Source organism: Streptomyces sp. MUSC 14, assembly GCF_001866675.1.
Lineage (GTDB): Bacteria > Actinomycetota > Actinomycetes > Streptomycetales > Streptomycetaceae > Streptomyces.
Map to the genome: position 1 here is coordinate 1 of NZ_MLYN01000058.1, position 57,671 is coordinate 57,671.

A 57,671-nucleotide genomic window follows, 5' to 3' on the forward strand; every position below is an offset into this window, starting at 1 on the left:
CATGAGTGCACTGTGCTTGACAGATCTCCACGACCCATCGCCTGGGCAGGACGGAGAAGCCCTTGACCTGGGTGTTGCGGGGGACGACGTGGACATCAATGCCGAGTCTCGCGCCGTGTTTGACGGCTTGGTTCTTGTAGCCTGTGTCGACCCATGCCTTGCTGATTCTGGGATGGGCGGCCGCGGTTCGGGTCAGCAGCTGCTTGCCCGCTTCGTTGTCGGAGACGCTCGCAGCGGTGACCATGACCAGGAGTTAGAGGCCGAGTGTGTCGACGACGATGCTGCGTTTGCGGCCGACGATTTTCTTGCCGGCGTCGATTCCCTGGGTGTTCGTGGGGACGGTGTGGGCGGTCTTGACCGACCCGGCGGCCGTCGTCCTGGACACGGACGCGGGGATAGGAACCGATAGAGTGCTTCACCTGGGAAGTGCCTCCGGCGGTGGCAGGAACAAGGACCTCGGCAATCCTTGTTCTTGCTGGTCAGAGGCACTTTCTGCTTTCCTGACCGCCTGCCGGACAGCCCGCTTCGTGAAAGCGCGAGGCTAGAGCACTAACGGCCGCTGAAGAAGTCGGTGAGGGCGGCGGCGACGGCCTCGGGCTGCTCCTCGGGGATGTAGTGACCGGCGTCGGGCACGATGGCGCCGGTCACGTTCTCGGCCCACGGGCTGATGGAGGCCGCCATGTCCGGGATCGAGCCGTGGCTGCTGCAGATTGCGAGGACGGGCGCGGTCAGTCGCCGTTGCTCGAGTGCCGCGCGGTTCTTGCGCGCGGACTCGGCGGCGTCGCGGTAGTAGGCGAAGGCCGGCGCGCAGGCCGCCATCGACGGCGAGGGCCGCAGCCCTGCACGGCGGTGACCTGCGCCGACGTGCAGGGCTCCGTCGCGCCACCGCGTTGCCCGTTGTCCGGCGATTGTCGCCTGGTGCCCACGCGCCGATACCGGACAACCGTGAGCCCGCTAGAAAAGTCCGTGTCGGGGCCACGCACGGACCTGGCGGCACAATCGATCTCCAGACTCCCTCACCCACTTTGCGCTTCGCCTACCCGAAGGCCTTCTGCAGTCTGTCGGAGCAGTGCGCCTCCTCCAGGACCAGCTCCCCTCCGATGAAGGTGTCGGGGCTCCCCATGGCACTGTCCCCTATCTCGCAGGCCGTCTGCGGCTTCGGCTTGCAGCCCTCGAAAACGCCGCAGTCGCTGTCGGAGGCGGGCTCGATGGTGGAAGAAGAGGAAGGAGTAGAAGTCTGGGATGGGTCCGATGTCCTGCAGCTCCCTAGTACTACAGCCGGTTGTTCACGTGACGTGACGGCGGGTGCCTCGCTGCTCCGTTCGTGGGACTGATGCTGCCGCTGGGCGTGGTGTGGGCGGGTGAGTTGAGTGAGTCCGACGTCCGGTCGCTGGATGGGGAGTTGGAGGCGCTGTGCGCCTCGGTGGACGATGTGTTCGCGCGTCCGGCCTCGCGGGAGAACCTGCGGGCGATGGTGCGTGGGCTGCTCAGCGAGGTGCCACGCAAGAACATGTGGCAGCTCGCCGAGTTCGCCGGTCACCCCAATCCTGACCGGTTGCAGGGTTTTCTCGCCAAGGCGGCCTGGGACGCCGACGAGTTTCGCGACCGGGTCCGCGCCTACGCGGTCGCAGCTCTGGCAGCCGACGATGCGGTGCTGATCGCGGACGAGTCAGGCGATATCAAGAAGGGCACCAAGACCGCCGGGGTCCAGCGGCAGTACACCGGCACGGCAGGCCGAATCGAGAACGCCCAGGTCAGCGTGTGCCTGTCCTACGGCTCCAGCCGGGGACGCACGCTGATCGACCGCGAGCTCTACCTCGGCCGCGTCTGGGCCGGCACCACCACCGAACACGAGCGGCGCTGCGCCGAGCAGGGCATCCCGCCCGAGCGGGCCACCACGGTGGCGACCAAGCCGGAGCTGGCCCGTCGCATGCTGGAACGCGCCCTGGACGCCAGCGTGCCGTTCACCTACTTCCTTGCCGACGAGGCGCTGGAGCGCCTGGTGGAGGCTGCGGAACGGTCACGGGCACCGCGGGCGTGAGTGGAGCGCGGACTTTTGTCAGACGGCAAGCGGGCGGGCCACCTTCAGGTTGGCGTGCTCGACCAGTCGGCAGACGGATTCGAGCACGCATCAGGGTCCTTCCCTCTGTATGGCTCGGCCGGACCGGCCGGGTAGGGACCGGCCCGTCCGGCCGCTTGCGGTGAGCTCAGGCGGCACGGCTGGCGATGGCCTCCGCCAGCCGGACGGCCTGTTCGTGGGCCGCGGCCAGGGACGTCTGGTGAAGCGGGACGAGCTCGGCCATTGCCGGGACGTCGGGCGCCATGGTCAGCTCGGGGGTCACCGTGGTCACGTCGAGTCCGAGCATGTGGGACCAGCCCAGGATGGTCTCCAGCGTGGGGACCAGGTAGTCCTTGCCCTCGTTGGGGCTGCCGGGGCCGTAGCCGCCGCCGCGGGCGGAGATCACTACGGCCGGGCGGCCTGCTGTGGGGGCGCCGTCGGCGAAGCCGAAGGTGCGGCCGGAGACCATGATCTGGTCCAGCCACGCCTTGAACACCGAGGGCATGGAGAGGTTGTACAGCGGCACCGTGAACAGGTAGGCCCCGGCGCCGAGGAACTCGTTGATGAGCTCGTCCTGAAGCCCCGCGGCCTCGGCCTGTTCCGGGGTGTGCCGGGCGCGGTCTGTGACTCGGGCGGAGACGCCCGCAGCGGTGATGTGGGGCACGGGCGAGGCGGCGAGGTCGCGGTGGACGACCGGGCCGCGCCACGCGGCTCGGAAGGACTGGGCGACCTTGCGGGAGACGGAGGCTTCGCCGAGTGAGGAGGCGTCTATGTGCAGCAGGTACGACATGGGGATGACGACCTTTCAGGAATGATGCCGACGTCGAAGCCGGAAGGCCGCGCGCCGGAGAGGTCGGTGAAGGGGGAGGCGCCGTGGAGGTCAGGCGCGTTCGGGGACGGCGCAGCCGTCCGGGCCGCAGACCGGGGCGTCGCCGGCGACGGGGCTACCGGGTGGGTGTCGGCCCAGGCTGTACGCAGCAGGTCGAGCGGGGTGTCGCTGTCCTGCGCGCCGGGGACGGTGTAGCGGCCGTCAATGACGATGAACGGCACTCCGCGCGCTGCCAGGCGCGCGGCCTGGTCCTGGTCGGCGCGCACGCGGTCGGCGTACTTGTCCCCGGTCGGCACCTCACGGATCTGCTCCCCGAGGATGCCCAGCGACTCCCCGAGCCGGACCAGGGTGGCGTGCTCGAAGGCGTCCGTGTTGCGCTGAACAACGCTGAACAACTTGGCCTGCATGGCTTTCAGATAGGTCAAGGGTGTTGCCGGCCGGCCGGTCGACCGCGTAGGGCAGGCCCTCAGCCGCCGCTTGCCGCGCCGTGCCCTTCTCCATGGCCCGCGCCTGTGCCTGGCCCACCCGTACTTCCCCGCCAGGTACTCCAGGGTCGGGAGGGCCAGGGTGGGCCCTTGAGAGGGGCCCCGGCGGGCCGGGCATGATGGCCGGCCGGGCTGAGAGACGGCGTTTGCTGGTTCAGTGGCGGGCCGGAGCGGAGATACCGGTACCGCCTGGGAGGTCGGCGCCGAATTGTGCGATGACCGCGTCCAGGTCGAACGGTGCGAAGGCTTCGCGGCTCACCTCGTTGATCCTGTCGGCGGGCACCAGCCAGCACACTTCGAACTCCAGGCCGTCCGGGTCGCGGGCGTACAGCGACTTGGTGGTGCCGTGGTCGGTCTCGTAGGCCAGCGCACCTGCCTGCAGGAGCTTGCCGCGGATCTGCTGGAGCTCGGCCAGGGTGTCCACCTCCCACGCCAGGTGCGCGAGCCCGGGACGTCGGCCCGGGCTCTGAGGGGAAGTCGGGCCCTCGATCTGGAGGAAGGCCAGGTCGTGGTCGTTGGTCGACTCCTCGGCCTGCAGGAACGCACCCTCGAGCACCTTGCCGCCGTCGGCGTGGAGACGGAAGACGGTGCGGAAGCTCAGCAGGTCAGTGTAGAAGGCGACGCTGCGTTCGACGTCTCGGACGTAGAGCACGGCGTGGTTGAGACGCTGGACCGGCATGTCACTCCTTCGCTTGGTTACGATTTGTGCGTAGCCCCACCATAGGGCTGCATCGAGGACCTCACAAAAGGCACATTGATGTACGCAAAGCACACCACTGATCCTGACCGTGCCGCCGCCCCGGACCCGGGCGACGCCTGGCCTGCCGATGCCCCCCACCCGTGCGAGAGCTGGCCGGACGGCGGCCGAGGGTTCCGGGAGACCCTCGACCGGATCGGCGACAAGTGGTCGGTCCTGGTCATCGGCTTCCTCAGCCGCGGTCCCTTGCGGTTCGGCGTCCTGCACCAGCAGGTTCCGGGCGTCTCCCAGCGCATGCTCACCCTCACCCTGCGCCACCTGGAACGCGACGGGGTCGTCTCCCGCACCGTCTACGCCGAGGTGCCCCCGCGCGTCGAGTACCAACTGACGCCACTGGGCGAGAGCCTGCGCACCATCGTCCACGCGCTCGCCCAGTGGGTCACGGACCACCATGGAGAGATCGAAAGCGCGCGCCACCACTACGACGCTGGATGACACTCGCGTCCCAGCTCGCCAAGGCGCTGAGCGTGCCCACGCCCGCCGTGTGCAAGCCGGGCGCGGGGTGGACGGAGCTGCCCCGGCCCATCAGCGGCACCGCGTACCCGCCAGGGAACCCGAGCTCGCGCCAGGCACTACCGAACCCGCACCACCCACGCTCACCCACCGTAAGACCACCGGCTGTAGTACTAGGACGCCTGCCCCTGGAGGTCCACACCGCGGCCCTGCGCCACCTGCTGGCCGTCCTCGTCCTGCGCCTGGCCCACCTCACCGAGCCCGACGCCAGCTATCTGCGGTTCCGTGACGCCGTGGAGAAGGACTTCACCCGCACCCGCCGGGTCGAGGACTGCGCCGAGGTGCTCGGCTATTCGGCCCGCACCCTCTCCCGCGCCACCGCCGGCCTCGGCGCCAAGGAGTTCATCGACCGTCGCGTCGTCCTCGAAGCCAAGCGCCTCCTGGCCCACAGCGACCGGACCATCGCCCGCATCGCCGACCAGCTCGGCTTCTCCAGCCCGACCCACTTCAGCAATTACTTCCACCAGCGCACCGGACAGGCCCCGATCGCCTTCCGTGACACGGTCCGCGGCCACCCCACGAAGTGAAATCCGGCAGCCGTCCAGCGGAAATGCGGCGCCGTGCCGGCTGAAGACGGGTCCTGGTCCGTGACGGGTCCAGATGAGCTGGTCAGAAGGGGATGGCGATGAGAGAACTGGGAGTTGAAGTGCAAACCGGGCTCACCTGTGAGTGAGCCCGACGCAATCCGCCTGACGGGCAAAGGCCGGTTCCGGCGCCTTTCCTCGTACCTCTAGCAGAAGCCCCCCGGCCAGACCACCCTGTTCGCCGGTGACAGCCGCCGCGGCCCGGTACCGGCAACGGGCATGCCCAGTTCGGCCATCTCCACTACGCCGCCTGATCCGCAGCCCCGGTGTCGTCGCTCTGCGCGGGGAGTGGTTTCGGGAGTGGAAACGCACCGGGATACCGCGATCTGCTGAAGCGCGCCTGTAAGGTTGAGGTCCTGTCCCGTCAAGTGGTGCAGGAATCCACAGCGCTACACCACTTCGAGGACGATACCCCTTCAAAGGCCCTCGAGCGGCTCTCACAGGGCGTCAGCGCCTGGTGTACGGCGCGACGAGCACGGCAGTCGCATCCGACCTGCTTCGAAGTCCTGTCAGTGTCCGGCTCGGAGACGAGTTGTCGCCAAGGGATTTCGGCAGCGCGTCGTGGAACGCGTACAGCGTCAGCAGGTACTGGTGGGTGCTGTTGGGGGGCGGGCACGGCCCGTCGTACGTTGCCTCGCCGAGGTCGTTGAGGAGTTCCCTCGCGCCGGGTGTCAGATGGTGCGCCTTCAGCTCCCGGGTCGCCGCCGGAATACCCACCTGTAGCCAATGGATCTTCTTGTCCTGGACATCGACCATGGAAAGGGCGAGTTCGGCGGTCCCCGCCGGTACATTCGCGATGGTGAGCCCGGGCGAGTAGTCATGGGGGCTGTCGCAGGACATCAGGGACTCGAAGGAACCCGAGAAGTTGAAGCCTTGTCCTCGTCCTAGCGTGAACGGACCGGTCGGTATTGCTGTTGTCCGGGGGGCGGCCGGGGGTGCATTTGTGGTTGTGCGGGCGTGACGTGACGCGGCAGAGCACGCGGAGGTCGCCCCAAGGGCGGTGACGCAGGCAGCGCTCAAGGCAAGGAATCGAAGTCTCATATGGCCAGCCTATGTGTTCTACCCGCCCGTGATTCCAGCGCAACCGCTTACGTATATCTAACGGAGTTTCTCCGGTCGGGCGCGAGGAGGACTCGGGTTCGCGCGCCGGTGTCGTCCGATCTGCCATGGGAAATGCGTGATTCGACCGCAGTGGCCACACATGATGAGCTGCATCTGACGTGCTTCACGCGGCCGGCCGGTGTGAGCTGTTCTTGAATCTCACCCGCCAATAACTCGCTGCAGTCCGCGGAGCCCTGGAAATCGCGCGGCAACAGATGGCAGGGACATCTCTGCGGGGCGAGCCGGACGTACGATACCGGCCGACTGGGTAGGACGACGTCCCGCCATCGGGACACCTTCGAACCCTCCGCGGCTACGGTAGTTCGAAACCCGGGTTCATTCCGCCGAGCGCGTTCACGCACAGGCAATCCCGTTCCTCGGCGGTGGGCAGCGCGGCCACCGCGTCGAACAGCACGCCCCGCAACCGCTCCACGTTCGCCGCGAAGACCTTCAGCACCTCGCCGTGCGAGACGCCCTCCCCGGTCTCCGCCCCCGCGTCGAGGTCCGTGACCAGGGTCAACGAGGTGTAGCACAACTCCAGTTCACGGGCGAGCGCGGCTTCGGGATGACCGGTCATGCCCACCACGGACCAGCCCTGCGCCTGGTGCCACAACGATTCTGCGCGGGTGGAGAACCGCGGCCCCTCGACGACGACCAGAGCTCCGCCGTCCACCGGCATCCAGTCCCTTCCGCACGCGGCCTTGAGCGCGACCGCCCGTCCGGCGGGGCAGTACGGGTCGGCCAGGGACACGTGCACCACGTTCGGCACGGTGCCGTCCGGGAGCGGCAGCCCGTCGAAGTACGTCTGCACCCGGGTCTTTGTGCGGTCCACCAGCTGGTCGGGGATCAGCAGTGTGCCCGGCCCGTACTCCGGGCGCAGTCCGCCCACCGCGCACGGGCCGAGAACCTGACGTACGCCGACGGAGCGCAGCGCCCACAGGTTGGCACGGTAGTTGATGCGGTGCGGGGGCAGATGGTGGCCGCGGCCGTGGCGGGGGAGGAAGGCCACCTGTCGGCCGGCGATCGCGCCGAGGAAGAGGGAGTCGCTGGGTGCTCCGTACGGGGTGTCGACCTCGACCTCGGTCACCTCGTCGAGGAAGGAGTAGAAGCCGGACCCGCCGATGACACCGATCTCCGCGTTCGTCATGCCCAGCACGCTAGCCGCGCCGGCGCGGTTCGAGATCACGGCATCGGGAGACGTCATGCTCTCGAAAGGAATTCGGCCGCCCGGATCGGGTGCCCATCGTTGGAGTCGACAGTTCGGCAACTTGGGTACCCACTGATCTGGTCAGGGGTCGGGACCGCTGCGGGAAGGCCGGCCGTTGGCGCGGAGGCTGCGGCGGCCCGGCGGTTCCCGGAGGGCACGCTTCATCGGCCGAAAGCTGCGGGTGAGGAGTCGGAGGTCGACTTCGCGGCCACGTGGCCGGCGCCGGCCGGGCAGCGACGCGTGTGCGTTCTCACGCTGTGACCGTCCTGCTCACGCCAGGCTGTGCACCGGCCCGGCCGCCTCGCAGGAAGTGTTCCTTGAAGGCTCACGTGGAGGCTTCGAGGTACTGGACGGCGTGACGGCCGAAGTGCGAAGCGCGGACGCCGGACAGGTGCCCGGCTTCCGCCAAGTGCCTGTCACACGGGTGGTCAGGACTGCGACGGGTGGAGTCCCGTGGATGTTCGGCGTGCCCTGCGGCCGGGAGACGTCCCTGTTCCGTAAGGCGGTCGGACGTTCCATGGCGGCCTTCCTCCGGGTGGGATGGAAGGCATGAGATCGCGTTTCCTTCCGCCTGTGTTCAAGGGCAGACTGCACGACGCCCGCACGGCGACCTCGATCGGGCGGTGGCTCGGTCTGGCGTTCGTGGTGTGTTTCTGCACCGGTTTGATCAGCCACTTCATGCAGCATCCGCCGGGATGGCTCGCTAACGAGCTGCCCAGCCGTCCGGTGTGGGGCTACCGGTTCACGCAGGGGCTCCACGTCGCGTCCGGTATCGCGGCGATCCCGTTGCTGCTCGCCAAGTTGTGGACGGTGTATCCCCGCCTGTTCGAGTGGCCCCCGGTGCGCTCGGTGCGGCACGCCCTGGAACGGGTGTCGGTGGCTGTCCTGGTCGCGGCCGCCCTCTTCGAGCTGGCGACCGGCCTGCTGAACACCGCCCAGTGGTACCCGTGGCCCTTCTCCTTCGTGGAGGTGCACTACGCCGTGGCCTGGCTGCTGACAGGAGCGCTGGTGCTCCACATCGCGGTCAAGGCACCTGAGATCGCGGCACACTGGAGCCGTCGCTCGGCGGGCACGCTGTCCCTGCCGGCCGAGGATGCCCCGGATCGGCGCTCCCTGCTCGCCGCGGTGGCAGCGGCGGTCGGCGCGGTCACCATCACCACGGTGGGGCAGTCCTTCACCCCGCTGAAGGACCTGACTCTCCTCGCACCCCGCCACCCTGACCATGGTCCCGAGGGCCTGCCGGTCAACCGGACCGCCGCCGCGGCCGGGGTCGGCCTGATCCACGCCGAGCGCTACCGCCTGACCGTCGCCGGACCGCGGTCCTGCACACTGACGTTGGACGAGCTGCGCGCACTGCCCCAGCACGAGGTCGAGCTGCCGATCGCCTGCGTGGAGGGCTGGAGCAAGTCGGCGCACTGGACAGGTGTGCGCGTCGTGGACCTGCTGGAGCGGGTGGGGGCCCCGGTCCATGCGCGGGTACGGGTGGTGTCCTTGCAGACCCGGGGCGGATACCGGGTCTCCGAGATGGGTCACGAGCACGCCCGGGACCCGCTGACCTTGCTCGCACTGCGGCTGAACGGTGAGGAACTGTCGCCCGACCACGGATACCCGGTGCGCCTCATCGCTCCGAACCGTCCGGGCGTACTGCAGACCAAGTGGGTCGGCCGACTGGAGGTGCTGTCATGAGAGTCAAGGTGCTGCGACTGCTGGTGGGCGCCGCCGGGCTGGCGCTGATGGGCGTCGGCGCGTCCTTGCTGCTGGACAGACAGCAGGAGCTGATGGGTGTACTGGAGTGGCTCGGCGGGGCGGTGGTGTTGCACGACGCGCTGGTCGCGCCGGTGGTGCTGTTGCTCGGGCTGGTGCTGGTCCGTGGTGGGGTACGGGGGCCGGTCCGCGGGGCGCTGCTCGTGGCGGGCGCTCTGACCGCGGTGGCGCTTCCGGTGCTGCTGCGGCCGGGGCCGCGGGCCAACTCGACGGTGCTGCCCCTCGACTACCCGCGCAACTGGCTGCTGACCCTGGTGGCCGTGGCCACGTTCACGGCCCTGTTGGTGGTGGCGAAGGAGGTCCGTCGCAGCCGACGGCGTCCACCTTCGTAACAGCGGCGTCTTACGGGTGTCTTACGCACCGCCGGCACGGGCCCCGCCTGGCGTAGGGCATTCCTACGGTGGCGCCATGCGCACTCTTCGTACGGTGGTCCTCGTAACGGCTCCGCCCCTGTTCCTGGCTGTGGCGGGCCTGGCCCACCCGCGGCATCTCACCGCGTCGACGGCCGCTCACTGGACGGCGCTGCATGTCGCTCTGCTTCCCGCCTTCCCCCTGCTGGCGCTCGGCCTGCTGGTGCCGCTGTGGGGCAGACCAGCGGGTGACCTCGACGGTGCACTCACCGTGGTGGCCTGGGCAGGGTGTCTCGGTTACGCGGCCTACTATTCGGGGCTGGACGCGGTGGCCGGTGTCTCTGCCGGGACGGTGGCGAGCCATGGGGCGCATGGGGCGGTGGGGTGGCTGTTCTCGACCGGTGACGAGTTGGGCCGGGCAGGGGTGTACGCGCTGACAGTCGCCGCTCTCGCCACCGGCGCGGTGCTGCTGCGGCGCCACGGCGTCCGGGTGCTGCCCGGGGCCGTGGTGGTACTGGGGGCGTGCTGGTCGTTCCTCGACAGTCACATCTTCTGGCCCCGTGGTGTGTTCACCATGCTCGCGTTCGCCGTGGGCTTCGGTCTCCTGAGCGCGGCGGCGTCCGGCCGTTCCGGAAGGCTTACGAACCCCTGACGGTTCTGCGTCCAGGCATCCGCAGACACATAGCAAGGCTTAGCGTCGGAGCATGTTGATCCTGGTCACCGGAGGTGCGGGCTTCATCGGCTCGCACATCGTCAGCGCTTTCACCAGTGCCGGGCACGAGGTACGCGTGCTCGACGCGCTCCTGCCCGCCGCTCACCGTACGCCGCCGCCCGTTCCTGATGGTGTCGAGTGGCGCCACGCGGATGTGCGCGACAGGGGCGCGGTGGTGGACGCTCTGCGGGGCGTGGACGCCGTCTGCCATCAGGCGGCCATGGTCGGGCTCGGCAAGGACTTCGCGGACGCGCCCGACTACGTCGGCTGCAACGACCTCGGCACGGCCGTGCTGCTGGCGGGCATGGCTGCGGCCGGGGTACGCCGGCTCGTGCTGGCGAGTTCCATGGTGGTCTACGGCGAGGGCCGCTACGAGTGTGCCCGGCACGGCGTCGTGCGGCCGGGGCCGCGACGGATCGTCGAGCTGGACGCGGGCCGTTTCGAACCGCCGTGCCCGCACTGTGGCGAGCCCCTGTCCGCCGGGCTGGTGGGGGAGGAGGCGCCGACCGATCCGCGCAACGTCTACGCGGCCACCAAGCTCGCCCAGGAGCACCTGGCCGCGTCGTGGGCACGGGCGACCGGTGGAAGGGTGGCGGCGCTTCGCTACCACAACGTGTACGGACCCGGCATGCCGCGGGACACCCCGTACGCGGGAGTCGCCTCTTTGTTCCGGTCCGCGCTCGCACGCGGTGAGGCACCACGTGTGTTCGAGGACGGCGGTCAGCGCCGGGACTTCGTGCACGTGCGGGACGTCGCGGGGGCCAACCTCACGGCCATGGAAGGGCTGCCCGCTCTGCCGGAGGGCGGGCTGCGGGCGTACAACGTCGGCAGCGGCGACCCGCACACGGTGGGGGAGATGGCCTCCGCGCTTGCCGTGGCACACGGCGGCGACGCACCCGTCGTCACCGGGGAGTACCGGCTCGGCGACGTCCGTCACATCACCGCCTCCTCGCGCAGGCTCTGCGAGGAGCTGGGCTGGAAGCCGGTGGTGGGCTTCGCCGAGGGAATGGCGGAGTTCGCGGGGGCTGCGCTGCGGGCGGGCTGAGCCTTCCCCGTGTCAGCCCGGAGGGGCCATCCCTGTACTTCCACGGGGGCGGCCCTTCTCCGGACCGGACAGCGGACTCAGGCGGCTGTCGGCAGGCGGACCTCGAAGCGGCAGCCGCCGGGAACGTTGTGGACGGCGGCCCGGCCGCTGTGGGCCTCGACGATGCCCCGCACGATGGCCAGTCCCAGGCCCGCACCGGCGGGCGGGGTGCGGGCGTCGGTGCCGCGCCAGCCGGTGTCGAAGACGCGGGGCAGGTCCTCGGACGGGATGCCGCCGCAGCCGTCGGTCACCGAGACGACGACGCTGCCGCCCTCCTCCCGGGCGGAGACGGCGACCGTTCCGTCGGTGGGCGTGCGGTGGATGGCGTTGACGAGAAGGTTGGCCAGGACGCGGGACATCTCGCGGCCGTCGACCTCGATCGGCACCGGTTCGACTCCGTCGCCGATGATCCGTACGCCGTGTTCCCTGGCGAGGGCGTCTGCGCCCGCGATCGCGTCGCCGACGAGGTCGTAGACCGACATGCGGGCTGTGTTCAGGGCGAGTACGCCGGCCTGGATGCGGGAGAGTTCGAACAGGTCGCCGACCATCTCGCTGAGCCGCTCGACCTCCGTGCGGATCCGGGCGTGGTAGACGCCCGGATCGTCGACCATGCCGTCCTCCAGCGCCTCGGTCATCGCCTGCAGCCCGGCGAGCGGGGTACGCAGGTCGTGGGAGATCCAGGCGACAAGCTCCCGTCGGGACTCCTCCAAGGCCCGCTCGCGCTCCCTGGAGGCGGCCAGCTTCCCACTGGTCGCGTCCAACTCCCGGACCAGTTGGGCCAGTTCGGCCGTTGGGGCGGTGCTGGGCGGAGTGAAGCGGCCCTCGTCACCGAGGGCGCGGGTGGCCTCGGCGAGTGCCTGGCTGCCCTTGACGACGCTGCGGCCCAGGACGAGCGCCACCGCGAGGGAGACGACCGCCGCTATGGAGCACACCATGGTGACGACCCACAGGTCGTGATCCGACAGCAGCATCGCCCACGACACGAGCATGGTCCCGGCGAGCATCGCCGCCACGGCGACGACGGCGACCACGGTCAGCGACAGCGCGACCGAGCGGTTGCGCAGCAGCCTCAGGGCGGCCACACCGAGCAGTCCGGCGGCGCCCGCGCCGATCGCCGCGTACAGGGCGATCAGGAAGGTGTCACGCAGCATCGTCCGCCCCGCTCGCCGCAGGCACATCGAAGCGGTAGCCGACGCCCCACACGGTGTTGATCAGCCGCGGGCGGGCCGGGTCGTCCTCGATCTTCTCGCGCAGCCGCCGTACATGGACGGTGACGGTGGACAGGTCGCCGAACTCCCAGCCCCACACACGACGCATCAGTTCCTCCCGGCTGGTGGCCCGCCCGGGATGGCGCAGGAAGAACTCCAGCAGGTCGAACTCCCTGATGGTCAGGGCGAGTTCCCGGCCATCGCGGGTGGCACGGCGAGCCGTGGGGTCCACAGCGAGCGGTCCGGCCCGCAGTCCGGTCAGGCGCGGTACGGACGGTGTGCTCCGCACCGCCGCCAGCACTCCCGCACGGCGCAGTACCGACTCCACCCGCAGGACCAGCTCCCTCGGACTGAAAGGCTTGGTGACATAGTCGTCGGCCCCGACCTCCAGGCCGAGGATGCGGTCCTCCTCGTCACCCCGCGCCGTCAGCATGATCACGGGCAGCGGACCGGTCTCGCGGATACGGCGGCAGACCTCCAGCCCGTCCATGCCGGGCAGCATCAGGTCCAGCACCACCAGTTCCGGCGGCTGTGCCATGGCCCTGGCCACGGCGGACGGGCCGTCGGCGGCCACATCGACGTCGAAGCCCGCCCGGGTCAGATATCCGGCGACGACCTCGGAGACGGTCGGGTCGTCGTCCACGACGAGTACGCGTTTCACGGTATCGAGTCTCACACCGCCCCGCGGCTGTCAGGGGGAGTGGTGGCGGACGTCAGAGATCCGTAAGGACTGCCACCGACGTCAGAGATCCGTAAGGACGCCAAGTCCCTTACGTCCCTTTTGTGTTCGTAGGGTGAGTGGGGTGACCGAGACTTCCCCCTCCTCTCCCACCCGGGTCGACGTGGTGCTGCCCTGTCTGGACGAGGCCGAGGCCCTGCCGTGGGTGCTCGACCGGATCCCGCCCGGCTGGCGCGCCATCGTGGTCGACAACGGCTCCACCGACGGCTCAGCGGACATCGCCCGCGCACTCGGCGCCCAGGTGGTGACAGAGCCGGTGCGCGGCTTCGGCGCCGCATGCCACGCCGGCGCCATGGCCGCGACCGCCGACGTCGTGTGCTTCTGCGACTGCGACGCCTCCCTCGACCCCGCCCTGCTGCCGGACATCGCCGCACCCGTGCTCGGCGGCACCGCTGATCTGGTGCTGGGCCGGCGGCGCCCCACGTCTCCCAAAGCGTGGCCCGTGCACGCCCGCCTGGCCAACCTGGAGCTGGCCCGGCTCATCCGCAGGCGCACCGGGGTGCGCCTGCACGATCTCGGCCCGATGCGCGCCGTCCGCCGCGAGGCGCTGCTCGCCCTGGACCTGACCGACCGGCGCTCCGGCTACCCGCTGCAGATGGTGGTGCGCGGCGCCGACGCCGGCTGGCGGGTGCGCGAGACGGAGGTGCCCTACCACCCGCGCACCGGCCGCTCCAAGGTCACCGGCACCTGGCGGGGCACCTGGCAGGCGGTGCACGACATGCGCGCCGTGCTCGCCGAGACGCCCGCCACCACGACCGCCGTCGCCGGCGTGCGGGGAGGCGGACGATGAACACCCTGCCCCCGGTGACCCTGCTGGTGATCGCCAAGGAACCCGTGCCCGGCCGCGTCAAGACCCGGCTCACCCCGCCCTACACCCCCCGGGAAGCGGCCACCCTCGCCGAGGCCGCCCTCACCGACACGCTCCACACCCTGCTGCAAGCCCCCGCACGCCGCCGCGTCCTCGCGCTCGACGGCACCCCTGGCCCCTGGCTGCCGCCCGGCTACGACGTCGTACCCCAGAGCCCCGGCGACCTGGACGAGCGGATCGTCGCCGCCTTCGCCCACTGTGCCGGCCCGACGCTCCTGGTCGGCATGGACACCCCGCAACTGACCGCCGACATGATCGCCGGAGCCGGCCGCGACGGCCACGACGCCTGGTTCGGTCCGGCCGCGGACGGCGGGTTCTGGGCGCTGGGCCTCGCCGATCCCGCCCGGGCCGGTGCCCTGGTCCGCGGGGTGCCGATGTCGACGGACCGTACGGGCGCGATCCAGCGCATCCGCCTGGCCGAGGCAGGACTGGCCGTGAACGACCTGCCGGTACTGCGTGACGTGGACACCGCAGCCGACGCCGCCGCGGTCGCCGCCTTCTGCGCACGCGGCTCCCGCTTCGCCGCCGCCCTCAACTCGATGGCAGAGGTGGTCCGATGAGCGGGACGGCGGTCGGTATCGACTCCGCCGTGGCCGAGCGGCCGGAACCGGCCGCGACGGAGCCCCGGGCGCAGAACCCGACCGCGGTCAGGGCCAGGAAGCGTATGCCGAAGCTCCCCGCCCGCCCCGCCGCGCCCGTGGAACCGGGCGCACCGTGGATCGACGATCCCTATGCCCACGCTCTGCGCACCGGGCGCGGCCCGCTGTTCCTGCGCCGCCTGCCACACCCTGATCACCCCGACGGCTTCGACGAGGAGCACACGCTGCCGCTGGCCGTGGAGCGCTGGTGTGCACCTCCCGACGCGGCGGACACGAGCGTGCTGCGCCGATGTACGGGCTCCGTCCTGGACGTGGGATGCGGACCGGGTCGCATGGTGGCCGCACTGGCCGCCCGCGGCGTACCGGCGCTCGGCGTGGACCTCAGCCGGGACGCCGTGAAGCGCACCCGGCGCAGTGGCGGCGCCGCCATCCAGCGCTCGGCCTTCGACCGCCTCCCGGGCGAAGGCCGCTGGGGCACCGTGCTGCTGATGGACGGCAACATCGGCATCGGCGGCGATCCCGTCGCCCTGCTCCGCCGCATGCGCGAACTCGTCGCCCCCGGCGGGCTCCTGCTGGCCGAAGCCGCCCGGCAGGACGTGGACCAGCGCCTCACCGTGCGCGTCGAGGACGCCCACGGCCACCACGGACGGCCCTTCCCCTGGGCCAGGCTCGGCACCACCGCACTCGTGAAGGCTGCAGACTCCGCAGGCTGGATCCTGACCGGCAGGTGGACGGCCGAAGGGCGCCCGTTCGCAGAACTACGGCGCCGGTGCGCGAAACAACCGGACGCGCAGCCCTCGATCAGCGAAAGGCCCCACCGCTCATGACCGACAGCGCCCCCACGCGCCGGTCGGCTCCCCGGCCCGCCGAGCCGTTGCCCGACCACCCCGCAGAGCCGGTGAACCGCCGCAGCGGCCGTACGCGTACCACCCTGGTCGCGGCGGTGCTCGTCGCACTCAGCGCCGTTGTCGTCGGCACCCTCCACGCCGGCGACAACCAGAGCGCCCCGGGCCGCCTGCTCGTGGGATACGCCATCGCCTGGGCACTGTTCGCCGCCGGGGTCTGGACCGTGCGCAAACTCCCCGCGCGCGCAGCGACCTTCCTGGTGCTCGCGGGCTCCGCCGCCGTCGCGCTGTCCGGCCTGGCGGCACCGCCCCGCACCAGCGACGACATGTACCGCTACGCCTGGGACGGCCGCGTGCAGGCGGCCGGTATCTCTCCCTACGCCCACCCGCCGGCCGCCCCCCAACTCGCCCCTCTGCGGGACGAGTGGCTCTTCCCCACCCATGGAGCCTGCGACGGCTGGGGACTGAGGCGCACCGACAGCGGCGCGTGCGTCCGCATCAACCGGCCCGGCGTGCCGACGATCTACCCGCCCGTCGCGGAGGGCTGGTTCCTCGCCGTCCACACCCTCTCGCCACCCGGTACTCGTCACAAGCCGCTCCAAGTGGGCGGCGCGGTCCTGGCGTTCGGCACCACCATCGCCCTGCTCGCCGTCCTGCGGCGACGCGGCGACCCGCAACGGGCCCCTGCCAGGGCGGCCCTGTGGGGCTGGTGCCCGGCCGTCCCTTTCGAAGCCGTCAACAACGCCCACATCGACACCCTCGGCGTCCTGCTCACCGTGCTGGCACTCGGCACCGCCAGAGCCGGGGCGCGCCGCGGCGCCCTGCTCGGCGCGGCCATCGCGGTCAAACTGCTGCCCGTGCTGGCGCTGCCCGGCGCCCTGTCCGGACAGCGCAGCGCACGACGCATCGCAAGCGTGACGGCGGCTGCCCTCGGCGCGGTCGCGCTCTCCTACCTGCCCTACGTCCTGGCCTCCGGCACCAGCGTCCTCGGCTATCTCCCCGGCTACCTGAACGAAGAGGGCTACGAACCCGGCAGCGTACGCCGCTTCGCCTTGCTACGGCTGATCCTGCCGGACTCGGCCGCCGGAATCGCCGCCGTCGTCCTGCTCGCCCTGACGGCCCTGTTCGTATGGTGGCGCGGCGACCCGGCACGCCCCTGGAGCGGTGCCCTCCTGGTGACCGGCACGGCCCTGCTGCTGTTCTCACCCAACTACCCCTGGTACTCCCTCCTCGTCATCGCCCTCGCAGCCCTGGACGGGCGCTGGGAGTGGCTCGCCGTCACAGCGGCCGGCACCGTCCTCTACCTCGCCGGGCGGCTGTTGCCCGGGTTCCCTTTGCAGGCATGGGCCTACGGCGCTGCCGCTCTCGCTGTCGCATTGGGTGCCTGTCTGAGAGGCATGAAGCCGACGCAGCCCTTGCCGACCGGCCGTGAGGCGCTCGGGCGAGCGGGAGCCGGCAGCTTGATCGGCCGGGTCCGGCAACACCCTCCGCCTCGCCCTTGAGATCGCCGAACGCACCGCGACGACACCACTGGAATCGTGGTGATGCCGGGCGGGCGGGTGGCGGTGAGCGGCACTTGGAGGAGGCGACGGGTACTGGATGCGGAGCGCATCCGTACTGTCGCAAGCTGAAATTCGGGTCGGGGGCAGGCCATCGTCCGCAATCACCGGGGGCGGGTTTCACGGCGGCGTTCCCTCTCAGGGCACAGGACCGTGAATCCTTTCCCCCCGGCGTTCGATGCCCGCCGGGAGCTGATCGGTCCCACGCTCACCGCCTGGCGGGCCGAGCGCAGAGGCAACGGCCCTGACTCGGCCGCCCGCCCGAGCACGACGTGCGCCGCATCGCGGACGCCGTCCTCCCCGTCGACCGCACCGGGATCCCCTGGCGCTGCCTGCCGCACGGCTTCGCACCGCGGGAGACGGGCTATGGCTGCTCCGCCGTCTGGCAGAAGAAGCGCGTCTTCGACCAGCCGGTCGCCCCGCTGCGACGCCCGGTGCATGAAGCCGGAGGCCGCCGTGCCGAACCGAGCGCCTGGGCGCTGGACGCTCAGAGTGTCAAGACCTCCGCCGACATGCCCGCGGCCGGCCTTGCCAGGGCTGAGCGCGTCGATGGTCGACGGCTGTCGATGACCGGCGCGCGCCCCTTACCGCTCAGCGGCCGTCATCTGCGGTGTCACTCGATCCCTGACTACCGATTACGCTGCTGCTGGGCCGGTATGACGCGCGCGGGGACCTGCTGACCGGACGTCCGCGGTGAGCGGGGGCCACGAGGGCGAGTACGATCTTCCATCGCTTCAGTAGCGCGGCAACGGGGAGGCCGAACTGATGGGTGACTCGTCGGACGGGGTCGATGTGCCGTCGGCGTCCGAGCAGGAACCCGGGCCATCGCGAGCGGGTGGACCAGCTGACTCCGGCAACTCCGGATCGCAGCCGAAGAGGCAGGAGTCGGTCGAGGCAGGGCCGGTCGTAGCCGACGTCGGGGGCGCCGGTTCCGCGAGCTCGTCACAGGATGAGGCCGGCCCGGGCACCGAAGGTGCCGGTTTCGCCAGTGCCGGCTCCCAGGAGGCCGGTTCCAAGGGCGCCAGGTCGTCCGGGGGCGCTTCGTGGTGGCGTCGGCATCCGCGGTGGAGCGCTGCTGCGGCAGCGACGGCAGCGGCGGGGGCGTTCGCCGGCGGTTGGTTCGCCGCGCCGCCCGACCTCACGTACACGCCGGCCGTCGCTGCCTCCCAACCGGTCACTGTCACCGGGACGCACATGAAGGACTGGAAGGACAAGGGCTGGCCGACGCTCGGCAACCGAGCCGGTGACCGGGGGCCGGGTCATGCCGCGATGGAGGTGTGGCTCTCCGGCGGCTACGGCCCGCACTCCCAGCTCATCGTGCGGGGACAGGACAGCCGCAGCGCGCCGTACTACGGCTTGGAAAAGCCCTCGGGCCAGGTTCTGTTCTCCGGCACTGTCCCGGGCCTTCCGCGGGTCACCCTTGTCAGCAGCGGGGGTCAGCTGCTGCGCTACGCCACGGGGAACGTGTCGGTGAAGGCCGTCTACAGTGCGCCCAGACCCTGGGACAGCTCGACGCTGGAGAGCCCGCCCCTGGCGCTGAACTGGAACCTCGATTCCGGCGAACCCTTCCCACTCGCGGTACCGCCGTGGCTGGCCAATGTCCGGGTCGAGGGCATCAGCGGCAAGGACGCCACCTGGCGGCCGCTGAAGGTCACCGACGGACTCACGGCGCCCATACCGGACTTCAAAGCGGCCGTCGGCAGCTCCGATCTCGTGGACGCCCAGGGCCACTGCGGCTACGGAGCGCTGATCCAGGCCGACGACACCCTCGCCGAGGGCGGGAGGAAGACCGAAACGTTCGTCTACCGCCCGGGCTGGCCGTACGCCGTGCGCCTGACCTACCTGGCCAAGGCCGGTCAACCGTACGACGCGTCCGACGCCGCACCTCTGGACCAGGAGTACATCCGCCGGATGGCGGGGGCGCTGCTGTGCGAGGGCCCGGGCATGAACAGGTCCAACCCTGCCTCGGAGGTCATTTGGCGGCCACTGTGGCGCGGCACCCCCGCGGGCGGGAACGAGGTGGCCGTGTTCGACCAGGAGGTGTCCTACCCCAGCGGACAGGACTACGACGCGAACATCCGCGACGGCATGATCGAGGTCGGCGTCCACAAGACAGCCGTGTTCAACACGGTCGTGTCCAACTACGACGACAGCATCACACCCGACACCACAGCCCGCGTCGGCTGCCTCAAGAGCACCACCGGCATCGTCGTCATCGGCCCGGCAACCGCCACGACCACGCGCCTGGCCGACCCGGCCACAGGCGGCCACTGGACGGCACACGGCAACGTCCTGCAGGTTCCCCAGGGCCAACTCCCCGGCAAGAGTGATGCCTTGACCGTTACCGCGACCACTCCAGGCAAAGGCGGCGAAACTGACACGGGTACCTGCGCCTGGCCGTAAGAACCCTGCCCGGTGCGCCGGCTCGGGTCAGGGCCCGCCGTCTGCCGTGGCATCGATTGCGCTCACCGCCGTCCACGCATCACCCGCCCGGCTGGTCGCCTTCGGCAACCTCGCGCTCTTCGAGTACATCGACGGACCCCGTTGCCCAATTGCTTATGCGGCAAGGTCGTGGGCAGCGAGGTGTGATGTCCGGGTGGGGGCGAGTGGTTGCCCGGTCCACCAGGCGTCGATGCGGATGAGGTTGATGGCAGTGGCTGTGAGGATGTGTGAGGGCGGGCTTCCACAGTCCTGCGTAGCGGGTGCGGCGAGCGCCGGTAGTCACGTTCACCGGCCTGATCGTCGCGTTCCTGAAGCTCTCGGCGCGCATCGAGTCCCGTCCGCTGAGGCTGCCCGGCAAGAACGCGCTGAACCTCGGCGCACTCGCCGCGTCCGTCGTACGGACCGTCTGGTTCACGATCAGCTCGAACCTGCCGCTGATGATCACTGTGACGGTGCTGGCTCTGGCGCTCGGCTGGCACCTGGTCGCCTCGATCGGCGGCGGCGACATGCCTGTCGTTGTCTCCATGCTGAACAGGGCTCCCCTGACGACTCACCTGTGACAGCTGAGGTTCCCCGGGGGATTGAACCCGGTTACCTCCCGCCACTCTTCGGGCTGCAGATCTCGGCCGGCGAACCGGCAGGCGATGTCGAGCCAGGACCGTTCGGTGGCCGCCCATCGGACCACGGATCCGGCAGGGGTCGCTGTCAGCAACTCGCCGGTCGAGCCTGCTCCGGCGATGGCGGTGGCCTCCCAAGGGGCCGTGGCCCACGTGCCTGCGTGGCCTGGCAACTGCAGCGTTCCCAATATCGTCCCGGAGTCGATGTCGATCACGACTACCGTGCCGTCGTCGCGGATCTGACCGATGAATGGCGTGCCAGGTATCCAGCTCGAAGGGCGAGCCATCGCGAAGCCGATGCGGATGGTGCGGATCAGCGTTCCGGAAGGCTCCCGGACGTCCAACGAACTGTCAGGGTGTGAGACAAGCATTCGGTCACCGGCGAAGTCGACCGTCGTCGACACGCCGGGCACGGTCATGGTCCTGCGCTCCTTGCTGTCCGCCACGGTCAGCTGTCCTCCGCCGTGGTCCTGTCCGGCGATCCACGCCGCGTATCGGCCATCCTCACTGATCGCGGCCAGGCCTACCGGGGCGGGCGATTCTGTCAGTGGCTTGTCCAGACCAGGTGCGTCGTAGACGTACATGGCATCGTTCACCCTGCGTACCGTCATTCCGCCGTATTCACTGACGCAGATCAGGTCCCGTCCGTCGGGCGTGAGTCGCGCCGCGACGTTTGCCACGCCCTGGCCCTTCAGCAGGCTCTGGGTGCCGGTGCCTCGGACTGCGTAAAGGCCGCAGCCGACCTTCCCGATCAATGCCGGGGTCCCGTCAGGCAACCAGGCGGGAAAGACGTCCTTCTCGGGGCTACTGATGGCCCTGCCCGCGCTGGGTCTGCCGTGGAGGTCGTACAGCACCACGTCCCCGAATCCACCGACCAGTAGGACGCGCCGGCCATCGGGTGACACGGCCATCTGGGTGGGATTGCTGGACGCGGGGGTGTCCGGGACTTTCAGACCGTCGGCGTTCAGCCGCAGCCTGGGGCGCTGGGTGGGATTCCACAGGGACAACGTGCTGCCTTTGGCCGTGACGAGCCGGTCCGAGCTGCCTATGAACGCCACGTGTTCCGCACCACCGGCGCCCAGCAGCTCTGTCTCGCTGCGGTTGTCATTGGAGCCTTTGCTGACGTCGGACACCCACAACTGTCCGCCGCCGCCCGAGGCGATCCGCTTGCCGTCTCGGCGGATCGCGAGGACGTCCGGCGTGTATGAACTGTCGACAGCGGAGTAGCCGTTCGGATCCTTCCGGTCGCGTGCTGTGTCGAAGACCATCGCCCAGCCGGCCAGGAAGCCGGTGAAGGACCCGTCGTCCGAGGTTGCGGAGATGCCCCTGCTGGGTGGGGCCATCGGTTCCTCCTGGCGAACCGTGACGGTCAGGTCAGCAGTTCTAAGGCGTTGCCATCGGCCGGAGCCGCTGGTCACCGCGACCGTCTGCTCGTCGGGTATGCCGACTCCGTCCCAGTACTGGTCCGAGAGCCCTGTGCTACGGCGCCGGGTACCGGTCGACGCGTCGAAGGTGGACAGGCCGGCCTGGACACCGGGTGTGGGCACGGTCAGCACCGCGACCGTCGTGCCCTTCGGTGAGACCGCCAGCCGTCCGGGCTGCTCGTCTTGAAGAGGGATCGGTGCCGTGCCCGGGTGCCAGATCACCGCGTGCCGGCCGTCGGTCGCCGCGGACACCGCGCCGTTGTCGCTGATCGCCACCTTCGTCACCGGCAGGTCGCCCAGACGCGCCGTGGTGCTGCTGTCTGTGGCCGGATCCCAGCGAATCAACCGGCCGTCGGCGGTGCCCACGAGCGTGATTCCGCCGGCCGACGCCGCAAGGGAGCTGACCGGCGCGGCGAGCGTGTGCTGGCGGACCAGATCGGGGTTGTCGTTCACGGTCTGGAACAGCGCCGCCACAGTCTGCGGCTCACGACGCAGGCGGTAGGCCTCGCTGGCCAACAGCTGCGCGCGGGCAGCATCGTCGGGGGAGTCCTTGACTGCGGTCGCGGCCAGCAGTCGCGCGGTGGCGATGGTGGCGCGTTCCTGTGCGAGGTTCCTTTGCCTGATCGCCTCGTTGGCCTGCTGCCAGGCGATAAGGCCCGCCACGATCGCAGCGACGAGGAAGACGCAGAGGCCGGTGACCAGCGCCCGCCGGATTCGGGCGGCCCTGCGCTGAAGTTGAAGGTCTCTGCTGTCAAGCTCGTCCTTGCTCATGTCGTGCAGCGGCGCGGCGAGGGTGACCACGCGGTCCCGAAACGTGCTGCCGGGTGCCATCGAGTAGGCGGAGGCCTGGCGATTCTCCCGCAGGTCCACCCACAGGGGCTCCTCGGGGAACGCACCGCTCAGCTCGCTCGGAAACGCAGTCGTCCTCTGCCAGTCGAAGTCTTCGCGCGCAGCGTCCCATTCGATGCGGCCATCGCTCAGAGCTATCAGAAACGTGTCCATGGAGTGGTGCTCACGCCAGTACCTGATTTCCTCGCGCACCCAGCGGGACTCGGCAGCCGCGGGGGAAGCCAGGTAGATGAAATAACGTGAGCCCGCCAGAGCATCCTTGATGGCACCGCCGAGGTCGCTGCTGGCAGCAAGGCTCGTGGTGTCCCGGAACACCCGCGCACCGGGACGGAACCCCCACGCAGTGCGCCCCACACCGCGCAGCCCTTCCTCGAGCGCAGCAGCCAGCTCGACGTCACTCCTGTGGCTGTACGAAATGAAGACATCCCGGTCCAAGACCGCCCCCGCCTTGTCCTGTGCTCGTACGCTTGGGACTGCTAACTCCTAGCATTCCACGGGAAGTTCCGTTCCAGGAGATGACCGTGAGACGCGGCGCTCAGGCGGCGGTTCGGGCGCAAGCACCGCCGCAGTGGGGTGGGTGCCCAAGGAAGTCACCGTCAAGCCCCCGGCCCGCGCCGCCGCTCCGTAGCCCGTTGTCCCACCCGCTCCCTCCTTCCCTCTCCAACTCGGCTTCCAACAACCCTGCGCCACACCGGCCCAGGCCCGCACGATCCTCGGGAGACTGGGGAACAGTGTGGGCAACGGCTGACTCAGGCGCCCGCGGGGCACAGCCGCTGGTAAGGCAAACCCGGCGCATAGTGCTGCCACTCCTGGTGGCTGAACCCCTGCCCCACGAGCTTGCAGGCCATACCGACGGGGTCGGCCACGACGGACGGCAGTTCGCCGAGTGCCCACACCGTGGCAACCTCGCCGGAGGCGGTCGCCATGAGTTGCCCATCGGGGCTGAAGGAAACGCTGTTCACGGCGCTCGGATCGGTCTGCAGGGCCGTCACCGGAACGGACAGCTTGGGATCGGCGACATCCCAGAGACGTGTCGTCCCGTCGGCACCCGCGATGGCCAGAAGGCCCACACGCGGATGGAATGCCACCCTGTTGACGCGCCGTGTCCCATTGAGACGGATCAGTTCTCTGGGGTGGGCCGGAGAACTCATGTCCCACAACGCCACTGCGTCGTTGTCGAGGGTGTCGCTGTCAGCCGTCGCAAGCGTCTTTCCGTCTCTGCTGAATGCCACTTCGCCGGCAATCGAATAATGGTCCGCGTCCGCCAAGCGCGGCGCGAGTTCCACCGGCTTGGCCGGATGGCCGATGTCCCACAGGGACGGCCCGGGGAGAGCGAGGATCCTCCCGTCCGGGCTGAGCGCGACCGGCTCCGTGGTGCTGGTACGGGTGAACCCGGAGAGCAACCGCGGGTTTGCCGGGTCGTCCACGTTCCATACTCCGGCCCAGCCACCCTGGTCGGCCCAAAGGTCGCCGCCGGCGGCGACGAGCGTCTCGCCGAAGCGGCGGCTGAACAGGATCGAGTACTGGCCCGGCGAGGTGGTCGGGGTCGAGGAGGTCATGGTCTTCCACAGCCGAGGATCACCGTGGCCGCTGATGTCCCAGATGCGGATGGTGCCGTCGTTGCTGATGGCGGCGAGCAGTCGGCCGCTGAGGCTGATCGCCGCATCGGCAACCGGATAGTTGACCGTCCACTTCGCCCTCTGGTGCGGGTCGGCGGTGTCGGCGCGGTCCCAGAGGATGATGGTGCCGTCGTAGGCCGTCGTCACTACGTCCCGGCCGTCCGGGCCGAAGGCGGCCGCCATGGCTTTGCCGTTGTGGCCCTTCAACGTGGCCAAAACGTGTGGCTGGGCGGGGGCCTTGAGGCGCCAGCGGGTGACGGCGTCCGAAGCGTCGGCGGTGACGACCGTACGGCCGTCCTCCGAGAACGCGAGGGCCAGCAAATCGTCCTGCCCCGGCAGGCTCACCGACTTCTCAAGCTTGCCGTCGGTAGGTCTCCACAGCACCGCCGAATGGTCGTCGCTGACGGTGGCCAAGGTACTCCCGTCAGGGCTGAAACGCATCGCGTTGATGCGATCCGAATGCCCCGTGGCCACACTGAGCTGCCTCGCCTCACCGGGGCGGGTGACATCCCAGAGAATCAGGGTCTGGTCGTACGCGGTCGCCAACACATGGCTGTCGGGGCTGAAGGACATCGCTCCGCGCACATGGTCCAGCCGACGCATCGGCTGCGGTCGGGTCCGGTCGCTGATGTCCCACAGCGTGGTGCCGGGAATGTGCGTGAGGATCGGGTGAGCGGTGATCGGCTCCGACGGTCCCTCCATGCGGTCCGTCGATGTCGCAAGGCTGTGCCCGTCCGGGCTGAAGATCACCGTGGAGCTGTCGTACACCCCGGTGTGCATGCTCAGTCGCCGAGGGCGCGCCGGGTCCTGGACGTCCCAGAGTGCCAAGGCACCGTCGTCGCTGTGTGCAACGTTCACCGGAGGCTGGCCCACCGTGGCGAGGAGATGACCGTCCGCGCTGAAGGCGACGCCGCTGGTCGTGCCCTTACCGGTCAGGGAGGCCAGTTGCCTGGGACGAGCACGGTTGCCGATGTCCCACAGCGTCGTGCCGTGTGAACCGACCGTGGCCAAGATGCGGCCGTCCGAGCCGAAGTCGAGCCCCTCGACGCTTTCCGAAGGATCCCGCAGGGTACCCAGGCGACTCCTTTGCGCCGGATCCGAGACGTCCCAAAGCGTCACGGTGTCCCCGGATCCCTCTTCGACGGTGGCCAGGGTACGGCGGTCACGGCTGAAGGCCGCCTTCACCTCGGTGCCGGGTCGATCACCCGAGCCGTCCGAACCGCCGGCGAAACGCGTCTGCATCAAGGTGCTGATCAGTCCCTTGCGCGCCTCCGGAGTGGGATTCACCCGGAGCGCCGCGAGGCTCATCCGGAGGGATGTCTGTGGCTGCGTGTTACGGAGTGTCTCCGCCTCGGCCTGAAGCGCTCGACCGGTCGCCAACACCCTTTGCTGGTCCGCCACACGCCGCTGCTCGTCTGCCACATGACGCTGCTCGACTGCCGTCTGACGCTGGCGCTCCGCGGTCTGCCGCTGGCCCACCGCTTCCTCTCGCTGCTGAAAGGCCACAGCGGTGGCCATCACCAGAATCGCGGCAGCCGCACGACGCAACCAGGTCGCGCGTCGATGCTGACGGATGTCCTCACCGTCGAGTTCGTCTTTGGGCCTGCCGTGGACAGCGGCGGCCAAGGAACCCACGGCGTCACGAAACCGTGGGTGGCGCAACGAGAGTTGGTCCTCGTCGCGCGCCCAGGAGAGGTCGACCCATAACGGTTCGCCCTGAAACCAACCGCGCAGTTGCTCGGCGGGAAGCGCGGTGGTACGGCCCCAGTCGAACCCACCGGCAGCTCGGTCCCAGTGGATCTCCCCGGCCGTGACGGCGATCAAGAAGGTCGTGGGTCGATCCTGGTGACAGTCACGCCACACCTCGACCTCATGCTGTACCCAAGGCGAGGCCGCCGACTCCGGCGAGGCCAGCAGGATGAAATGCTCGCTGCTTTTGATCGCTTCGGCGATACTCAGCCTAAGATCCGGGCCGGCCGCCAGACTGGTCTGATCACGGAAGACACGTAACGCCCGCATGCGATACCAGGGTCGTGCCAGATGATGCAGGGCGCGTTGGACGGCGATTGCGAGGGGCGCGTCCGGGGAGGTGCTGTACGAAATGAAGGCGTCGTAACGCCTGTCCGCCTCGGACATTCTCACCCGCACGGGTCACTCTCCCTGCGTCGCACCGTCCACCAACACCGAGGCATTCTTGACACCTGCCAGTCGTGCGAAACCGAGCGCGTAGCCCCGCAGATTGGCCTGCACGACGCGTAGTTCCGCCCGGCAGGCCGCGCCCCCCGACCACTCCGATTCGGGCCGGTTGGGATGGTCCTCCTCGAATGACTTCAGCCGGGGGTGCCAGGTGGAGAGGAACGGCCTCAGCTCACGGTTGAGCATGGTGATGGCGAGATACTCCACCGTCTGCTCGCCCGTGACCTGCACCGAGGGACGTGCGGACTTCAATGCCTCCCGGGCCGTGCCGAACAGGCCATACAGCGAGGTGAGGGCTTCCCGGAGCAGCCCCTCGTCATCGGCCAGCGGCTGGGTCGACACCCGCGTGACGGTCTCGACGAACAGGCGCCAAGCCACCTGCCTGGCCTCATTGTTGACCACGAAGGTCAACTCACTGAGCTGCGGCACAGTGACACGTACCTCGGTGAGCCTGGCGGCACGCCCGTACACCTGAAAGGCCAGCACACTGACCGCGCCGGCGAAAGCGCCGGTGACCACGAACAGATTTCGTCCGGACAGCCTGGTGACCCCGAAGACAACCAGCCCGGCCACAGCACCTATGAGTACGGATATGCAGATCCGCGCGGTGGGAGTACGCAGAACCCGGGGCAGCCCATGCCACCGACTCATAGCGCCCGCCCCCAAGTTGCCTCTCGTCCCAACCGACCGCCAATCTAGCGGATCAGTCGGCGAGTTGGGCCTGTCTCGCGAAGGCTCCGCTCTGGTCTGCCCCCGGGAACTGGCCGGCTCCGCGCCGGCGTACCCGAAAGTGGTCACTGCCGCCGGACACGCTTCCGCCGCCCGACGCGGTGGATCAGATGCGGGAGCCTTCCATGCGCCTGGCATCACCCCACCCGACCGCTCCCGCGTCAGGCGAACATCGAAGGCCTCCCAGCCGCCGCCGCAGTCCACCACGCACGCCACGGCGAACCACACGTCCCAGCACGACCACTCGCCAGACGGTGCCGGATGAGGCCACGGTTCCGGGCCGGACATCGGCCCCCTGCGCCTGCTTGTGGCCCTGTCCGCTGTGCTCACCGGCGCATCGTCGCACCGGAGACGGCAGCGCTCGCAGCGCACGGCGGAGGTCCCCCTGTCCGAGCGCAGCCGAGAACTCGGGGGAGTAGCCTCAGATCAACCACCGGTGGGCCTGGCAACGCCTCATGATCGGGACATCATCCTCACCTCGGTACAGCCGCGCTGCTCTGCCTCGTGCTCGGCGAATGCCTTCAATGCGGATTTGGCGAACGACCCCGAGTAATGGCGGACGGGGTAGCTGTCGGTGTCCCGGTCATAGAGGTGGTAGAGCGCAAATACCGCCTCCTGATCCGACTGGGGGCACCTGGCGGTTGCCAGGGCGTAGTCGTCACTGCGGTTGGTCAAATTGACCGACTCAAAGTCCTTGGCGACGACACCGTAGTACGCGTACAGCCCGTAACCCGGCTTCCCTGCGGGTGTGAACAGGTAGCAGTTGACCTGTGGCGTGTGTGCGTCCGCGGGGTACTCGACGAAGTCGGGCGTCCCGGCGCCGGACGCCTGGCCGGCGAGTCCTCGCAGCGCGACGCAGGAGCCCTGGGCCTGTGCAAGTTGCTGAGGGGCTGTCTTCCCGTTCGGGGACGGGAGCGAGACGTGGGTCAGCTGCCCGCCGCCCTGCGCCTGGCACCCGTACTTGGCAGCCGCCTTCCGTGCGGTTTCCGTCGTCACTCTGCCCAGCCCGGTGAGCACGGGTTCCGTCGTCTTGGCATCGTCCGGCCACTGGATGAGGTCGCCGTATGCCACGAGAGCCCTGTTCTTGCTGTTCTGACAGTCAAGGGCGACCACGACTTGCGCTGACCCGTCGTACCGGACGTAGCCCGGCCAGCCGTTGCCGAGCGGCGCCGCCCGTCCCTGGAGTCCGTTGGCGTTCCTGCTGAACGGCGCGACGGCCTCGGACGTGGCCGACTGATCGCTCCAGCGGAGCATGAGCCGGAGGGCGCCGCCATGCCGATCTGTGTCGGGCCTGTTGATCAGGCAGGCCGCCAGGTACTCCGAGTCGTCGGCGGCTCTGGCACGCGCATGCGAGGAATTCAGCGCGTCGCCGAGGCCGCCCTGAGCCAGGGTGCCGTCGCATGCGGAGTCCAGGGACCGCTGATCCCGCCAGGACGCGTAGACGCCGGTGCTGTAGAGCGTCTGCGCCACGATGTACAGCGTCAGCAGGATGCCGCCCACGGACCAGCCGATCAGGCGCTGCCTGCGGCTTGTAAAGATCTTCATCGTGTTCTTCCCGTTCGGGCGGTGTCACCCTTCGGCGTCACCGGTCGGCTCGGAGAACGTCGAGCGCCCGGTCACGGCCGTAGTTGTAGTCCTGCTGACCGACGTGGCCGTATTGCTTCGTCCAGTCGCTGTTGATGTCGTCGCCGCGGCTCTGGCCCCACATCCTGACCATGTTCTCCACGTCGTGCTGTCCGGCTGCGCAGAGCTTGACGTTGTCTTGCGTGGCCTTGAGGTTCGCTTCGGCAATGTGCTCCTTGCTCGATGCGTACGTGTACAGGTCGATAGCCCTCGAATCCACATCCCCGGCCGGGCCGAGGAATTCGACGTTCTTCGGCTTGAACATCGGTGCGGTGCTGGGCGAGCTACTGAGGCCGTGGTTGAAGTCGGCGGCCCACTGCGTCTTGTTGAAGCGTTCACCGAAGATGATGTCGGCGCGGACCCCGTCATACGCGCCCATGGCCCGCGAGCAGTCGGTGATGCGATTACTGATCACCGCCTTGCTGGCGTGCCTGCCCTGCCCGGCCTTGTAGCGCGCCCGTCGGCCCGGTCTCAGCCCACGATCCCGTGTTCCCAGGCCCACGCCGCGATCTCCACGCGATTGCGGGCCTGGAGTTTGTCCTGGATGCGGCTGAGGTGGCTCTTGACGGTGCTGAGGGCGAGCGTCAACTGTTCGGCTATCTCGTTGTTGGTGCGGCCACGGGCGACCAGCGTCACCACCTTCAGCTCCTGCGGGGTCAGCCGCCTCGCGGCCGCGGCCCTGGCGTCGGCGGGGGACGAACTGCCGAGATGTGCGAGCAACCGTACCGTGACGGAGGGAGAGATGAGGGAGTCGCCGTTGACGGCGGCGTACACGGCCTCGGTCAGCAGCCGGGGGCCGGAGTTCTTGACCACGAAGCCGCTGGCGCCGGCCCGCAGCGCGCCGTAGACGTACTCGTCGAGGTCGAAGGTGGTGACGACGACGACCTTCGTCCCGGATGTCGCGCCTCCGGAGTCCTGGCGCACCAGTTTCGTCGCCTCCAGGCCGTCGAGCTTCGGCATACGTATGTCCATCAGGCACACGTCCGGCCGCAGCCGGCGTACGGCTTCGACGGCCTGCACGCCGTCGGCGGCTTCCCCGACCACTCGGATGTCGGGCTGGCTCTCCAGGATGAGACGGAAGCCCGTCCGCACCATCTCCTGGTCGTCGGCGATCACCACTGAGACACTCACGGCGCTTCTTCACTCCGTCGCTTCACGGGGTAGGTCTCTGTCGAATTCTGCCTGTTGAGTTGAGCTCAGCGCAGGGCGGCCCCGGTCAGGGTCCTCGCGGTCCGCACGGCGTTGGCGACAGCGTCGTCGGGACAGAGCCCGCACAGGCCGGTGAGGGCGAAGCGGGCCTCGGCGCTCAGCGCCACCGCAAGGCCCGCTTGAGCTGGGCGAACGCCTCCGGCTCCGTCACCCTCCAGGCCATCCCGCGGAGGGAGGAGCGGGTGGTCGATCAGCCCCGAACCGGATGCCGGGCCGTGCGGACACCGCCTCGTCGGCTGTGGGCCGGCGATCCTGGACCTGACCGGCCTGACCGGCCTGACCGGCCTGACCGGCCTGACCGGCCTGACCGGCCTGACCGGCCTGACCTCCGGGCGGGCACGGGCGCGGCCACGCCATGAAGGATGAACGGACCGCTGCTGCGGTAGCCGGTGTCCATGGAGTGCCGGACGCGAATGGGTCCTGGTGGCGGAGTCCGTCACCGCATGGGCAGGGAAGCCGCCAGTTCCCAGCCGCCCTCGGGCATCGGCCCGCTGGTGAGCTCACCGCCCAGTTCGGCCACCCGCTCGGTGAGGCCGACCAGGCCGAAGCCGCTCGGACCGAACCGCATCCGGCCGCGCTGTGGCCGGGCCGCGTCGTCGCGCACACGGACGACCAGCCGGTCCCCCTCGGTGGCCAGCAGGACATGCACGGTGGTGGCCGTGCGGGCGTGTTTGCGGATGTTGGTCAGACCTTCCTGCACCAATCGCTCGACGGATTTGGCAAGTTGCGGCGACCAGGTGGAGCTGTCCACTCCGTCGGCCACGTTCAGCCAGGCGTGCTGCCCGGGGCTGGAGAAGCGGTGCACCAGCGCCTCGACCGTCGTCATGGCGGGTGCGACCGGTGCCGCCCCCGCGTCACCGGTGTCCCGCAGCAGCCGGACCATACGGCTCATCGCCACCAGCCCGTCCTGGCCGGTCCTCTCGATGTTCGCGAACAGCTCCCGCGCCGTACCCGGATCGCGCTCCACGGTGTGCTCTCCGGCCTGGGCCTGGACGACCATGGCAGTGACGTAGTGGGCCACGTGGTCGTGCAGGTCGCGAGCGAGATCGAGGCGTTCGGACTGGCGCACCCGCTCGGTGGCGGCCCGGCGTCTGCCGTCCTCCGCCCGCAGATAGCCGCCCAGCAGTGCGAAGCCGATCGGCAGCAGCGTGAACAGCCCGTCGATCCGGTCGAGCACGGGCAGGTCCGTCAGCGCCGGAGCCCGGCCCTGCATGCGCACCACCGCCACGAACAGCCCCGCCGCCGTCAGGACGAGCGGCAACCGCCGTCCGTACCGGCAGGTCAGACACAACAGCACCAGCAGTCCGAGGAGTTCGGCCCAGCCGGGGGTGCGCTGCAGCACCGTACGTTCCACCAGCGAGGTCGTCAGCAGCGAGACGGCCGCGGCGGTGGCGGCCAGTGCCGCGGCCGGCCATTCCCGTCCGGCCCGGTACGCGTACAGCGTCCCGGCGGCCAGGCCCGACACCACGGCGCCGCTCGCGAGGACCGCCGCGCCGAGGCCACTGCGGCTGACCACTGCCCCGTCCAGGAGCAGGAGCAGAGCGCAGGGACCGGCCATGGCGAGGGACCCCGGGGCGGAGCGGGGGCGCAGTGGGAACATGGCGCGAAGGATAGACGGCCGTTCGGCCCGGAGACGGTACCCCTCAGTTGGAGGAGCCGCACATGGACACAGCCTCGTGCCGTCTGCGGAGCGCCCCCGACCGGGCATGAACCGGCCGCATACGTACTTTCGGCCGATGCGACTCTGCCGAATGCCGTCTTTCGACGGCACCGGGACCCGTGGGCCGCGATCCAGACTGGGGCACACCCGACGACGGTGCAACACAAGGAGTTGTAGTGCAGGCCAACGCCATGAAATCCCGCACGTCTCGTGCCTACGTCACGTCCGCCCTGCTGGCGGGTGCTTCGGCCGTGGCAGTCCTGTCGCTCACCGGCTGCGGCCTGTTCGGCGACAGCTGGGACGTCAAGCTGGAGGTGACCGGAACGGGGAGCGTCAACGTCGACTACAACTTCTCCGGTGAGACCCAGCCGAAGCACGACACCGGGAAGCAGCTGCCCTGGACCAGGACACAGAACGTCGGCTACGGCTTCAACAGCGTCTCGGTCACCGACGCCGCCCCCGGCACCGTCTGCCGCATCTATGTCGACGGCAAACTGAAGGACGAGAAGAAGCCCGACGCCAAGGGCAAGCTGTCGTGCAACGTCAGCGTGCAGAACTGATCCGATGACCGCGAACCTGCTCACTCCTACGACGATCCGCGCCGCCGGTGTCACCAAGGTGTACGGACCCGGGGCGGCCGGCAGCGGCGCGACAGCGACGGTGCATGCTCTGCGGGGGGTCGATCTGGGGATCGCCCAGGGCCGATTCATGGCGATCATGGGACCCTCCGGCTCCGGGAAGTCCACCCTGATGCACTGCCTGGCCGGCCTCGACCGGCCGACCTCCGGGACGATCACCATCGAGAACACCGAGATCACCGCACTGTCCGAACGGCAACGTACGGACCTGCGCCGCGATCGTGTCGGCTTCGTCTTCCAGCAGTACCACCTGCTGCCGGAGCTGAACGGCTCGGAGAACATCCTGCTGCCGTTGGAGATCGCGGGCCGCCGTCCCGACCGCGACTGGCTGGACACGGTCGTGGGCGCACTGCGGATCGGCGACCAACTGGAGCGAAAGCCCTCGGAGTTGTCGGGCGGCCAGCAGCAGCGCATCGGAATCGCAAGGGCGTTGGCGGCCCGGCCGGCCGTGGTCTTCGCCGACGAGCCCACCGGCAGTCTGGACGCCGCGTCGGGCCGCGACGTACTGGAGTTCCTGCGTTACTCCACACGCGAGTTCGGCCAGACCGTCGTCATGGTGACCCATGACCCGACCGCCGCCGCCTACGCCGACCGGGTCGTGCTGCTGCTCGACGGCCGGGTCGGCGGCAGCCTCGACGGTCCCACGCCCGAGACCGTCCTCAATGCCCTGCAGAAGCTGAGGGGTCGATGACGATGGCGACGATGACACCGGCATCGGGACTGGTCTCGGCGACCGTGCGCAGGATCGGGCAGCGGCCGTCCAGGCTGCTTCTCATCGGCTGCACACTGATCGTGACGGCCTTCTTCCTCGCCGCTTCCACAGTCTTCACCGCCACGCTGAAGCGGCAGTTGGGGGACACCCTGTCGACCGTGGCGGCGGGCACGAGCGTGGTCGTCGGCGCTGACGGCGAGCACCTGCTGGACGACGCACGGCTGGCGCGGCTGACCGGCCTTCCGGGGGTGACCGAGGCCCAGCCGGTCGCCAGGGGCGAGGCACTCGTCGAAGGCGCCGGCCGTGACCCGTACCCGCTGATCGGTACGGCGCTGACAGGGCCGCAGGCCATCGTCCGCCCAGTGCACGGCACCCTGCCCGAGCGGCCCGGAGAAGTAGCGGTGACCGAGGCGATGAGCGAGGGCCGGGGGCTGGGCGTCGGCAGCCGGATCACCCTGGTGCCGCAGGAATCCTGGCTCACCTCCGCGACCCGGCACCGCGCACCGCGAACCGTGACGATCACGGCCGTCGTGCAGGCGCCCCAGGCCCTGGCGACCGGGGTGTTCACCACCCCCTCGAACGCCCGCACATGGCTGGGCACCAAAGGCTGGCAGCAGGCGCTGCTGCGCGCCGACGACCGCCCCGCCGCCGAGGTCAAGGCCATGGCAGGCAAGGAGTTGGGCGCGGGCTTCACCACCTGGACCGGGGCCGAGATACGCGCGAAGGGGAGCGAGCGGGGCTCTCTCGGCGCACTGTCCACGCTGCTCACCGCCTTCGTCGTGGTGGCGCTGCTGGCCGGAACCGTGATCGTCTCCACGACGTTCCGGGTGCTGCTCGCCCGCGACCAGAAGCGGCTGGCTCTCCTGCGCTGCATCGGCGCCCGCCCGGCGCAGGTGATGCGGTCCGTGCTGACGGAGGCGGCGCTCGCCGGGCTGGTCGCCGGAGTGCTCGGGGTCGGTGCGGCCGTCGGCTGCGCCGCCGCTGTCACCGCACTCAGCGGTCTGCCGGGCCCGCAGCTGCCGGTGCCGACCCTGTTCGGCTGTGTGCTCGTCTCGGTGCTGGCCGCCGTCGGCGCAGCCACACCGGCGGCCTGGGCGGCGGCACGCATTCCGCCGGTGACCGCGCTGTCCAGCGCGGCGACCCGCAACGCTCCGGACCGGACCGGCCGGGTGCGCACGCTGACCGGGGTGCTCTGCCTGGCCGCTGCGCTGCTGCTCGGCACGGCGGCCGAGTTCGGCGGCGGCACGGACTCCGGCGCGGCGGCCATCGGCTCCGTCGCCTCGGGAATCGCCCTGTTCGGGTGCTTCCTCGCCCTCGGGCCCACGCTGCTGCGCACCACGGTGCGCGCCGCGCACCGGCCCGTACGGGCGGTGGCCGGGCTGGACGGCGCGCTGGCGCTGCGCAACCTCGGTCGCGCCGGACGCCGCAGCGCGGCCTGTGCGGTGGTCCTGATGCTGGGCATCGGCATGGTCGCCGCGGTGCTCGTGACGCTGGTCTCCGTGCAGAACGGCATGGACCGGCGGCTGGCGGCCCGTGACCCGGCCGATGTGGTGATCGACGTTCCGCGGACGGGGAAGTCGGCTCTCACAGCGGATGTGGTGAGAGACGTCCGGGCGCTGCCCGAGACCGGCGCCGTGGTGCCCGTCACCCTTGCCGACGGCTCGGCCGCCGCGCCCAGGGGCCGCTACCGCGACTACGAGATCCACGGCATCGACCCGAGCGCGGTGCCCGAACTGCTCACCGGCACCGTCCCCGGCCCTGACCGGGGAACGCTGCGGCCCGGACAGGCCAGCCTGTCCACGACCACGGCGGCGGCTCTCGGCGTCCGGGCCGGCGAGTGGATCTCCGTGCGCACGGCCGACGGCAAGACGATCAGCGCCCAGGCGGCCCGGATCCATCCCGCGAACAACCCCGCCCTCGGTGACATCGCCCTCCTCCCGCAGGACTTCGCGAAGCTGGCTCCCCACGCGCCCGTACGGTCCCTGTACATCAAGGCCACCGACCGTGCTGACCCGGCGTCCCTGCGCGGCCCCCTGGACCGGGTCCTGCCGCTCGACCCCGCGCTGCACCTCACCTACACGGGCGAGGACCGCATCACCACCCGGCAGTCGATCGGCGACCTACGGATCACGGCTCTGGGCCTGGTCGGCATCACCGTTGCGGTCTCGCTCGTCGGCGTCGCGGTCACACTGACCCTGTCCGTCATGGAACGCGCCCGTGAGAACGGCGTACTGCGCGCTGTGGGCATGCGCGGTTCGCGGCTGCGCTCCGTACTGGCCTGGGAGGCCGGGCTGCTGGGCCTGTACGCGGCTGTCCCGGGCACCGCCCTGGGCGCGCTCTACGGCACCCTGCTCCTCGGTGCGCTGCCCGACCTCAGCATTCCCACGATCCCCTACGGCCAGCTCACCCTCACGGTCGCGGTCGCGCTGGTCCTCGCACTGGCAGCCTCCGTCCTGCCGGCCTCCCGCACGGCGACGACGTCACCCATGATCGCGCTGCAGGCGGACTGAACCGCCGCGCGACGCCCCCTCTCGGCCGTTCTCGCCGCGCGCCAGAAGTGGGCGCGAAGTACGTGGAACATGATCACGTCCGATACGTTCCTGACCGCGTGGCGCACTCGCGCTCACGAGCAGGGGTACCGCGGCGCCCTGCCGCCCTGGCCGCAGGGCCTCGCCACCCACGAGATTCGCGGCGCGGGTGTCGGGCGAGCCAGGGCGTCGGTCAGCCGTGCGGGAGGCGCAGCGCGGCTGTCGTGACTCCTACGGGCACTTCGGTGATCCAGGCGCCTCCGGATGACGTGTGCGTGTCCCAGCGTGTTCGACCGTCACGGTTCTGGAGCCGGGGCCATGGACGCGTACGACAACACGGATGCGTGCTTATGGCCGATGCCGTCGCCGCGGCGGGGACTTCGAGCCGGGACCGAAGACTCTCGATCGCTACAGACTCCACTCGATGCGTCATCGGAGAGGTGTGCAGTTTGACCCTGTCCAGGAAACGAAGAGTCCCAGAGGCGCCGCCACGTCCCCTGCTGACCCGCATTCATACAGGTCAGCAGGGGAGTGGCGGCATGTTTTCGCAGGGCGTTCAGATGTCGCGGACGAGACCAGGTGGCCCCGTGATCTGCGCAAATGAGCTTTCGGTTGTTTCACGGTCATGCCCGTTGACGCGGTCGGAAGTCCCAGGAAAGTCCCAGAGCACTCCCACCGCCTGCAACCACTCTTTCGGCTCTGCGCAGAGGCGGGGGTGCGGTGTGTCCCCAAACCGGAGATCATGGAGGCGAGTTATTGATAGGCAGCTCTACCTGCCCGGCCTTGAGGAACATCCATGTCAGATCGTGTGCTAAGCCCTCGCGGCCTCGATTGGCGCTTTGACTTGGTCTGATCGTACGGCGCAGCCTTCGCGGGTCGATGGCGGCACCTTCTGCGGGTACTTCGGTGCGTCGCCGGCGCTGAAGCAGAGGAGGACGGCTCCAGTGCGTGATCAACCCGTGGCGGAGCTACCGGAGCGGTCCTCGCTCGTCCACATACACAGTGGGCTCCGACAAGAACACATCGACGGCCACCGGGCCGTAAGCGACGTTGAAGGTGTCCATCCAGTACGACCAGTCCTGCATACCTGATGCACTGCTGAAACGGTAGTTGAGCTGCCAGCGGACCCACTGGCCGGGGACGAGGTGGACAGCGGGGGGCCTGCGCGGCCGAGGCGGTATGCCGAACAACGACTCCACTCGGGGCTGGACCCGCAACCGACGGTCGGCTTCGCGCAGCATGACGTCGACCTTGCGCAGGTCTTCCTGGCCGCCACGGGGCTCGAAGCCGTATCGCTCATGCATGCGGACCACGTGCGCAAACTGGTGCGGCACAGCAGGGACAGCGAAGCCGACCGGAGCTGCGTTCCTACGGGCGGCAGCCTCTCCTCCCCGGGACTGCTTCGTCCAGGACGTTCGTATCCACTGGACGGTGATTTCCACAGTCGCCACCCCTGCCACTCCATCGAAGATCTCACTCTATGCGGATGGCTTCGCTGGCCGACGCCGGCACCGCCAACGATCCGAGCGACACACCGAAGGAAGATCAACTTGAACTGTCCACATAAACAGCGACATTGTCTTCGGGCTGCTCACCTTGGCCGGGTTCGCGTACGCGCCGCAGCTCGCGGACCTGCCGGACCAGAAGATGTGGCGCATCGACCGGGCCGCCGACCATGGCGCCTTCCAGGTCGCGGCCCGCGGCCGGATCGACCTCGCCAGGATCGAACGCCACTGGGAGGACATCCTGCGGATCATCGGCTCCATCCACACCGGCGCCCTCCGCGCATACGACGTGATTCGCATGCTGTCCCCTGACGGGCGTCCCACCCCACTCGGCGACGCGATCGCCCGCTACGGGCGGATCTCCAAGACGCTGCACATCCTGCGCCTCGCCGACGAGCCCGGCTACCGCCGCCAGATCAAGAGCCAGGCCAACCTCCAGGAGGGCCGCCACTCCCTCGCCCGGAAGATCTTCCACGGCAGGCACGGACAGCTCTACCAGCGCTACCAGGACGGCATGGAAGACCAGATCGGCGCACGGGGGTACGTCCTGAACGCCCTCGTCCTGTTCAACACCCGGTACATGGACGCCGCCGTGAACCAGCTGCGCGCGGACGGCTTCGACGTCCACGACGAGGACGTTGCTCGCCTCTCCCCGTTCGTCCGCCGCCACATCAACATGCTCGGCCGGTATTCCTTCCAGCTTCCTGACCTGCCGGGCGGTCTGCGGCCCCTGCGCGACAAGAACGCCCCCGAAGACGAGTGACGGCCTGGGCGCGTGTCTCGCAGCCGGAAGGCTGCGAGACACCGTGCCTGTAGGCACCGCATCTGGCTTGCGCCAAGGGCCATGTGGGCGGTTCGCTTCGCGAGTTGCGGGCCCGTTCCAGCCGACCGTGCAATCCGCCGTGGTCACGTAGGGCCTTCGTCGCTGTCCCTATGAAGCGGTGCCCTTCATCGTCGAGATTGAACTCGACGATGGTGCGGACGCCGTCCTCTGGCCGACCGCTCTCGGAGGTGATCACGAGGTACTGGATGCGCTCCGGCCGGCGGCCGCCGACAGGGCCCTCTGGACCGGTGTCCCCAAGACCTCCCTGCACCGCTGCCTCACGGTCGCGAGTGCCGACGAGACACCGAACAGGACTCGCTGACGGCATCGCACTTGGAACTCCGCATGGTTCCTACTCGACCGCCGACGGCGAGCCTCCAGGCCACACTCACCGTCTCCATCCACGAATCCTTGTGATGAACTCATTGGCAACACGTGCGAAGGGCTTCCAGCGCCTGCCGCCGTATCTGCCGAGGGCCTCCGACAGCTCAGCCCGCTGCTCCGGCGTCATCGGGCCCAGGACGCAGACCGGGACTCCTGGGACGCTTTCGGAGAGAGGCGCCTTCGGATAGGGCCATCCCGCCGGCTTCAGCAAGGAAGGCTCGGAGCCCGGCATGAACGTCAGGTAGAGCACGGTGAACTGGTAGGGACCCCAGTTCCGGAACTCCCTGATGGAGATGTACAAGATCCGGTCCCAAGTGAATTCACGGCGCACTGTGGAGTCGGTGGTCATGATGTATTTCGGGCCGACATGCAAGACCCAGCCCGATCTCACCTCAGGCACTGCAAACTTCCTTGTTCCGAACCATCCCGCATACGTCTGCGAAGACCGAGGATTGGGGAGCTTCTCGGCATAGGCGTCCAGGGGTTCTTTGCCCGTCCAGACCGCCTCGAACGGGCCGTCGTCCGGGGGCTTCTGGCCCGTCCGCCAACCGCGCAGCCTCTCCAGCGCGGCCTCGGCCGTCAGACGCCTATCGGGGTCCTTGTCCAGTAGGCCGAAGACCAGCGATTCGAGGCCGTCGGCCTTCTTCATCGGCGGCGGCTGCTGCGTCGCCACCGCGCCCAGGGTTGCGGTGTCCGTTTCACGCCGGAACGGGGATTTACCCTCGGCTGCGCGGTAGAGCGTGACGCCGAGGGCGAACAAGTCACTCGCGGGCCCGGCCTCCGCGCCGTTGATGCGCTCGGGGGCGAGGTATTCCGGCGTCCCGATGACGTTGCCGACGGTGGTGAGGCGGGTGTCGTCCTGGTGGGCGGCGATACCGAAGTCGGTCAGGAGTATCCGACCGTCGTCGGCAAGCATGATGTTCGCCGGTTTCACGTCCCTGTGGACCACTCTGGCCTTGTGGGCCGCGTTCAGCGCTTTCAGCATCGCCTCGGCGACATCGGCCACATCCTTCGGCGGCAGCGAGCCCTGCGCCAGCCGGTCTGCCAGCGAACCGCCGCGGACCAGCTCCATCACGATCCACGGCCGGTCGTCCTCGATGACGACGCTGTAGACCGGCACGATGTGCGGATGACTGCGCAACTTCGCGGCGTTGCGGGCCTCCCGCGCGGCGTATTCGAGCCGCCGGGAGTGCTCGGCCGGGTCGATGGCGGGAGGGAACCACACCTCCTTGACCGCCACATCGACGTCCAGATGTTCGTCGTGGGCCTGCCAGATGCGGCCGAAGCCGCCTCCGGCCAGCTCGCGTACCAGACGGTACTGGTCGGCGATGCGCCGTTGTGGGCTGCTCATCCGGCCGGCCCCGTTCCGGCCGCTTCCTCGGGTCTGCCGCCGGGGTCGTCGGCGCACCCTGGGGGCATGGGCATGATGGTGGCGATGGCCCGGCCGTGGTCGGTCAGGACGATGGGCTCACGGGTGGTGGCGACCCGGCGGGCGAGGTCGCCCAGGATCAACCGCGCACGGGTAATCGATACCGCCTCGGTCATGAATGTAGTTTGACGAAGTGTCATGAATGGAGGGAAGGGGTCGGAGCGATCGCTACCGGACCCCCGCATCCTCGGCCGGTTTGGCGGTGTCGACGGTCCTACACGCTGGGCCTCGCCCGTCCTGGACAGGTCGGCGCTCCCCTTCTTGACCGGCTGACGGAGCGGCGCCGGGGCGCACGCGAGACGCTCGTGATCCTCCCGCGCCGTCGCGCTGGCGGCAGGGGCGACTGACGATTCGTCTCAGTAGGTGCAGGCGACTCCAGTCATCCGTGCAGCCGACTTCGGAGGCTGACATCCGGTACAGCCAGCCGCTTCGCCCAGGCCGGGACCATCGGTCCCTCGTAGCCTCGCTCACGGCACCAACCGATCCAGGACAGCACCCCCGCCCGGCGGGAGGTGTTGACCGCCGCGCTGCCCCAGAGCAGTTCGAGGGCCTCGCCGGCCTCGTCGTCGCAACCGACGCCAGTGGCCGGGCCTTGCCGAGCCGTTCGGTGGTTTTGCCTACCCCGATCCCATAGTTCCGGACCGTGTTCGGGTTACCAAGCGAGTCGAGAAACACGTCCGCCACCGCGCGGACGGTCAATGCCTTCCCGGTCGACAGCTGTACGACGGTGGGCACCGCTTCCCCCTTGCCGCAGATAACAGGGCCGCTTCGCGTACGGCCGGGAGAGCGTCACCGCAGGTGACGGATCAAGCTACCGCGGATGTTGGGGTGTTATCAGAGGAACGACTTCAGACCGGTCCGGCAACCGACGCACCGTCAGGCTCCCACCAGGGCCGACGAAGGCTCAGCACACGATCTGACACGGATGTTCCCCAACCCCGCTTCCTTGCCATACGGCCTTCTCTTCACGTCCTACCGATACGCGGCCGCCGCCCGGGCCGCGCCCGTGAACGGGATCGCTTCGCCGAGCCCACAGGCGCAGGCAGGCGTTGCGGCGGAGTGCTCGGGCTCTCGGCGTCCTCGCGCAGCCCGATGCGGTCGTGGAGGCGGCGCAGGGGTGCGGGGGCCCACCAGTTGGCGCGGCCGGCCAGCTTCATGAACGACGGTACGAGTACGGCCCTCACGAGCGTCGCGTCCAGCACCACCGCCAGTGCCAGGCTGACGCCGAGGAGTTTCAGCATGGTCACCCCGGAGACGGAGAAGACGAACAGCACTGCGGCGACGAGGACGGCCGCGGCCGTGATGATGCGGCCGGTGTGCTGGAGGCCGAAGGCGACGGACTCCGTGTTGTCGCCGGTGAGCAGGTAGCGCTCGCGGATGCGGGCGAGCAGGAAGACCTCGTAGTCCATGGAGAGCCCGAAGGCCACGCAGAAGGTCAGGATCGGGATGGTGGCGTCCAGTGTGCCGGTGTGCGGCGGGCTGCCCACGAGGAACGACAGGTGTCCCTCCTGGAACACGTACACCATCGCCCCGAACGTGGCGCTGAGGCTGAGCGTGTTGAGCGCCAGTGCCTTCACCGGCATCAGGACGCTCCCGGTGAACAGGAAGAGCAGCACCAGGGAAGAGCCCACCACGATGCCGATCGCGGCCGGTGCGGCCCGGGCGATAGCCGCTGTGCTGTCCTGGACCTCGGCGGCCCGTCCGCCCACCGACACGGTGGCCCCGGCCGGTGGGGACACCTCACGCAGCCGGCGGACGAGCCGGGTGCCTGCGGGTGAGTCCTGCTCGGCTGTGGTGACCACGGAGAGGAGGGTGGTGTCGCCGTCCCGCGAAGAGGCGGTCACCCGGCGGACGTCGGGCACCCTGGAGAGGGCGCGGGCGTACGGCTCCACAGTCTGCGCACCCTGCACCACCACGGGGACGGTGCCCAGCGCGTCCGCGTCGAACCGGTCGCGCAGCAATTGCGTGGCGCGGTGCACCTGCGAAGACGCGGGCAGCGAGCGGTCGTCGAACAGGCCCGAGGCGACCCGGGTGAACGGGGACGCGAGGAGGGCCAGCAGCACGACCACGCCGCTGCCGTAGAGCACCGGACGCCGCATCACCACCGTGGCGAACCGGTACCAGCGGCCGTTTCCGGGGGCCACCGCCGGGCCGCGCAGCCGGGCGAAGACGTCGTAGCGGTCGACGAGATGGCCCGCGACGGCCAGCAGTGCGGGCAGCACGAAGACCGCCCCCGCCGCCGCGGAGAGGACCACGGCGATGCCGCCGTAGGCGAAGGACCGCAGGAAGAACTGGGGGAAGACGAGCAGGGCCATGAGGGACAGGGCCACGGTGAGCGCGGAGAACGCGACCGCCCGTCCGGCCCGGCTCACCGTGGGGCCGAGCGCGTCCCGGACCGTGGCGCCGGTGCGCAGCTCCTCCCGGAAGCGGGCGAGGACGAACAGGCTGTAGTCGATGGCGAGTCCGAGGCCGAGCGAGGTGGTGGAGTTCATCGAGTACACCGAGATCGGCACGGCGCCCGCCAGCGCGTTGAGCACGGCCCGGCTCACCAGGACCGACAGCAGCGCGATGACCAGCGGCAGGGTGGCGGCCACCGCGCCGCCGAAGATCAGCAGGAGCAGGACCAGGGTGATCGGCGCGGCGATCACCTCGGCGAGCAACAGGTCGTGCGCGGTCCGCTTGCCGACCTCCGACTGCACCTGAGCGGGCCCGGCCGCCAGGACCGTCAGCCCCTGGGCGTGCCGTCGGATGTCCGGTACGACGCGGTCGGCGGTCTTCGCGCGGTCGTCCTCGTCGCCGCTCAGGGAGAGCGTGATGAGCCCGATGGAGGCGTCACGGGAGCGCAGCGCGGGCGCGTGCCCCGCCGTCCAGTACGAGGTGGCCGCCCGCACGCCCTTGATCTGCCCCGCGCGCCGGGTCAGGGCCGTGCCCAGGGAGGTCATCTCCGGTGAGTCGACGGAGGGCGTGCCGCCGAGCAGCAGCACCAGGTCCCCGCCGGCGGCCGGGAAGTGCTCGGCCACCAGGCGTTCAGCACGCGCCGACTGCGCGCCGGGGTCGGAGAAACCGCCGTGGACCAGCCTGTGTTCCACGCCCAGACCGCCGATCCAGGCGAGGACGAGGGACACCGCGCTGACCCACAGCACGGCGAAGCGCCGCCGGTACAGTGCCGCGCTGACGTGGTCCAGCATGACAGTGCCTTCCTGAAGTTCTCCTGGCAGAGCGTCGGCGGTGTCCTGAACTGCCGCTCGCCGTCTGCCCGTTCGATTGATGGACGGGGTCTGAGCTGGTGATACTGGCTCGATCGAGCACCGACACCGAGGCGAAGCGAGGTCCATGCACCAGGAACGCGCATTGGCGGAACTGCTGGACCTCCTCGATGTCGGCCCCGAGCCCGGCCGGGACGACGGGGAGCACTTCCTGGGGCGCCCGCCTCTGGAGCAGTCCTCCCCGGTGTACGGAGGGCTGTTGGCCGCTCAGGCGCTGGCCGCCGCCGGCCGTACGGTGACCGGCGAGCTGCCCGTGCACTCCGTGCACTGCTCCTTCGTACGGCCCGGGCTGCCGACCTCCCCCTTCGACCACCGCGTGGAGCGGGTGAGGACCAGCGCCTCGTTCGCCACCCGGCGGGTCTCCACGGCCCAGCGCGGCCGCGAGGTCTTCGCCCTGACCGCCTCTTTCCACCGCCCCGAGCCGGGCCTGGCCCACCAGGACGCGATGCCGGACGTTCCGGACCCGGAGGGCCTGCCTGCCTACGAGGAACGGCTGACCGAGGTGTTCGGCGAAGCGGTCGCCCCGCTCGGGACGCCGTACGAGACGCGCTTCGTCGGGCCGTTGAGCTTCGACGCCGAGAAGGATCCGGCACTGGCCTCCTCCCGGACGCGCGTGTGGGTGCGGGTCAAGGGCGAGGCGGCGGACGGCCAACCGCTGCTGCACGCCTGTCTGTTGGTGTATATGTGCGATGTGACCATGCTGGAGACGGTGGCGGTCCGGCACGGTGTGTCGTGGTTCCACGCCACCGCCCGGAGCCTCGACTACACCGTGTGGATCCATCATCCCTTCCGCGCGGACGACTGGCTGCTGTGCGACCACGAGACCCCGGTGGCTTCCGGGGGCCGGGGCCTGGTCCTCGGCCGGGTCTTCACACGCGGCGGGCTGCTGGTCGCCACCCTCGCCCAGGAGGGGCTGGTACGGGTGAGCCTCGGCTGAGCGGCTGTCATACGACCAGTCCGCCGGAGATCTCGATGGTCTGCCCGGTGATGTACCGGGCCTGGTCGGAGGCCAGGAAGCACACCAGGCACGCCACATCCTCCGGGGAGCCGAACTCCTGCCCCGGAATCAGGGACTTGAGGAACTCGGCCCTGTCTTCCGGTATGGCCGCCGTCATGTCGGTGTCGATGAGGCCGGGGGCGACGGCGTTGACGGTGACGCCCCGGGCGGCGATCTCCTTGGACAGCGCCTTGGTGAAGCCGACGATCCCGGCCTTGGCGGCGGAGTAGGCCGTCTGGCCGGGGGTGCCGTGCAGCCCGGCGGAGGAGGTGATGTTGACGATCGCGCCGCTGCGCTGTTTCACCAGGGGCATCAGCAGCGGCCGGGTGACGGTGTACATGCTGTTGAGGTTGGTGTCGATGACCTGGTGCCACTGCTCCGGGGTCATCCGGGCGAAGAGGGTGTCGCGTGTGATGCCCGCGTTGTTGACGAGGACGTCGAACCGGTCCAGGTGGTCCAGGGCCGAGGCGGCGAACCGGGCAGCCGCCTCGGTGTCCGAGACGTCGGCGTACAGCGGGATGCAACGCCGCCCCGGGTGGGCGGCACTCAGGTCGTCGGCGAGGGCGCGAGCCTGTTTCTCACCGCTGTGGTAGCCGAGGACGACGTCGGCGCCCTGCGCCACCGCCATCCGGACGACGGCGGCGCCGATGCCCCGCGAGCCGCCGGTGACCACGCAGCCGCGGCCCGCGAGCGGGAGGTCAGTCACCGCTCGCCCCCAGCGTCACGTCGACGGGCCGGCGGGACTCCTTCTTGCGCCGTGCGGCCTCCTCGCGCAGCTCGCGGTAGCGTTCCTCGGCGAGCAGTGCGGAGATCATGGGGGCGTAGAAGGCGCCGTCACCGGTCAGTTTGATCCGCTCCGCCGTGATCTCCGCGTAGCTCCGCTCGGCCAGCGCGTCCCAGACGGTGGCGAACTTCTCGTACACGTCGAGGCCGAAGGCCGCACGGTACTGGACCCGGTCGATCTCCGTGCTGATGAGGCTGCGGAAGAGGACCATGAGCAGCCAGTCGTCGGGGGTGTGCCTGAAGCCACGCTCGACCGGGAACCGGCCGTTGTCCACGGCCTCCTTGTACTTGGCCAGGTTGCGCTGGTTGATGAACGACCAGGAACGGCCGGGAGCGAGCGCGGGGTTGCCGAAGAAGGTGATCGCCGCGTAGCCGAGCCCGAGGGTGTCCATGTGCTCGAAGCGCGGCAGGTAGCCCTCGCGGAAGTCCTTGGCCACGGGGTCGCCGGGGCGGCGGAAGTTGTACGTCGACAACTGCTGGTAGCCGTGGTCGAGCAGGAAGTCGCGGCCCGCCCGGTACATCTCCAGGTTGGCCAGCGTGCTGGGCAGTTCGTGGAAGCGGTTGAGCGCGAAGTCGGTGGGCCCACCGACGTTCAGCTCGTAGTGGGTGATGTCGTAGACGTCCCAGGAGACCAGGGTCTCAAGGTCCTCCAGCATGGTGTCTACGGTCTGCTGGGGCCAGCCGAAGATGAGGTCGACGTTGGCGGCGAGGCCGAGTTCACGGGCCCACTCAAGGCTCTGGATGACGTGCTTGGTCGTCTGTTTGCGGCCGCTGAAGCTGTTGAGGCGTTCGTTGACCTGCTGGACGCCCATGCTGATCCGGTTCATCCCGGAGTCCCGGATGGCCTGCATCTTCTCCCGGGAGAAGAGCTGCGGGATGCCCTCCAGGGTGAGGTCCGCCCCGTCCGCGATCTCGGGGAAGAGGCGGCGCACCATGTCCATCAGCCGGTGGTAGACGGGGGCCCGGTACAGGTTGGAGGTGCCCCCGCCGAAGTAGGCTCCGGCGAGGACGGACCCTTCCATCTGCTCGCGGTACATCTCGGCTTCGCGTTCCACGTAGCCGTAGTAGTCCTCCAGCGCGGGGTTGCCCTTGAACTCCTCGACGGGGAACAGGCAGTAGCCGCACTTTCCGGGGTCCGTCGGCAGGCAGTACGGGACGCCGACGTAGAGGAACACGTGGGACTGGTCTCCCGTGGCGCGCAGGCGCAGGCGGTCCTCGCCGATCTCGTCCAGGGGCACGGACAACTCGTTCCAGTACCGCGGGGACGGGAAGCCGTGCTGGATCTTGTTGACCTGGCGTTCGGCGAGGTGGCTGTCGAGATAGCTGTTGACATATGCGGGTGTCAACACGGTGGCCGGCACTTCCCCTCTGGGTGGGATGGGCAGCAAGGAGGCGGTCAGGAGCCCTGGCGGGCGGTGGCGGCCGGGTCGGCCAGGATCACGCGCTGGAGGAGGTACTCCGCCAGTTCCTCGATGCTCTGGTACTCCAGCGCTTCCATCGCCTTGAAGCGGAAGTCGAGCTTCTCCTGAATGCGGCGCTGGAGTTCGGTGATGCTCAGTGAGTCGAGACCGATCTCCAGCAGGGCCAGAGACGGGTCGAGATCGTGCAGGTCGATCTCCAGCTCGGTCGACATCCGCCCGAGGGTGTCGACGATCTCGTCGGTGAGCCAGCCGATGATCACCTGTCGGCGCTCTTCGGCCGGGAGGGACTCGACACGTTCGCGTAGTTCCTGCCGTGAGTCGCCGCTCTCCCGGGCTCCGCCGCCGGCCGGTGCGGCCGGCACCGCCGAGCCGCCGGTCAGCGAGGCGACACGGCGGAACGCGATGTCGTCGAGGTCCGCCAGAAGGTTCCCGGTGTCGTCCAGGACCCGCAACCGGGCTGTGAACGCGGCCCCGTTGGCGTCCGGCCGTAGCTGGACGTGGCCCCAGATCTGGTCGGGCAACTCACCGTGCAGCGCCATCCGGCCGACGCCCACCGGAACGAAGGCGCCCCTGGCCGCGCCCTCCCGCGCTGCCGCGGCGGTGAGGTGCAGACAGCCGTCGAGCATGGTGGCGAACCGGTGGGCATGGCTCACCCGGGACGCCCCGTCGGGAGCGGCCGTGATCCGGCCGAGCGCCTGCCCGCCTGCCTCGTCCAGCCACAGCTCGCGGACGGTGGAGAAGCTCGCCCCGTACTCCATCCCGTCCTCCCGCAGCAGCCCGTAGAGCCGCCCGGGCGGCAGGGTCGTGGGCATCTCCGCGCGCAGGTGTTCCGGAGGTGTCCCCGAGCCGTTCTGCCGTACGGCGGGGCCGACCTTCCCCTGGCAGTAGCGGGACCGGCCGTCCCCGGTGCCGTCGGCCACCGTGAAGCGGAAGGGGCCGTCGCCCTCCAGGTCCACCCGGACGGTGCTGGGCTTCGCGGGGGCCAGCACCAGCGGGCGCAGGAAGTCGACGTCGGTCAGCTCGACCGGCGCGGCGGCGTGGCCGTCGGCCGAGGCGTAGGCGTCCACGGCGAGTTCCAGATAGCCGGTGGCCGGGAAGACGGTCGACCCGAGGATGCGGTGGTCCGCCCACGGCGTCCCGGCCTGCACCTCGTGCCGACGGACGGTCTGCTTCGGTACGACCGCGGGTGCGGGCGCGCCGGGCGGTGTCTGCCGTGGCAGTACCGTCTCGGCCGCCTCACGATGGCCGGTGTCCGGCGCAGGCTTCAGCCAGTACCGGTCCTTGCGGAACGGGTAGCGGGGGGCGGTGGAGGTACGGCGGTGGCGGGGGCTCTGGTAGAGCGCGGGAAGGTCGATCACGGCGCCCGCCGTGTACAGGGCGCCCGCGGTGGCGAGGAGGTTGCGGGTGTCCCGCCCGTCGCGCCGCAGGGTCGGGATCACCGTGACGCCGGTGTCGCCGAACGCCTGCGGGATGTACGTCCCCAGGGCGGGGTGCGGGCCGAGCTCGACGACCACGGTGCAGCCCAGCGCGGCCGCCGCACGCATCCCGTCGTGGAACCGGACCGGCCGGCGCACCTGCTGGCTCCAGTACTCCGGTCCCTCCGCGCCGGTCAGCGCCTCACCCGTCACATTGGAGAACACCGGGACGGCCGGGACGCTCGTACGCAACCCGGCGGCGGCTTTGCCCAGCTCGGCCAGGACCGGCTCCATCAGCGGCGAGTGGAAGGCGTGCGAGGTCCGCAGGCGGGTGGTACGGCTGCCCGCCGCCTCGGCGAGCCGGGCCACCTCGTCCACGGCCTCCGTCCGCCCGGAGACGACCACGGCGCGCGGCCCGTTGACGGCGGCGACCGCGACGTCCGCCTCCCGCCCCGACAGCCAGCCCTGCACGGTCTCCGGGTCGGCGCCGACGGCCAGCATCACTCCGTCGCACGGCAGTTCGCCCATGAGCCGGCCGCGCACCGCGCTGAAGCGGGCGGCGTCCTCCAGGGGGAGCATGCCGGCGACGCAGGATGCGACGATCTCGCCGATGCTGTGCCCGACCACCGCGTCCGGGACGACTCCCCAGGAGCGCAGCAGGGTGGCGAGCGCGTACTCGACGGCGAACAGCGCCGGCTGGGCCAGGCGGGTGTCGTCGAGCGACCCCGGAGCCTTGTTCTCGAAGAGCAACTGCCGCAGTGGCACGGGCAGTTCCGAGTCCAGCACTTCGCCGCACCGGTCGAGGGCGGCGGCGAAGGCCGGTTCGCTGTCGTACAGCTCGCGGGCCATGCCGGGGTACTGCGCGCCCTGGCCGGTGAAGACGAACGCGGTCTTGGCGGGTTTCGCGGGGTGCCCGCTGGTGACCGAGGGAGAGGTCCGGCGGGTCCGCCACAGCCGGAGGTCGTTGGCGAGCTCGATGCCGCCCCGCCCGGTCACCGCGAGGCGGTGGCGGTGTGTGGCGCGTCCGGCGGCGGCGGTGAAGACGGCCGCCGGCAGGGTCTCCCGGTCGGTTCGGGACAGATACTCCGCCCAGTGCTCGGCCAGACCGTCCAGGCTCGCGGGGGACTTGGCGGACAGCACCAGCAGTTCGGCCGGGCGCGGCTTCGCGGTGCCGGTCGGATGCTGCGGCTGCGGGGCCTCCCGGAGGATCGCGTGGGCGTTGGTGCCGCTGTAGCCGAAGGAGTTGACGGCGGCCAGGCGCGGCACGTCCGTCCTGGGCCACGGCACGGACTCGGTGGGGATCTCCACCTGTGTGCCGTCAAGGTCGATCTTGGGGTTCAGCCGGTCGAGATGGAGGCTGGGGTAGATGGTCTCGCGGGACAGCGAGAGGGCGGCCTTGGCGACGCCGAGGAGTCCGGCCGCGGCCTCGGTGTGGCCGAAGTTGCTCTTCACCGAGCCGACGTACAGCGGCCGGTCCGCGGTGCGGGAGCGACCGTAGGCACGGGCGATGGCGCCCATCTCGATGGGGTCGCCGACCGGCGTTCCGGTGCCGTGCGCCTCGACGTAGTCGACCTGGGCGGGGTCGACACCGCTGCGGGCGAGCGCGGTGTGCATGACCCGCTCCTGGGTGCGGCCGTTGGGGGCGGTCAGCGCGGGCGTGTGTCCGTCGTGGTTGATCGCGGTGCCGACGATGCTGGCCAGGATGGGGTCGCCCCGTTCCTCCGCAAGGGACTGGCGGCGCAGCAGCACGGCCACGCAGCCCTCGCTGCGGACATAGCCGTCCGCCTTGGCGTCGAACGCCCGGCACTGCCCGCTGGGTGAGAACAGCCCCAGTTTGCAGAAGGCGACATGGACATCGGGGTTGAGGATCAGATTGACGCCGCCGACGATGGCCGTGTCGCACTCGCCGGCCAGGATGGACTGCCGGGCCAGGTGCAGGGCGACCAGCGATCCGGAACAGGCGGTGTCGACCGCGAAACACGGCCCTTTCAGATCGAGGAAGTGGGCGATACGGCCGGCGCTGATGCTGTTCGCATCGCTCATCGCGTCGTAAGCCGTGACGCCCTTCAGCCCTTCGATCGCGTGCTTGAGGAACGAGTAGTTGTTGCTGTTCATCAGCGCCAGGAAGACGCCGGTGTCGGTGCCCCTCAGTTCGGCGGGGTCCTGTCCGGCGTGTTCGAGCGCGTGCCACACGCTCTGCAGGAGCAGCCGGTGTTGCGGGTCCATGCGGACCGCTTCGGCGTCCGAGATCCCGAAGAAAGCCGCGTCGAAACGGTCGACGTCGTCCACGAATCCGCCGTGCCGGATGTAGGTCTTGCCCGGGGCCAGGGGGTCGGGGTCGTAGAACTCGTCCACGTCCCAGCGACTCGACGGGATCTCCTCGACGCAGTCCCGCCCTTCCCTCAGCACTGTGTTCAGGTCATCCAGCCCGTTCACATGACCGGGGAGAGCGCACCCGATCCCAACCAGTGCGATGGGCTCAACATCCACGCCGGAATTCTCCTTCGGAAGACGGGGAACGGCACTGTCGTAGCGCCCGAAAAGGGTGCGCTGTCGGTAGGGGCCATAAGGGGCGGGGCGACAGACGAATCAGCGTCAGGATTCTTTTGTCCTCGCCGTATCGGGGCTCCGCACGCACGTATTGGCCAAGTTCCGTCTGGGCGCACTCGTGTAAGGCTAGACATGCGGCCGATAAGGGGAAAAGCGGCGCTTGTGGGGCGGGCGACGTACTTGGGGGGCGTGCGGGGACCGGGGGCGCTCACGGGAAGCGGAGGCCATGTGTCACGAGCCGCGGCGGTCCCGGCCGACACGGCCTGGGAACCCCTTCATCAGGTGGAGACCTGTCCGCGCTGCGTGGACGGAGCGCGGGGTGCGCGTACGGAGGCGGGAGCCCGAGCGCATCTGGAGGCGCCTGTACGACCCGTGCCGAGGCCGGCCTCAGCCTGCACATCCAGGCTCTGGTGCACCAGCTGCAACGGGAACGCGGGCTGATCAACGGCCCGTTGGGCGGTGAGGAGAAGTTTCGCCAACCGCTCGCAGCCGTTCGCAGGCGCGTTGACGCGGCGCTGCGCGGTTCGCGCCGCGAAAGCGCGGTCGAGGATGCCATCCAGCGGCACTTGCGGCGCCTCAGTCGCTGTAGGCGCCCCAATCCTTCAGCTGGCCGAAGTGCGCGGGCACGGCCAGACCGGCCGCGCACGCAGCCACCCCGACCAGTACGGTCCCGTGCAGCGACAGCAGCGGCGCGGCGACTACCGGAGCCGCCGAGAAGAACGCCGCGGCGCTGCCATCACGAGGCGTGACCAGAGCCATGATGACGCCGACGACGACCAGGAGCAGGGGCAGCACGCGGATTCCGCGCGGAAGAACTCGCGGTCTGATCCGGCCCTCGCTTGGTCTCGACACGCGCCCCCCGCCGTTGATGCGGGTGTCTCTTCCACACTCCCGCATGCTGACCGAAGCCCGCCAGCCGGGCGCCATCCGATCTGGGCACCGGACGTACTGATCAGCTGCCCCCGTTGGGGATACGCGCCGGGCGCGTCGAGGAGTGCGGCGACGAGGCAGGCACCAGGGCGGAAGAAGATCAAGGGCCGGCATCCGTCCGGTGGTGGGCGTGTTCCTGGAGCGGACCGGCGTGAGGGCATCGATCCCGAGGGCGTGGCGGCCGCGGATTGCTGCTGGAGCCAGTGTGTGGCCGCTTGTCCCGGGCTGCCCTCTGGCAGGGGGCCGTCGAGGTGGTCGATCTCGTGGTGGATAAGAGGTCGTCCCGATCGGTGGGTGGTTGGTCGAAGCGCCCTGCCGGTCGGGACGTAGGGTCTGGTGCACGATCGGGTGAGTTCGCGAAAACGGTCGGCGATGGTCAGGGAGTACAGCCGGTCCGAGGAGTAGACGGTGACCAGCAAGGTGAGGAACTCGGCCCAGTGAGGCATGGTCGGCGTGCAGAAGATGTGCTTCATGACGGTCTCCTCTCTCAGCCGAAGTGGCGGATGCGGGCTGCGGTCGCGGGCGCGTAGGGCAGCCAGTTGCCGGTCGTTCCAGTGGTGACGAATTCGGCGACGGCGGTTGCGAATTCGAGGCTCAGGGTGCGCTGGGCGTCGCCGGCGCCGGTGAGCACGGGGCTGCCGGGGTAGGCGTCGAAGGTGTTGAAGAGGAAGGGCAGTTCGGCGCAGTGGGTGGCGCCCAGGGCCTACGGGTCCTCGGCGGGGGCGTAGTCGAACTGGTAGACGTAGGTGGTGTTGCCGCCGGCCGCGTGATGGTCGGCGATCTCCAGCGAGCCGTCGCGGAAGAGGCCGTCGGTCTGCACCGAGGTGAAGATCTGCGCCGGTGTCGCGTGCGGGAGGCGGGCGGCGTGCTGCTGGTAGACGTCCAGGGCGGCCTGTCGGCCGACCTGGACGGTGAGGACGTCCAGGGCGGTTTCGGTGGTGAGGTTCTGGATGCGGGGGTCGAAGGCGAAGAAGGCCGTCGCTTCGTCGCGGGTGGTGCCGATCAGCAGGGTCTTGCCCTCCAAAGCGCCGTCAGTGAGCGCCTGTTGCCGGGTGCGGGGCATGCCGGGGGCACCGAGGACCGGGTACATCGGCGGAGCCGCGTTACCCGGAGCCGCGAGCTGGACGGAGAGGCGGCCGTAGGCGTCCAGCAGCTGCTCGACCGTCAGGGCACGCAGGGCCTTCGCGACATCAGTGCCGACTGGGATGTCCAGCAGGCGCAGGTAGGCGTCGGCGTTCTCGGCGGCCTGGTGCGGATCCTGTGGGTTCAGGCCGAAGGGGCCGCTCTGCAGCAGCACCCGGGTGATGGACCCGCTCGTCTCGGGGTCGAGCGCAAGCGACAGGGCCGAGTACGCTCCGGCGGACTGCCCGCCGACGGTGACCGTGCGCGGGTCGCCGCCGAAGGAAGCGATGTTGTTCTGCACCCAGCGCAGCACGGCGGCCTGGTCCTGGGGGCCGAGGTTGGCCGCGCCGATCTCTGGCAGGTACAGGTAACCCAGCGGTCCCACCCGGTAGTTGGCGGTGACGACCACGATGTCGCCCAGCGCGGCGAGGCGGCCGCCGTCGTACCAGTCCCAGCCGCCGGAGCCGCTGGTGAAGCCGCCGCCGTGCCACCAGAGCAGGACCGGGCGGGCCGCACCGTCCGCCAGCGCCCGGCGCGGAGTGAACACGTTGAGGGTCAGGCTTCCGTCCTCGTTCCAGTCCGGCACGCGCTGCCCCTGCACCTTCTCCAGCCGGGAGGCCGCCTGCGGAACGGAGGGGCCGGCCTTGGCCGCGTCCCGCACGTCCATCCAGCCCGGGTGCGGCTGCGGCGGCGCGAACCGCAGCTCGCCGACCGGCGACGCGGCGTACGGGATTCCCCGGAAGGAGACCGCCTCGCCCTCCGCAACTCCCCTGACCTTGCCCCAGCCGGTGTCCACCACCCTGTGCTCGATACCGGTCATCGTGCTCACCAGCTCTCTCGTCTCGGTTTCTCTGAGACGTTTCTAAGCCGAGGCGAGAATCTGAGCCAGAAATGACAATCTGAGTCGAGGAAAAAGGACATAAGATCTTGAATCATGGAGAGAGTGCGCCACCTGTTGAATGAAACGGACAGTCGGATCGCCGCCGCGATGCTGGCCGCTCCGCGTGCCTCCTGGCGCACTCTCTCCATGCTGGGAGATTCCATGTCCTTCATTCGCGTTCAGAAATGCTCATGATGGCTCAGATGGAGGCTTCCGGGTAGAAATGATACAGAGCAACGGAAGTGAAAGGTGAGCACCGTAAGGGGATCGCCGAGATAGGTCCATGAGGGGCGGCGGGGTGATCTTGAAGCCCTGCGCGCCCGGAGTCATCTCCAGCACTGGCGTGGGAGTCGATGCCGTGTGGGGAGAGGAAGTCACCGACCCAGTTGATGCTGATGAGCAAGGCGTCGAGATGGTCGGCCATCCACGAACCGGCGGCGTGGAGAAGGTCGGATTCCTCTGAGCCGGTGAACGTGCTGACCTGGACCCTGCCCTGGTAGGGCCTGCTCTCGACGGGGCCGTGGTACGTCTGGTAGCCGCGGGGAACACCGGAGCCGCGGCATTCTCGCAGAGGGTAAAACGGTCGAGCTCCCGACCCGACCCACTTCGGGGCCTACGAGCCTTGCTCCGCGAGTGTGACCTTCCGGCCCGCGCGCGCCGCCTCTCGGATCCGCTCCAGCATGCGGTGTCGCCGGACGGCGTGCCGGAAGTCGGGAACGCCGTCCTCATCCGGCGCAAGGTTCCCGGTGATCTGGTCGCGCAGAAGCGCGTACTCGTGGGCGACGTTGCAGGCGGGCTCGGTGGATCGCCCGGTCCATTGCGTCAGCGACCGCTGATAGCGGGCGGGAACCGGTAGCTCGGTCAACGTGCCGTCCTCTCCTCGGGCTCCGTTGAGTCGCAGTCCCCCATACCACCACTGGGCCTGGTCGGCCTTGACGACGAGATCACCGTCCGTGCCGTTGATCTCCCAGTGAAACGCGGTGGCGCGTGAGGTCCCACCGCGGATGTGCATTGCGGCTACGGCCCCCGACTCCAGCACCCCGGTGACGGCGATCTGGTCCTCTGCGGTCTTGGCCGCAACCACCCCGCTCGTGACGTGGGTGACCTCCGGGCGCAGGTCTTCGATGACAGCCGACACCTCACGGAACTCCCCGAGCACCATGGTCAGCGCGTCGACCGAGTGCCCGAAGGGGATCGACAGCAGCGTGGCGCCGCTGGTGACGTCCAGCACGTACGCATAGTTGTCGTCGTAGGTGGCGCCGCCGATCCAGCCCGACCCGAGCATGCTGGTCGACAGCACCCGCCCCACGTAGCCATCGGCGACCAGGTCCCGCAGATACCGAAGCGGCGGAGCCGACCGGGCCTGCAGACCGACGGCCGTGAGCACACCCCTGCGATGCGCGAGGCCGGCCAGCTCCTCGGCCTGCGCGAGGTCGGCACCGAGCGGCCACTCGCTGAACACCATCTTCCCCGCTTCCAGCGCGGGTCGGATGAGCTCCAGGTGATGCGGAACCTTCACCGTCACCACCACGAGATCGACTTCCTCACTGCGGGCCAGCTCCTCCGCGCTGCCGTAGGTCAGCGGCACCGCGTACTTCTCGCCGGCCGCACGCGCGGATTCGGCGCTGCTGGCGCTCAGCGCCCGCAACTCGTATCCGTCGAGCCCGGCCAGTGCCGGCACATGGGCAGCGGCCGCCCACCCGCCGCTCGCGCTCAGCCCCACGACACCGACGCGGATCGGCTCCCGATGAGGGGAAGCGGACGTCATGTGCGCTCCGGCGTTCGAGGTCATCTGCTCTCTCATCTCAAAGCGGCCCATAGCCATGGAGGACACGGTCTGAGCAACACGGTCAGCTACACATCGATCCGCTTGCCGTTCGTTACGGCGGAACCTCACTCGGCGAGCCCGCTCCGCCGCGCCCTGCCCCTGTGGCGCGTCGGCGCCTCCGAACCGGCCGAGGAACAACCGAACGAACGACCGGCGCGGCTCTCCTTCGCGTCCTGGGGCGAGGCGGTTCATTGCGTCTACGGCGACGGGGCCAGCTCGATGGGAAGGTGCCGAGGGCCGCGCAGCACGGCGCTGTGCCGGTAGGGGGGAGGGTCTTCGACCAGGGTTGCGGTGGTGAGATGGGGAAGGAGTGCTCCCAGGGCGGTCTGGGCTTCGACCCGGGCGAGGGGCGCGCCGTAGCAGATGTGGACGCCACTGCCGAATCCGAGGTGCTGGTTGTCCCGGCGGGCGGGGTCGAACCGGTCGGGGTCGCGGAACCGCTTGGGGTCACGGTTGGCCGAGGCCAGCGCGAGCACCACGGGTACGCCCTTGGGGATGGTCGTGCCCGCGACGTCGACGTGGGTGAGGGGCGTGCGGTCCAGCAGATGGACCGGGGGCTCGTAGCGCAGCAGTTCTTCCACTGTGCCGGGAAGCAGGTCGGGTTCACGGCGCAGGCGCTCCAACTGGTCGGGCTGGCGCAGCAGAGTGAGTACGCCGTTGGTGATCAGATTGACCGTGGTCTCGTGTCCGGCGACGAGCAGCAGCACGGCGGTGGCCGCCAGTTCCTCGCGGGTGAGCGCTCCGGCCGGGTCGGGGTCGTTGACGAACGCGGACAGCATGTCGTCCCCCGGATGGCCGCGGCGCTGTTCGGCGAGGTCTACCAGGTAGCGGCCCATCTGCGCTCTGGCCTGGTTGCCGGCCTGTTGGCTCATGGTGAGGTCTTCGCCGGGCCGGATGTCGCCGGAGTCGGTGATGGCGTTGGACCACTGCCGAAAGGTCGGCTCGTCTTCGCGCGGTACACCGAGAAGTCGGCAGATGACGGTGACAGGCAGGGGGTAGGCGAAGTCGTCGACGATGTCGACTTGCGTACGTCCCCGGAGCGACTCGATCAGTTCGTCGGTGATCCGGGTGATTTCGTCTCGCATGGCGTCGATCCGGCCCGGACTGTGCGGGGGACCGAACGGCCGTGTGGCCACGCTGCGCAGCCTGTGGTGTTCGGGGTCGTCGAGCCGGATGAAAGGGTGGGGCTCTTCCTCTTCCGCCGGCAGGCCGCTGTAGGTGCCGGTGCGGTTGCGGCGGTCGGAGCTGAGCCGTGGGTTGTGGAACAGGGCGACGATGTCGTAGTACCCGCCTACCAGGTAGCTGCCATCCGTCTGCCGCGCCACGCCCGCCTCGCGGAGTTCGGCGTACAGCGGGTAGGGGTCGGGGCGGTTGGCGTAGGCGGTGATCCGTTCCAGCAGGGTGTCGACAGCCATCGACGGGCTCCTCGTGACAGGGAAGGACGGAAGGGTCAGCCAGCGGGCCGGACCACGGTCAGTCGGCGGTCCGGCAGGTGACCGGTGAGCGCGACGGTGGGGCCGTGGGACAGTCCCTTCGGATCCGGCACGTCGGAGGGGAGCGCGAATTCGGTCACCAGCGGGTGGCCGTCGGCAGCGCCGGGCGCGGGCGGGAACGGGGCGGCGATCTCGATCAGGCCCTGGTAGTACTCCAGCCACTTGGCCATGTTGACGGTGACGGCGGCAGTGATGCGGCCCCGGTAGCCGTAGACCGCCACCAGACGGCGTTCACTGAGTGAGCCCTGGGCGATGACCACCTGGTCGGAACAGGTCGGGACGCCCACGGACTTGATGTTGACCCCGAACTGACTCGACCAGAAGACCGGAACCGCGAGGTGGGGGCGCCGCGGCGGCCCGGGACTGATCATGTTGTGGGCCGCCACCTCGGCCTGTGCGACCGCATTGCCCCAGTGCTCCAAGGAGAGCATCTGGTAATCGAAGAGCGGGTGGGGGAAGCGGGAGACGTCGCCGGCCACAAAAATATCGTCGGTGACGATTCCGTACATGTCGAAAGCGCGGCACCCCGCGTCACAGGCGACCCCGTGCGGGCCCGCCGCCAGCCCGGAATCCGCCAGCCACTCGACGTTGCGGACCGCACCCATGGCGATGACGCACACGTCCGCGTCGATGTGGCTGCCGTCGGAGAGGTCAGCTCCGGTGAACCGCCCGCTGGCGTTCCCGCACAGCGCGGTGACCGTCACTCCGCAGCGCAGGTCCACGCCGTGGGCCCGCTGCAGGCCGGCTGCGAGCTTCGCCAGTGTGCCGCCGAGGGCGCCCACCAGCGGTGCGGTGCCGCGTTCTGTGACTGTGACCTCGATGCCCCGCTCCCGGCAGGCTGAGGCGATCTCCGAGCCGGTGAAGCCTGCGCCGACGACCAGCACGCGGCGCGGCCCGGCGGTCAGCCGCTCGGCCAGGCACCCGGCGTCGTCACGCGTGCGCAGGGTGAAGACTCCGTCCAGGGCGGCCTGCTCCGGTTGGGGCCAGGGGCGCGCCCGGGTTCCGGTGGCGATCAGCAGCCGGTCGTAGGGCAGGGGCTCACCGCCGGCCAGCAGGACCTGACGGCCGACCGGGTCGAGCCCCGTGGCACGCACTCCGAGGCGCCAGTCGGCGTCCGGGTCGCGGCGCATCGGCAGCCCGGTAGTGTCCGCCGCCGACATGCCGAGCAAAACCTGCTTGGACAGCGGCGGTCTGTCGTAGGGCGGGTGGGGCTCGTCCCCGACCACGGTCAGCGAGCCGGTGAAGCCCCTCTCGCGCAGTGCCTCAGCGGCCCGCAACCCGGCCAGCGACGCGCCGACGATGACGATGGGGCCCTCCCGAAGGTCACCGGGCCCGG

The 57,671-nt window shown here is 69.7% G+C and carries 46 protein-coding genes and 7 pseudogenes (2 of these 53 only partly in view); 22 read left to right on the forward strand and 31 right to left on the reverse strand.

Going from position 1 to position 57,671, the window contains the following annotated elements; genetic code table 11:
- Together BIV25_RS52110 and BIV25_RS33620 are read right to left on the reverse strand one after the other, a co-directional pair.
- Positions 1-367: pseudogene (locus BIV25_RS52110) on the reverse strand (transposase); the annotation flags it as partial.
- Positions 368-549: 182 nt separating this feature from the next.
- A pseudogene (locus tag BIV25_RS33620) lies at positions 550-838 on the reverse strand (alpha/beta fold hydrolase); the annotation flags it as partial.
- A 495-nt stretch (positions 839-1,333) separates the two neighbouring features.
- Here BIV25_RS33620 and BIV25_RS33625 point away from each other — a divergent pair.
- Positions 1,334-2,041: a transposase gene (locus BIV25_RS33625; RefSeq protein WP_071376282.1), complete on the forward strand. Its 708-nt coding sequence runs from the start codon at positions 1,334-1,336 to the stop codon at positions 2,039-2,041.
- 166 nt (positions 2,042-2,207) lie between these two features.
- Here the strand turns inward: BIV25_RS33625 and BIV25_RS33630 are convergent, their stop codons facing one another.
- The 3 genes from BIV25_RS33630 to BIV25_RS33640 all read right to left on the reverse strand — a co-directional run bounded on the left by BIV25_RS33630 (position 2,208) and on the right by BIV25_RS33640 (position 4,052).
- On the reverse strand, positions 2,208-2,849 hold the full coding sequence (locus BIV25_RS33630; protein WP_071376283.1) for an FMN-dependent NADH-azoreductase: 642 nt from the start codon (positions 2,847-2,849) through the stop codon (positions 2,208-2,210).
- A complete protein-coding gene (locus BIV25_RS33635; RefSeq protein WP_071376284.1) occupies positions 2,828-3,295 on the reverse strand; it encodes a DsbA family protein in 468 nt (155 codons plus the stop codon). The genes BIV25_RS33630 and BIV25_RS33635 overlap by 22 nt, the downstream gene beginning before the upstream one ends.
- A 232-nt stretch (positions 3,296-3,527) precedes the next feature.
- A complete protein-coding gene (locus tag BIV25_RS33640; protein ID WP_071376285.1) occupies positions 3,528-4,052 on the reverse strand; it encodes a VOC family protein in 525 nt (174 codons plus the stop codon).
- Between the two features lie 78 nt (positions 4,053-4,130).
- Here BIV25_RS33640 and BIV25_RS33645 point away from each other — a divergent pair, with 78 nt between their 5' ends.
- A complete protein-coding gene (locus tag BIV25_RS33645) occupies positions 4,131-4,565 on the forward strand; it encodes a helix-turn-helix domain-containing protein (protein ID WP_071376286.1) in 435 nt (144 codons plus the stop codon).
- Positions 4,566-4,756: 191 nt separating this feature from the next.
- Positions 4,757-5,170: pseudogene (locus BIV25_RS33650) on the forward strand (helix-turn-helix transcriptional regulator); the annotation flags it as partial.
- A gap of 504 nt (positions 5,171-5,674) precedes the next feature.
- Here BIV25_RS33650 and BIV25_RS33655 read toward each other — a convergent pair.
- Positions 5,675-6,067: a YbhB/YbcL family Raf kinase inhibitor-like protein gene (locus BIV25_RS33655; RefSeq protein ID WP_071376287.1), complete on the reverse strand. Its 393-nt coding sequence runs from the start codon at positions 6,065-6,067 to the stop codon at positions 5,675-5,677.
- Positions 6,068-6,641: 574 nt separating this feature from the next.
- Positions 6,642-7,475: an S-methyl-5'-thioadenosine phosphorylase gene (locus BIV25_RS33660; protein ID WP_071376369.1), complete on the reverse strand. Its 834-nt coding sequence runs from the start codon at positions 7,473-7,475 to the stop codon at positions 6,642-6,644.
- A 609-nt stretch (positions 7,476-8,084) separates the two neighbouring features.
- Here BIV25_RS33660 and BIV25_RS33665 point away from each other — a divergent pair.
- The 4 genes from BIV25_RS33665 to BIV25_RS33680 all read left to right on the forward strand — a co-directional run bounded on the left by BIV25_RS33665 (position 8,085) and on the right by BIV25_RS33680 (position 11,406).
- Positions 8,085-9,221: a molybdopterin-dependent oxidoreductase gene (locus BIV25_RS33665; protein WP_107486451.1), complete on the forward strand. Its 1,137-nt coding sequence runs from the start codon at positions 8,085-8,087 to the stop codon at positions 9,219-9,221.
- Positions 9,218-9,631, forward strand: a complete 414-nt coding sequence (locus BIV25_RS33670) for a hypothetical protein (protein WP_071376289.1) — start codon at positions 9,218-9,220, stop codon at positions 9,629-9,631. The genes BIV25_RS33665 and BIV25_RS33670 overlap by 4 nt, the downstream gene beginning before the upstream one ends.
- A gap of 76 nt (positions 9,632-9,707) precedes the next feature.
- Positions 9,708-10,301 (forward strand): hypothetical protein, encoded by a 594-nt coding sequence (locus BIV25_RS33675; protein WP_071376290.1) that lies wholly within the window; start codon positions 9,708-9,710, stop codon positions 10,299-10,301.
- 52 nt (positions 10,302-10,353) lie between these two features.
- Positions 10,354-11,406 (forward strand): NAD(P)-dependent oxidoreductase, encoded by a 1,053-nt coding sequence (locus BIV25_RS33680; protein WP_071376291.1) that lies wholly within the window; start codon positions 10,354-10,356, stop codon positions 11,404-11,406.
- A gap of 77 nt (positions 11,407-11,483) precedes the next feature.
- On the opposite strand, the gene BIV25_RS33685 is transcribed toward BIV25_RS33680, so the two are convergent.
- Positions 11,484-12,596 carry a sensor histidine kinase KdpD gene (locus BIV25_RS33685; protein WP_107486454.1) on the reverse strand — a complete coding sequence of 371 codons (1,113 nt, stop codon included), beginning with the start codon at positions 12,594-12,596 and terminating at the stop codon, positions 11,484-11,486.
- Positions 12,586-13,314, reverse strand: coding sequence for a response regulator transcription factor (locus BIV25_RS33690; RefSeq protein WP_071376292.1), 729 nt, complete (start codon positions 13,312-13,314; stop codon positions 12,586-12,588). The genes BIV25_RS33685 and BIV25_RS33690 overlap by 11 nt, the downstream gene beginning before the upstream one ends.
- 142 nt (positions 13,315-13,456) lie before the next feature.
- Here BIV25_RS33690 and BIV25_RS33695 point away from each other — a divergent pair, with 142 nt between their 5' ends.
- From BIV25_RS33695 to BIV25_RS33725, 7 genes and pseudogenes are all read left to right on the forward strand, one after another.
- On the forward strand, positions 13,457-14,182 hold the full coding sequence (locus tag BIV25_RS33695) for a glycosyltransferase family 2 protein (protein WP_071376293.1): 726 nt from the start codon (positions 13,457-13,459) through the stop codon (positions 14,180-14,182).
- The gene (locus tag BIV25_RS33700; RefSeq protein ID WP_071376294.1) at positions 14,179-14,820 is read left to right on the forward strand and encodes a DUF2064 domain-containing protein; all 642 of its coding nucleotides are present in this window, start codon (positions 14,179-14,181) and stop codon (positions 14,818-14,820) included. The genes BIV25_RS33695 and BIV25_RS33700 overlap by 4 nt, the downstream gene beginning before the upstream one ends.
- Positions 14,817-15,686, forward strand: coding sequence for a bifunctional 2-polyprenyl-6-hydroxyphenol methylase/3-demethylubiquinol 3-O-methyltransferase UbiG (locus BIV25_RS33705; protein ID WP_071376295.1), 870 nt, complete (start codon positions 14,817-14,819; stop codon positions 15,684-15,686). Before BIV25_RS33700 ends, BIV25_RS33705 begins: the two co-directional genes overlap by 4 nt.
- Entirely contained in the window at positions 15,683-17,206 is a 1,524-nt protein-coding gene (locus BIV25_RS33710; RefSeq protein ID WP_079177043.1) for a glycosyltransferase family 87 protein, read from the forward strand. The genes BIV25_RS33705 and BIV25_RS33710 overlap by 4 nt, the downstream gene beginning before the upstream one ends.
- Before the next feature lie 329 nt (positions 17,207-17,535).
- Positions 17,536-17,943, forward strand: coding sequence for a transposase (locus BIV25_RS33715; RefSeq protein ID WP_071376296.1), 408 nt, complete (start codon positions 17,536-17,538; stop codon positions 17,941-17,943).
- A gap of 514 nt (positions 17,944-18,457) precedes the next feature.
- Positions 18,458-19,666 carry a hypothetical protein gene (locus BIV25_RS33720; protein ID WP_071376297.1) on the forward strand — a complete coding sequence of 403 codons (1,209 nt, stop codon included), beginning with the start codon at positions 18,458-18,460 and terminating at the stop codon, positions 19,664-19,666.
- A 317-nt stretch (positions 19,667-19,983) separates the two neighbouring features.
- A pseudogene (locus BIV25_RS33725) lies at positions 19,984-20,238 on the forward strand (NAD(P)(+) transhydrogenase (Re/Si-specific) subunit beta); the annotation flags it as partial.
- A 17-nt stretch (positions 20,239-20,255) separates the two neighbouring features.
- On the opposite strand, the gene BIV25_RS33730 reads toward BIV25_RS33725, so the two are convergent.
- The 7 genes from BIV25_RS33730 to BIV25_RS33760 all read right to left on the reverse strand — a co-directional run bounded on the left by BIV25_RS33730 (position 20,256) and on the right by BIV25_RS33760 (position 31,571).
- On the reverse strand, positions 20,256-23,030 hold the full coding sequence (locus BIV25_RS33730; RefSeq protein WP_071376299.1) for a toll/interleukin-1 receptor domain-containing protein: 2,775 nt from the start codon (positions 23,028-23,030) through the stop codon (positions 20,256-20,258).
- A 314-nt stretch (positions 23,031-23,344) separates the two neighbouring features.
- Positions 23,345-26,350: a TIR domain-containing protein gene (locus BIV25_RS33735; protein ID WP_071376300.1), complete on the reverse strand. Its 3,006-nt coding sequence runs from the start codon at positions 26,348-26,350 to the stop codon at positions 23,345-23,347.
- 15 nt (positions 26,351-26,365) lie between these two features.
- Positions 26,366-26,983 (reverse strand): hypothetical protein, encoded by a 618-nt coding sequence (locus tag BIV25_RS33740; protein ID WP_107486456.1) that lies wholly within the window; start codon positions 26,981-26,983, stop codon positions 26,366-26,368.
- A 609-nt stretch (positions 26,984-27,592) separates the two neighbouring features.
- Positions 27,593-28,639: a hypothetical protein gene (locus BIV25_RS33745; protein WP_143076736.1), complete on the reverse strand. Its 1,047-nt coding sequence runs from the start codon at positions 28,637-28,639 to the stop codon at positions 27,593-27,595.
- Between the two features lie 82 nt (positions 28,640-28,721).
- Positions 28,722-29,264, reverse strand: coding sequence for a hypothetical protein (locus BIV25_RS33750; RefSeq protein ID WP_143076737.1), 543 nt, complete (start codon positions 29,262-29,264; stop codon positions 28,722-28,724).
- The gene (locus BIV25_RS33755) at positions 29,234-29,857 is read right to left on the reverse strand and encodes a response regulator transcription factor (RefSeq protein WP_079177057.1); all 624 of its coding nucleotides are present in this window, start codon (positions 29,855-29,857) and stop codon (positions 29,234-29,236) included. Before BIV25_RS33755 ends, BIV25_RS33750 begins: the two co-directional genes overlap by 31 nt.
- A 550-nt stretch (positions 29,858-30,407) precedes the next feature.
- The gene (locus BIV25_RS33760; protein WP_071376304.1) at positions 30,408-31,571 is read right to left on the reverse strand and encodes a sensor histidine kinase; all 1,164 of its coding nucleotides are present in this window, start codon (positions 31,569-31,571) and stop codon (positions 30,408-30,410) included.
- A 236-nt stretch (positions 31,572-31,807) separates the two neighbouring features.
- On the opposite strand from BIV25_RS33760, the gene BIV25_RS33765 reads away from it, so the two are divergent.
- The 3 genes from BIV25_RS33765 to BIV25_RS33775 are packed head-to-tail and all read left to right on the forward strand — an operon-like array spanning position 31,808 to position 35,491.
- Positions 31,808-32,191 carry an MmpS family transport accessory protein gene (locus BIV25_RS33765; protein ID WP_071376305.1) on the forward strand — a complete coding sequence of 128 codons (384 nt, stop codon included), beginning with the start codon at positions 31,808-31,810 and terminating at the stop codon, positions 32,189-32,191.
- A 4-nt stretch (positions 32,192-32,195) separates the two neighbouring features.
- Complete coding sequence (locus BIV25_RS33770; protein WP_071376306.1) at positions 32,196-32,960, forward strand: ABC transporter ATP-binding protein; 765 nt, start codon at positions 32,196-32,198, stop codon at positions 32,958-32,960.
- Positions 32,961-32,971: 11 nt separating this feature from the next.
- Positions 32,972-35,491: an FtsX-like permease family protein gene (locus tag BIV25_RS33775; RefSeq protein ID WP_177235506.1), complete on the forward strand. Its 2,520-nt coding sequence runs from the start codon at positions 32,972-32,974 to the stop codon at positions 35,489-35,491.
- Between the two features lie 986 nt (positions 35,492-36,477).
- Here the strand turns inward: BIV25_RS33775 and BIV25_RS33780 are convergent.
- The gene (locus tag BIV25_RS33780) at positions 36,478-36,951 is read right to left on the reverse strand and encodes a hypothetical protein (RefSeq protein ID WP_071376373.1); all 474 of its coding nucleotides are present in this window, start codon (positions 36,949-36,951) and stop codon (positions 36,478-36,480) included.
- 127 nt (positions 36,952-37,078) lie between these two features.
- On the opposite strand from BIV25_RS33780, the pseudogene BIV25_RS33785 reads away from it, so the two are divergent.
- Positions 37,079-37,777: pseudogene (locus BIV25_RS33785) on the forward strand (Tn3 family transposase); the annotation flags it as partial.
- A 178-nt stretch (positions 37,778-37,955) separates the two neighbouring features.
- Positions 37,956-38,159 (forward strand): hypothetical protein, encoded by a 204-nt coding sequence (locus BIV25_RS33790; RefSeq protein WP_071376309.1) that lies wholly within the window; start codon positions 37,956-37,958, stop codon positions 38,157-38,159.
- Between the two features lie 66 nt (positions 38,160-38,225).
- Here BIV25_RS33790 and BIV25_RS33795 read toward each other — a convergent pair whose 3' ends face one another.
- The 4 genes and pseudogenes from BIV25_RS33795 to BIV25_RS33805 form a co-directional block, all read right to left on the reverse strand.
- Positions 38,226-39,572: a serine/threonine-protein kinase gene (locus tag BIV25_RS33795; protein ID WP_071376310.1), complete on the reverse strand. Its 1,347-nt coding sequence runs from the start codon at positions 39,570-39,572 to the stop codon at positions 38,226-38,228.
- Entirely contained in the window at positions 39,569-39,766 is a 198-nt protein-coding gene (locus BIV25_RS33800; RefSeq protein WP_071376311.1) for a type II toxin-antitoxin system Phd/YefM family antitoxin, read from the reverse strand. The genes BIV25_RS33795 and BIV25_RS33800 overlap by 4 nt, the downstream gene beginning before the upstream one ends.
- Before the next feature lie 275 nt (positions 39,767-40,041).
- A pseudogene (locus BIV25_RS53445) lies at positions 40,042-40,385 on the reverse strand (site-specific integrase); the annotation flags it as partial.
- 230 nt (positions 40,386-40,615) lie between these two features.
- On the reverse strand, positions 40,616-42,838 hold the full coding sequence (locus BIV25_RS33805; RefSeq protein ID WP_071376312.1) for an MMPL family transporter: 2,223 nt from the start codon (positions 42,836-42,838) through the stop codon (positions 40,616-40,618).
- 145 nt (positions 42,839-42,983) lie between these two features.
- Between BIV25_RS33805 and BIV25_RS33810 the strand changes: the two genes are divergently transcribed.
- Positions 42,984-43,853 (forward strand): acyl-CoA thioesterase II, encoded by an 870-nt coding sequence (locus tag BIV25_RS33810; RefSeq protein ID WP_071376313.1) that lies wholly within the window; start codon positions 42,984-42,986, stop codon positions 43,851-43,853.
- A 7-nt stretch (positions 43,854-43,860) separates the two neighbouring features.
- Here the strand turns inward: BIV25_RS33810 and BIV25_RS33815 are convergent, their stop codons facing one another.
- From BIV25_RS33815 to BIV25_RS33825, 3 genes are read right to left on the reverse strand one after another with little or no spacing between them, the layout of a single operon-like run.
- Complete coding sequence (locus BIV25_RS33815) at positions 43,861-44,619, reverse strand: SDR family NAD(P)-dependent oxidoreductase (RefSeq protein WP_071376314.1); 759 nt, start codon at positions 44,617-44,619, stop codon at positions 43,861-43,863.
- Positions 44,612-46,045, reverse strand: coding sequence for a coproporphyrinogen-III oxidase family protein (locus BIV25_RS33820; RefSeq protein WP_071376315.1), 1,434 nt, complete (start codon positions 46,043-46,045; stop codon positions 44,612-44,614). The genes BIV25_RS33815 and BIV25_RS33820 overlap by 8 nt, the downstream gene beginning before the upstream one ends.
- A gap of 47 nt (positions 46,046-46,092) precedes the next feature.
- Complete coding sequence (locus BIV25_RS33825) at positions 46,093-50,022, reverse strand: type I polyketide synthase (protein WP_079177048.1); 3,930 nt, start codon at positions 50,020-50,022, stop codon at positions 46,093-46,095.
- 470 nt (positions 50,023-50,492) lie between these two features.
- On the opposite strand from BIV25_RS33825, the pseudogene BIV25_RS53450 reads away from it, so the two are divergent.
- Positions 50,493-50,612: pseudogene (locus BIV25_RS53450) on the forward strand (nitrate- and nitrite sensing domain-containing protein); the annotation flags it as partial.
- Between the two features lie 46 nt (positions 50,613-50,658).
- On the opposite strand, the gene BIV25_RS53455 reads toward BIV25_RS53450, so the two are convergent.
- The 3 genes from BIV25_RS53455 to BIV25_RS33835 all read right to left on the reverse strand — a co-directional run bounded on the left by BIV25_RS53455 (position 50,659) and on the right by BIV25_RS33835 (position 52,954).
- Positions 50,659-50,877: a hypothetical protein gene (locus BIV25_RS53455; protein WP_071376317.1), complete on the reverse strand. Its 219-nt coding sequence runs from the start codon at positions 50,875-50,877 to the stop codon at positions 50,659-50,661.
- A gap of 622 nt (positions 50,878-51,499) precedes the next feature.
- Entirely contained in the window at positions 51,500-51,643 is a 144-nt protein-coding gene (locus tag BIV25_RS53460) for a hypothetical protein (protein WP_256256552.1), read from the reverse strand.
- Positions 51,644-51,715: 72 nt separating this feature from the next.
- On the reverse strand, positions 51,716-52,954 hold the full coding sequence (locus tag BIV25_RS33835; RefSeq protein WP_256256588.1) for a carboxylesterase family protein: 1,239 nt from the start codon (positions 52,952-52,954) through the stop codon (positions 51,716-51,718).
- Between the two features lie 358 nt (positions 52,955-53,312).
- On the opposite strand from BIV25_RS33835, the gene BIV25_RS51520 reads away from it, so the two are divergent.
- Positions 53,313-53,477 carry a hypothetical protein gene (locus tag BIV25_RS51520; protein WP_177235507.1) on the forward strand — a complete coding sequence of 55 codons (165 nt, stop codon included), beginning with the start codon at positions 53,313-53,315 and terminating at the stop codon, positions 53,475-53,477.
- Positions 53,478-53,627: 150 nt separating this feature from the next.
- Here the strand turns inward: BIV25_RS51520 and BIV25_RS33840 are convergent, their stop codons facing one another.
- Positions 53,628-54,839, reverse strand: a complete 1,212-nt coding sequence (locus BIV25_RS33840; RefSeq protein ID WP_371273096.1) for a Gfo/Idh/MocA family oxidoreductase — start codon at positions 54,837-54,839, stop codon at positions 53,628-53,630.
- Positions 54,840-55,039: 200 nt separating this feature from the next.
- Positions 55,040-56,257: a cytochrome P450 gene (locus BIV25_RS33845; protein ID WP_071376318.1), complete on the reverse strand. Its 1,218-nt coding sequence runs from the start codon at positions 56,255-56,257 to the stop codon at positions 55,040-55,042.
- 35 nt (positions 56,258-56,292) lie between these two features.
- On the reverse strand, positions 56,293-57,671 hold the 3' portion of the coding sequence (locus tag BIV25_RS33850; RefSeq protein ID WP_071376319.1) for an NAD(P)/FAD-dependent oxidoreductase. Its footprint extends 4 nt past the window's final position; only the last 1,379 of its 1,383 coding nucleotides appear in the window; its start codon lies off the right edge, out of view; its stop codon occupies positions 56,293-56,295.
- Positions 57,659-57,671: the end of a ferredoxin gene (locus BIV25_RS33855; protein ID WP_071376320.1), read on the reverse strand. It continues 203 nt past the right edge of the window; only the last 13 of its 216 coding nucleotides appear in the window; the start codon falls outside the window, past its right edge; its stop codon occupies positions 57,659-57,661. The genes BIV25_RS33850 and BIV25_RS33855 overlap by 17 nt, the downstream gene beginning before the upstream one ends.

Bases quoted from the DNA above. Each gene is read 5' to 3' on its own strand.
- BIV25_RS33705 (WP_071376295.1), top strand. From the start codon at position 14,817: ATGAGCGGGACGGCGGTCGGTATCGACTCCGCCGTGGCCGAGCGGCCG.
- BIV25_RS33665 (WP_107486451.1), top strand. From the start codon at position 8,085: ATGAGATCGCGTTTCCTTCCGCCTGTGTTCAAGGGCAGACTGCACGAC.
- BIV25_RS33755 (WP_079177057.1), bottom strand. From the start codon at position 29,857: ATGGTGCGGACGGGCTTCCGTCTCATCCTGGAGAGCCAGCCCGACATC.
- BIV25_RS33720 (WP_071376297.1), top strand. From the start codon at position 18,458: ATGAAGGACTGGAAGGACAAGGGCTGGCCGACGCTCGGCAACCGAGCC.
- BIV25_RS33800 (WP_071376311.1), bottom strand. From the start codon at position 39,766: ATGACCGAGGCGGTATCGATTACCCGTGCGCGGTTGATCCTGGGCGAC.
- BIV25_RS33675 (WP_071376290.1), top strand. From the start codon at position 9,708: ATGCGCACTCTTCGTACGGTGGTCCTCGTAACGGCTCCGCCCCTGTTC.
- BIV25_RS33810 (WP_071376313.1), top strand. From the start codon at position 42,984: ATGCACCAGGAACGCGCATTGGCGGAACTGCTGGACCTCCTCGATGTC.
- BIV25_RS33840 (WP_371273096.1), bottom strand. From the start codon at position 54,839: ATGGCTATGGGCCGCTTTGAGATGAGAGAGCAGATGACCTCGAACGCC.
- BIV25_RS33795 (WP_071376310.1), bottom strand. From the start codon at position 39,572: ATGAGCAGCCCACAACGGCGCATCGCCGACCAGTACCGTCTGGTACGC.
- BIV25_RS33760 (WP_071376304.1), bottom strand. From the start codon at position 31,571: ATGTTCCCACTGCGCCCCCGCTCCGCCCCGGGGTCCCTCGCCATGGCC.
- BIV25_RS33735 (WP_071376300.1), bottom strand. From the start codon at position 26,350: ATGTCCGAGGCGGACAGGCGTTACGACGCCTTCATTTCGTACAGCACC.
- BIV25_RS33640 (WP_071376285.1), bottom strand. From the start codon at position 4,052: ATGCCGGTCCAGCGTCTCAACCACGCCGTGCTCTACGTCCGAGACGTC.
- BIV25_RS33685 (WP_107486454.1), bottom strand. From the start codon at position 12,596: ATGCTGCGTGACACCTTCCTGATCGCCCTGTACGCGGCGATCGGCGCG.
- BIV25_RS33700 (WP_071376294.1), top strand. From the start codon at position 14,179: ATGAACACCCTGCCCCCGGTGACCCTGCTGGTGATCGCCAAGGAACCC.
- BIV25_RS33805 (WP_071376312.1), bottom strand. From the start codon at position 42,838: ATGCTGGACCACGTCAGCGCGGCACTGTACCGGCGGCGCTTCGCCGTG.
- BIV25_RS33670 (WP_071376289.1), top strand. From the start codon at position 9,218: ATGAGAGTCAAGGTGCTGCGACTGCTGGTGGGCGCCGCCGGGCTGGCG.
- BIV25_RS33835 (WP_256256588.1), bottom strand. From the start codon at position 52,954: ATGACCGGTATCGAGCACAGGGTGGTGGACACCGGCTGGGGCAAGGTC.
- BIV25_RS33635 (WP_071376284.1), bottom strand. From the start codon at position 3,295: ATGCAGGCCAAGTTGTTCAGCGTTGTTCAGCGCAACACGGACGCCTTC.
- BIV25_RS33655 (WP_071376287.1), bottom strand. From the start codon at position 6,067: ATGTCCTGCGACAGCCCCCATGACTACTCGCCCGGGCTCACCATCGCG.
- BIV25_RS33710 (WP_079177043.1), top strand. From the start codon at position 15,683: ATGACCGACAGCGCCCCCACGCGCCGGTCGGCTCCCCGGCCCGCCGAG.
- BIV25_RS33775 (WP_177235506.1), top strand. From the start codon at position 32,972: ATGACACCGGCATCGGGACTGGTCTCGGCGACCGTGCGCAGGATCGGG.
- BIV25_RS33660 (WP_071376369.1), bottom strand. From the start codon at position 7,475: ATGACGAACGCGGAGATCGGTGTCATCGGCGGGTCCGGCTTCTACTCC.
- BIV25_RS33630 (WP_071376283.1), bottom strand. From the start codon at position 2,849: ATGTCGTACCTGCTGCACATAGACGCCTCCTCACTCGGCGAAGCCTCC.
- BIV25_RS33645 (WP_071376286.1), top strand. From the start codon at position 4,131: ATGTACGCAAAGCACACCACTGATCCTGACCGTGCCGCCGCCCCGGAC.
- BIV25_RS33680 (WP_071376291.1), top strand. From the start codon at position 10,354: ATGTTGATCCTGGTCACCGGAGGTGCGGGCTTCATCGGCTCGCACATC.
- BIV25_RS33770 (WP_071376306.1), top strand. From the start codon at position 32,196: ATGACCGCGAACCTGCTCACTCCTACGACGATCCGCGCCGCCGGTGTC.
- BIV25_RS33625 (WP_071376282.1), top strand. From the start codon at position 1,334: ATGCTGCCGCTGGGCGTGGTGTGGGCGGGTGAGTTGAGTGAGTCCGAC.
- BIV25_RS33845 (WP_071376318.1), bottom strand. From the start codon at position 56,257: ATGGCTGTCGACACCCTGCTGGAACGGATCACCGCCTACGCCAACCGC.